This is a genomic window from Limnothrix sp. PR1529 (assembly GCF_002742025.1).
Classification (GTDB): domain Bacteria; phylum Cyanobacteriota; class Cyanobacteriia; order CACIAM-69d; family CACIAM-69d; genus CACIAM-69d.
The window spans coordinates 1-44,619 of the sequence record NZ_LIRO01000015.1 but is presented as its reverse complement, the minus strand read 5'-3'; the positions used below and the strand labels follow the sequence as shown (position 1 = coordinate 44,619).

General features: G+C 55.4%; 43 protein-coding genes and 2 tRNA genes. 30 read left to right on the top strand and 15 right to left on the bottom strand.

Annotated elements, in window-relative coordinates; genetic code table 11:
• Positions 1 to 162 precede the first annotated feature (162 nt).
• Together AMR42_RS03495 and AMR42_RS03485 are read right to left on the bottom strand one after the other, a co-directional pair.
• Entirely contained in the window at positions 163 to 1,251 is a 1,089-nt protein-coding gene (locus AMR42_RS03495; protein ID WP_099532084.1) for a type IV pilus twitching motility protein PilT, read from the bottom strand.
• A gap of 280 nt (positions 1,252 to 1,531) precedes the next feature.
• Positions 1,532 to 3,562 carry a GspE/PulE family protein gene (locus tag AMR42_RS03485; protein WP_099532082.1) on the bottom strand — a complete coding sequence of 677 codons (2,031 nt, stop codon included), beginning with the start codon at positions 3,560 to 3,562 and terminating at the stop codon, positions 1,532 to 1,534.
• Positions 3,563 to 4,014: 452 nt separating this feature from the next.
• Here AMR42_RS03485 and AMR42_RS20175 point away from each other — a divergent pair, with 452 nt between their 5' ends.
• The 7 genes from AMR42_RS20175 (at position 4,015) to rsgA (ending at position 10,395) form a co-directional block, all read left to right on the top strand.
• Positions 4,015 to 4,152, top strand: coding sequence for a hypothetical protein (locus AMR42_RS20175; RefSeq protein WP_158234336.1), 138 nt, complete (start codon positions 4,015 to 4,017; stop codon positions 4,150 to 4,152).
• An 80-nt stretch (positions 4,153 to 4,232) separates the two neighbouring features.
• Entirely contained in the window at positions 4,233 to 4,967 is a 735-nt protein-coding gene (grpE, locus tag AMR42_RS03475; RefSeq protein WP_099532090.1) for a nucleotide exchange factor GrpE, read from the top strand.
• A gap of 141 nt (positions 4,968 to 5,108) precedes the next feature.
• Positions 5,109 to 5,435, top strand: coding sequence for a hypothetical protein (locus tag AMR42_RS20170; protein ID WP_158234335.1), 327 nt, complete (start codon positions 5,109 to 5,111; stop codon positions 5,433 to 5,435).
• Between the two features lie 5 nt (positions 5,436 to 5,440).
• The gene (dnaK, locus tag AMR42_RS03465; RefSeq protein WP_099532079.1) at positions 5,441 to 7,642 is read left to right on the top strand and encodes a molecular chaperone DnaK; all 2,202 of its coding nucleotides are present in this window, start codon (positions 5,441 to 5,443) and stop codon (positions 7,640 to 7,642) included.
• 232 nt (positions 7,643 to 7,874) lie between these two features.
• Entirely contained in the window at positions 7,875 to 9,014 is a 1,140-nt protein-coding gene (dnaJ, locus tag AMR42_RS03460; RefSeq protein WP_099532078.1) for a molecular chaperone DnaJ, read from the top strand.
• A 23-nt stretch (positions 9,015 to 9,037) separates the two neighbouring features.
• Positions 9,038 to 9,313, top strand: coding sequence for a sulfurtransferase TusA family protein (locus tag AMR42_RS03455; protein WP_099532077.1), 276 nt, complete (start codon positions 9,038 to 9,040; stop codon positions 9,311 to 9,313).
• Positions 9,310 to 10,395 (top strand): small ribosomal subunit biogenesis GTPase RsgA, encoded by a 1,086-nt coding sequence (gene rsgA / locus AMR42_RS03450; protein ID WP_099532076.1) that lies wholly within the window; start codon positions 9,310 to 9,312, stop codon positions 10,393 to 10,395. The genes AMR42_RS03455 and rsgA overlap by 4 nt, the downstream gene beginning before the upstream one ends.
• A 181-nt stretch (positions 10,396 to 10,576) precedes the next feature.
• Here rsgA and AMR42_RS03445 read toward each other — a convergent pair whose 3' ends face one another.
• Together AMR42_RS03445 and AMR42_RS03440 are read right to left on the bottom strand one after the other, a co-directional pair.
• Positions 10,577 to 11,296: a pentapeptide repeat-containing protein gene (locus AMR42_RS03445; RefSeq protein WP_099532075.1), complete on the bottom strand. Its 720-nt coding sequence runs from the start codon at positions 11,294 to 11,296 to the stop codon at positions 10,577 to 10,579.
• Between the two features lie 101 nt (positions 11,297 to 11,397).
• Complete coding sequence (locus AMR42_RS03440; RefSeq protein WP_099532074.1) at positions 11,398 to 11,793, bottom strand: metalloregulator ArsR/SmtB family transcription factor; 396 nt, start codon at positions 11,791 to 11,793, stop codon at positions 11,398 to 11,400.
• 307 nt (positions 11,794 to 12,100) lie between these two features.
• Here AMR42_RS03440 and pyrH point away from each other — a divergent pair, with 307 nt between their 5' ends.
• The 6 genes from pyrH to larB all read left to right on the top strand — a co-directional run bounded on the left by pyrH (position 12,101) and on the right by larB (position 16,199).
• Positions 12,101 to 12,829 carry a UMP kinase gene (gene pyrH, locus AMR42_RS03435; RefSeq protein ID WP_099532073.1) on the top strand — a complete coding sequence of 243 codons (729 nt, stop codon included), beginning with the start codon at positions 12,101 to 12,103 and terminating at the stop codon, positions 12,827 to 12,829.
• Complete coding sequence (gene frr / locus AMR42_RS03430; RefSeq protein ID WP_099532072.1) at positions 12,816 to 13,367, top strand: ribosome recycling factor; 552 nt, start codon at positions 12,816 to 12,818, stop codon at positions 13,365 to 13,367. Before pyrH ends, frr begins: the two co-directional genes overlap by 14 nt.
• Before the next feature lie 202 nt (positions 13,368 to 13,569).
• On the top strand, positions 13,570 to 14,049 hold the full coding sequence (gene bcp, locus AMR42_RS03425) for a thioredoxin-dependent thiol peroxidase (RefSeq protein WP_099532071.1): 480 nt from the start codon (positions 13,570 to 13,572) through the stop codon (positions 14,047 to 14,049).
• A complete protein-coding gene (locus AMR42_RS03420; RefSeq protein WP_234406562.1) occupies positions 14,012 to 14,539 on the top strand; it encodes an NUDIX hydrolase in 528 nt (175 codons plus the stop codon). The genes bcp and AMR42_RS03420 overlap by 38 nt, the downstream gene beginning before the upstream one ends.
• Positions 14,529 to 15,329, top strand: coding sequence for an alpha/beta fold hydrolase (locus tag AMR42_RS03415; protein WP_234406560.1), 801 nt, complete (start codon positions 14,529 to 14,531; stop codon positions 15,327 to 15,329). The genes AMR42_RS03420 and AMR42_RS03415 overlap by 11 nt, the downstream gene beginning before the upstream one ends.
• 69 nt (positions 15,330 to 15,398) lie before the next feature.
• Positions 15,399 to 16,199 (top strand): nickel pincer cofactor biosynthesis protein LarB, encoded by an 801-nt coding sequence (larB, locus tag AMR42_RS03410; protein ID WP_099532088.1) that lies wholly within the window; start codon positions 15,399 to 15,401, stop codon positions 16,197 to 16,199.
• A 73-nt stretch (positions 16,200 to 16,272) separates the two neighbouring features.
• On the opposite strand, the gene hisS is transcribed toward larB, so the two are convergent.
• The 3 genes from hisS to AMR42_RS03395 all read right to left on the bottom strand — a co-directional run bounded on the left by hisS (position 16,273) and on the right by AMR42_RS03395 (position 18,860).
• Positions 16,273 to 17,544: a histidine--tRNA ligase gene (hisS, locus tag AMR42_RS03405; RefSeq protein WP_099532069.1), complete on the bottom strand. Its 1,272-nt coding sequence runs from the start codon at positions 17,542 to 17,544 to the stop codon at positions 16,273 to 16,275.
• Positions 17,545 to 17,663: 119 nt separating this feature from the next.
• Positions 17,664 to 17,924: a hypothetical protein gene (locus tag AMR42_RS03400; protein ID WP_190527437.1), complete on the bottom strand. Its 261-nt coding sequence runs from the start codon at positions 17,922 to 17,924 to the stop codon at positions 17,664 to 17,666.
• A gap of 261 nt (positions 17,925 to 18,185) precedes the next feature.
• Positions 18,186 to 18,860, bottom strand: coding sequence for a MotA/TolQ/ExbB proton channel family protein (locus AMR42_RS03395; protein WP_099532067.1), 675 nt, complete (start codon positions 18,858 to 18,860; stop codon positions 18,186 to 18,188).
• 323 nt (positions 18,861 to 19,183) lie between these two features.
• Here AMR42_RS03395 and AMR42_RS20800 point away from each other — a divergent pair, with 323 nt between their 5' ends.
• The gene (locus tag AMR42_RS20800; protein WP_190355392.1) at positions 19,184 to 19,324 is read left to right on the top strand and encodes a hypothetical protein; all 141 of its coding nucleotides are present in this window, start codon (positions 19,184 to 19,186) and stop codon (positions 19,322 to 19,324) included.
• 241 nt (positions 19,325 to 19,565) lie between these two features.
• On the top strand, positions 19,566 to 20,012 hold the full coding sequence (aroQ, locus tag AMR42_RS03390) for a type II 3-dehydroquinate dehydratase (protein ID WP_368670715.1): 447 nt from the start codon (positions 19,566 to 19,568) through the stop codon (positions 20,010 to 20,012).
• Between the two features lie 61 nt (positions 20,013 to 20,073).
• On the opposite strand, the gene AMR42_RS03385 is transcribed toward aroQ, so the two are convergent.
• A tRNA-Val gene (locus tag AMR42_RS03385) sits at positions 20,074 to 20,147 on the bottom strand.
• 218 nt (positions 20,148 to 20,365) lie between these two features.
• On the opposite strand from AMR42_RS03385, the gene AMR42_RS03380 reads away from it, so the two are divergent.
• Complete coding sequence (locus tag AMR42_RS03380; RefSeq protein WP_199858075.1) at positions 20,366 to 20,974, top strand: pentapeptide repeat-containing protein; 609 nt, start codon at positions 20,366 to 20,368, stop codon at positions 20,972 to 20,974.
• Between the two features lie 79 nt (positions 20,975 to 21,053).
• Here the strand turns inward: AMR42_RS03380 and AMR42_RS03375 are convergent, their stop codons facing one another.
• Positions 21,054 to 21,998 (bottom strand): glycosyltransferase family 2 protein, encoded by a 945-nt coding sequence (locus AMR42_RS03375; protein ID WP_099532066.1) that lies wholly within the window; start codon positions 21,996 to 21,998, stop codon positions 21,054 to 21,056.
• 305 nt (positions 21,999 to 22,303) lie between these two features.
• On the opposite strand from AMR42_RS03375, the gene AMR42_RS03370 reads away from it, so the two are divergent.
• On the top strand, positions 22,304 to 23,203 hold the full coding sequence (locus AMR42_RS03370; RefSeq protein WP_099532065.1) for a metal-dependent hydrolase: 900 nt from the start codon (positions 22,304 to 22,306) through the stop codon (positions 23,201 to 23,203).
• Positions 23,204 to 23,429: 226 nt separating this feature from the next.
• Here the strand turns inward: AMR42_RS03370 and AMR42_RS03360 are convergent, their stop codons facing one another.
• Positions 23,430 to 23,861 (bottom strand): GFA family protein, encoded by a 432-nt coding sequence (locus AMR42_RS03360; RefSeq protein ID WP_099532085.1) that lies wholly within the window; start codon positions 23,859 to 23,861, stop codon positions 23,430 to 23,432.
• Between the two features lie 263 nt (positions 23,862 to 24,124).
• Here AMR42_RS03360 and AMR42_RS03355 point away from each other — a divergent pair, with 263 nt between their 5' ends.
• The 3 genes from AMR42_RS03355 to AMR42_RS03345 all read left to right on the top strand — a co-directional run bounded on the left by AMR42_RS03355 (position 24,125) and on the right by AMR42_RS03345 (position 27,404).
• Positions 24,125 to 24,391 (top strand): hypothetical protein, encoded by a 267-nt coding sequence (locus tag AMR42_RS03355; RefSeq protein WP_143472915.1) that lies wholly within the window; start codon positions 24,125 to 24,127, stop codon positions 24,389 to 24,391.
• Between the two features lie 90 nt (positions 24,392 to 24,481).
• Positions 24,482 to 26,956: a helix-turn-helix domain-containing protein gene (locus AMR42_RS03350; RefSeq protein WP_143472914.1), complete on the top strand. Its 2,475-nt coding sequence runs from the start codon at positions 24,482 to 24,484 to the stop codon at positions 26,954 to 26,956.
• 163 nt (positions 26,957 to 27,119) lie between these two features.
• A complete protein-coding gene (locus AMR42_RS03345; protein ID WP_099532061.1) occupies positions 27,120 to 27,404 on the top strand; it encodes a hypothetical protein in 285 nt (94 codons plus the stop codon).
• A 48-nt stretch (positions 27,405 to 27,452) separates the two neighbouring features.
• Here the strand turns inward: AMR42_RS03345 and AMR42_RS20165 are convergent, their stop codons facing one another.
• Complete coding sequence (locus tag AMR42_RS20165) at positions 27,453 to 27,608, bottom strand: hypothetical protein (protein WP_158234333.1); 156 nt, start codon at positions 27,606 to 27,608, stop codon at positions 27,453 to 27,455.
• Between the two features lie 161 nt (positions 27,609 to 27,769).
• Positions 27,770 to 29,068, bottom strand: a complete 1,299-nt coding sequence (gene hemL / locus AMR42_RS03340) for a glutamate-1-semialdehyde 2,1-aminomutase (RefSeq protein ID WP_099532060.1) — start codon at positions 29,066 to 29,068, stop codon at positions 27,770 to 27,772.
• A 173-nt stretch (positions 29,069 to 29,241) separates the two neighbouring features.
• Between hemL and AMR42_RS03335 the strand changes: the two genes are divergently transcribed.
• The 5 genes from AMR42_RS03335 (at position 29,242) to AMR42_RS03315 (ending at position 35,098) form a co-directional block, all read left to right on the top strand.
• A tRNA-Arg gene (locus AMR42_RS03335) sits at positions 29,242 to 29,315 on the top strand.
• 237 nt (positions 29,316 to 29,552) lie between these two features.
• On the top strand, positions 29,553 to 30,062 hold the full coding sequence (locus tag AMR42_RS03330) for a GNAT family N-acetyltransferase (protein WP_099532059.1): 510 nt from the start codon (positions 29,553 to 29,555) through the stop codon (positions 30,060 to 30,062).
• A 146-nt stretch (positions 30,063 to 30,208) separates the two neighbouring features.
• A complete protein-coding gene (locus AMR42_RS03325; RefSeq protein ID WP_099532058.1) occupies positions 30,209 to 32,671 on the top strand; it encodes an ATP-binding protein in 2,463 nt (820 codons plus the stop codon).
• A 230-nt stretch (positions 32,672 to 32,901) separates the two neighbouring features.
• Positions 32,902 to 33,921, top strand: coding sequence for a diguanylate cyclase (locus AMR42_RS03320; protein WP_099532057.1), 1,020 nt, complete (start codon positions 32,902 to 32,904; stop codon positions 33,919 to 33,921).
• Positions 33,922 to 34,123: 202 nt separating this feature from the next.
• A complete protein-coding gene (locus AMR42_RS03315) occupies positions 34,124 to 35,098 on the top strand; it encodes a deoxyhypusine synthase family protein (RefSeq protein WP_099532056.1) in 975 nt (324 codons plus the stop codon).
• A gap of 158 nt (positions 35,099 to 35,256) precedes the next feature.
• On the opposite strand, the gene AMR42_RS03310 is transcribed toward AMR42_RS03315, so the two are convergent.
• Positions 35,257 to 35,487: a hypothetical protein gene (locus AMR42_RS03310; RefSeq protein WP_143472913.1), complete on the bottom strand. Its 231-nt coding sequence runs from the start codon at positions 35,485 to 35,487 to the stop codon at positions 35,257 to 35,259.
• Between AMR42_RS03310 and AMR42_RS03305 the strand changes: the two genes are divergently transcribed.
• The 5 genes from AMR42_RS03305 to grxC all read left to right on the top strand — a co-directional run bounded on the left by AMR42_RS03305 (position 35,468) and on the right by grxC (position 41,814).
• Positions 35,468 to 35,869 (top strand): fasciclin domain-containing protein, encoded by a 402-nt coding sequence (locus AMR42_RS03305; protein WP_099532054.1) that lies wholly within the window; start codon positions 35,468 to 35,470, stop codon positions 35,867 to 35,869. The two genes, AMR42_RS03310 and AMR42_RS03305, sit on opposite strands and share 20 nt — an antisense overlap.
• A gap of 750 nt (positions 35,870 to 36,619) precedes the next feature.
• On the top strand, positions 36,620 to 37,390 hold the full coding sequence (locus AMR42_RS03300; RefSeq protein ID WP_099532053.1) for a DUF928 domain-containing protein: 771 nt from the start codon (positions 36,620 to 36,622) through the stop codon (positions 37,388 to 37,390).
• A gap of 150 nt (positions 37,391 to 37,540) precedes the next feature.
• Positions 37,541 to 38,062, top strand: coding sequence for a hypothetical protein (locus AMR42_RS03295; protein ID WP_099532052.1), 522 nt, complete (start codon positions 37,541 to 37,543; stop codon positions 38,060 to 38,062).
• A 208-nt stretch (positions 38,063 to 38,270) separates the two neighbouring features.
• A complete protein-coding gene (ppc, locus tag AMR42_RS03290) occupies positions 38,271 to 41,357 on the top strand; it encodes a phosphoenolpyruvate carboxylase (RefSeq protein ID WP_099532051.1) in 3,087 nt (1,028 codons plus the stop codon).
• 193 nt (positions 41,358 to 41,550) lie between these two features.
• Positions 41,551 to 41,814 (top strand): glutaredoxin 3, encoded by a 264-nt coding sequence (gene grxC / locus AMR42_RS03285; RefSeq protein ID WP_099532050.1) that lies wholly within the window; start codon positions 41,551 to 41,553, stop codon positions 41,812 to 41,814.
• Positions 41,815 to 41,848: 34 nt separating this feature from the next.
• On the opposite strand, the gene AMR42_RS03280 is transcribed toward grxC, so the two are convergent.
• Complete coding sequence (locus tag AMR42_RS03280) at positions 41,849 to 42,763, bottom strand: CoA-binding protein (protein ID WP_099532049.1); 915 nt, start codon at positions 42,761 to 42,763, stop codon at positions 41,849 to 41,851.
• An 86-nt stretch (positions 42,764 to 42,849) separates the two neighbouring features.
• On the bottom strand, positions 42,850 to 44,595 hold the full coding sequence (gene hpsL / locus AMR42_RS03275; protein ID WP_099532048.1) for a hormogonium polysaccharide biosynthesis protein HpsL: 1,746 nt from the start codon (positions 44,593 to 44,595) through the stop codon (positions 42,850 to 42,852).
• Between the last annotated feature and the right edge of the window lie 24 nt (positions 44,596 to 44,619).

Genomic DNA, 44,619 nt, shown 5'->3' with positions numbered 1-44,619 from the left:
GTGGGGGTTGGGCTGGGGTTGATCGCCCGAGGGTTTGCCGAGCGATCGACCCCGTCGTTACCTTCTGTCGATCGATTATGCGCCCGATATGCGCTCGATCGGTGATGCCAATTTAGGTACGCCTCATTGGATCCGCCTGATTAGGGAAGGAATGCCGCGTCCCTAGCGACCAGCACCCACCTTGCCACCCAACAACCGCTGTAGCTCGTCGGGTTTGGAGCTTTTGCCCAGGGCATCTTCGTAGGTGATCTTGTTTTCTTGGTACAGCTTCGCCAGGCAAGATTCCATGGTTTGCATCCCCTGCTTACCACCCATTTGAATCGTGGAATAGATTTGCGAGGTTTTGCCTTCCCGAATCAGGTTCGCCACAGCGGGGGTATTCAGCATAATTTCGTGTGCTGCACAGCGACCGCCCCCAACTTTCTTGACCAAGTTTTGTGAGCAAACTCCCACAAGGGAGTTGGCCATCTGGGCCCGGACTTGGGGCTGTTGGATGGGGGGAAACACGTCCAAAATCCGGTCGATCGTCCCGGCGGCGGAGTTGGTGTGCAGGGTTCCGAAAACCAAGTGACCGGTTTCAGCGGCGGAGATAGCCAAGGAAATGGTTTCCAAGTCCCGCATTTCTCCCACCAGAATGATATCCGGGTCTTCCCGCAGCGCTGCCTTCAGGGCGTTGGCAAAACTCTTGGTGTCTTCGCCCTTTTGCCGCTGGTGGAACAGGCTTTTCATGTTCGGGAACACATACTCGATCGGGTCTTCCACGGTCAGAACATGCTCCGCGCGGGTGCGGTTGATGTAGTCCAGACAGGCCGCCAGGGTGGTGGTTTTGCCGGATCCCGTTTGCCCCGTGATCAGCACCATGCCCCGGGGCCGCTCCGCCATCTCCAGCAGCACTTGGGGCAAACCGAGTTTTTCAAAGTTGGGAATTTGGGAAGCCAGGGCCCGCAAACAGGCGGCCCAGCAGCCCCGCTCGCGATAGACATTCACCCGAAACCGCGACAGACCCTTGACCCCATAGGCGCAGTCCAATTCCCAGTTTTGCTCCAGGTCTTTCCGCTGGTTGTTGTTGAGCATACTGAAAATCAGCTTTTGGCAGTCCTGGGAGTCGAGAACTTCACCAAATTGCGGTTGGGGGGTCAGTTTGCCGCTAATCCGAAAATAGATGGGCGCACCGGCTTGGATATGCATGTCGGAGCCGCCTTGTTCGATCAGCGATTCCATCACGTCTTCGATCATGTAATCCAGTGGCATGGTCGCTACTCCTGTCGAGTGAGGTTAGGTCGAATGGGGATCGAGTGGGGGTCGATCGAATGGGGGTCGATCGGGATCAAAACGCTGTCGGGGCCCGCAAAGTTGGCAGGGTTTGAACAACTCGAGCGGGGCCAACCATGGGGAAGCGTCGAAACCGGGGATGAGGTCAGCCGTGAATTCAGCCGTGAAGTTGGCCTGAGGATGCCCAATTGGGCGGGCGATCGTATCAAGATCGCATTCCCTGCCAACCGGCGAGCCAGTCATGAGCGATCGCCAAAAGCTAGCGACCGGTCACCAACGGCTCTTCAAACCGAGGCGTGAGGCAATAGGGACAGTCCATCCAGTCTGGCTGGAGTTCTGCCGCGCAGGTGCGACAGGTGAGGGCGCTCTTGCGCTTGGCCTTCAGTTCCGCTTCTAGGCCGGTGTCGGTGAAGGTGACCCGCTCCACTTCCTCGAAGGTGGTCAGCCCTTCCCGCACCAGATCCAGGCTGTAGGCCAACAGGGTAACCATCCCTTCTTCAACGGCGGCTTCTTTGATGCGATCGGTTGGGGCCCCTTGGGTAATCAGGTTTTGCAAGGTTTCCGTCACTTGCAACACCTCATAAACCCCGCAACGGCCCTTGTAGCCCACACCGCCACACTTGGGACAAAGTTTGCCCATTTCGCCCAGGGTCTTGCGCTCATCGGGCGACACCACATTGGCCTTGTAGAAGGTCAGGTGGGATTCTTGGTTGGCGCTCATGCCGTAGCGGGCCAACTCTTCGGGAGTGGGGGTGTAGGGCACGCGGCATTCGCTGCAAACACGCCGCATTAGCCGCTGGGCCACTACGCCCAACAGGGCCCCCGCCACCATGAAAGGTTCCACGCCCATTTCATCCAAGCGGGCGATCGCCCCGGATGCGTCGTTGGTGTGCAAGGTGGTTAACACCAAGTGCCCCGTGAGGGCTGCCTCGATCGCCGTTTTGGCCGTTTCCTTGTCCCGCGTCTCACCCACCAGAATCACATCCGGGTCTTGGCGCAGGAATGCCCGCAGGATCCGCGAAAAGTCCAGCCCCTTTTCCCGAATCACTTGCACCTGGGTAATCCCGGGCAAGGCATATTCGATCGGGTCTTCAGCGGTACTGATGTTGATGCCCGGGTCGTTCCGTTCCGCCAAAATGGAATAGAGCGTGGTGGACTTCCCGGAACCCGTCGGCCCCGTCACCAAAATCAAGCCAAAGGGGCGGCTGGCCATCTCCCGCACCAACTGCAACGATTCCGGCCGGCCAATCAGCTTATCCAGACCCAGTTGTGTTGAGGAGTTATCCAAAATCCGCAACACAATCTTCTCGCCGTAGCGACTGGGTAGCACATTGACCCGAAAGTCCACTTTCCGCCCTTCAAAGACCCGGCGAATCCGCCCATCCTGGGTGTCCCGTCGTTCGGCAATGTCCAGGTTGGAAATGATTTTGAACCGGGAGGTCACGGCCGGAACCACCTTTTTCGGGAGCCGGAACACCTCTTGCAGCACCCCATCTTTGCGGAACCGAATCCGCATTTCTTCCTCTTGGGGTTCCACGTGAATATCCGAAACGCCGTCTTGCAGGGCCTTAATCAAAACCTTGTTTACTAGGTTGACGATCGGCCCTGACTCCGCGTCGTTCATGGAGCTGGCCAGGTCGTCCGTCTCCAATTCGTCGGAAGCCTCTTCCATTTGCATGGCTTCGAGGTTCTGCAAATCCGACTCATCGAAACTGACGGCGGCGGAAGTTTGGCGAGAAGCCTGTTGGGACTTGCGGGCCGCTTCGTCTAGGTATTGGCTAATGATGGCCTGGTAATCTTCGGGGGCAATCACCCGCCGAATCAGGGCCAGGTTTTGGGGCCGCAGGATGCGATTCAAATCGTCCAGTGCATCCAGGTTGTCCGGGTCGGCCATGGCCACCATCATGGCCGGTGCGTCGCCCCGTTGGGCCCGCCCCAGGGGCAGCAACCGATAGCGACGGCAAACATCCACCGGAATCAAGGTTTCAATGCATTGCTCCACCTGGGCCGCGGACACTTCTTCAATTTCCGGGTCGATCGCCTCAACCCCGTGGAGAATTTTGAGTTCAAACAGCAGTTGCTTTTTGTACTGGCGTACCAATTCCGGTGGCACTTCTTTGCCGGCGATCGCTGCCAGCACTTCCATCAGCGGCCGGCCCGACTGGCGGTGTTCAGCCAAAGCGCGGCTCATTTGGTCGGGATCCACATAGCCCGACTGCACAAGTTTGTTACCGAAGGGCGAAAAATTGCTTTGGACAACCAGGGCGCGCCGGTTTATGGAGTTTGTCATAGCAGGTGACACCTAGCGGGATCGAAGGCGCATCGATCGGGCGATCGGGCGCGAGGAGCGAAACGGACGGGCAATCAATTCAGCTACAGGGCCCAACTCAGCTACAGCATGACCCAGGTATACCCCGGTCTCCCTCCCGAAAACAACAGCCCGCAGCCGCGCAGCCCCAAGGATCGAAGCTGGATCCTGAAGCTGGATGCCTAGGAATGGCAGGCATTGACACTGATTGGTTTTGGGGCCATGGTTTTGAATTTTGGGCCATGGGTTCGAGCCTGTTCTCGGATCGGTTTCAGGGTGGGTTGGCGGGTCATGCAAAGCCAATGGATCAAAACCAAATCAATCCTAAGCTAAAGGTCTCGGGAAAGCTCGCATCTAGAGCTGGCATCTGAGGTAGGGGCTAGGGCGGGAAATGTTCGATTCGGCCGGGTGGCGTTCTAACATAGGTTGAGCCTGTGCGGGTCACTGTCCGGGCAGCCCTGCGGGACAGGTGGGTGATGGGCAATCTGCACTTCAGCGAGTACTGGAGTGGTGAGGGCCACCCACGGGCGATCGCCCCAATTTGGCCAATTTGCACGGGTCAGGAAATTTGACCGTTGTTGGACTGTTGATGGTCAAAGCTCAACAGGAACTCAACAAAAACTCCATTGTGATCACTGCTAGCGAGGAACCAATGACCTACAGCCCTGAAGAAAACCTGACGGAAGATAAGGCCTCGGTGAATGACCCGGCCCCCGAAGCGGCAGTAGAAACCCCAACTGCCGAAGCACCGACCCCCGAAGCCGCCACCCCCGAAACCAGCGCAACCGAGGAAGCACCGGCCACCCTGGATGATCTGGACTTGTCTGAGTTGGAAGAACCGGCAGCCGAAGGAACCTATGGGCCCAAGGTGGCGGACTTGCTGCGGGAAATTGAGGGCTTGAAGGGGCAACTGGACGATCGCACCGGCCAGCACATGCGCTTAACGGCTGACTTTGAGAATTTCCGCCGCCGCACCGCCAAAGAGCGCGAAGAGTTGGAGTTGCGGATTCGCTGCGATACGATCCGCGAGCTGTTGTCAGTTATTGATAACTTTGAGCGGGCCCGATCGTTCATCAAGCCCCAAACCGATGGCGAATTAAATCTGCACAAGAGCTATCAGGGCATTTATCGCCAGTTGGTGGACAGCCTGAAGCGGTTAGGGGTGGTGAAAATGCGCCCCGAGGGCCAGGAATTTGACCCGAATTTGCATGAGGCGGTGATGCGGGAGCCGTCCAATGAGCACCCGGAAGGCACGGTGCTGGAGCAGTTGCAGGATGGCTATCTGTTGGGCGATCGGGTGTTGCGCCATGCCATGGTGAAAGTTGCCGCTCCCGGTGAGCCTGTGGTAGCGTCTGAGGACAACGACCAGGCCGCCTCTGAGTCCTAAGGGCCGCCGGATGAGCAATGGCGCACCCGTTGGGCCCAGGGTCAATGATGATTCAGCGATGGCCCTGGGGCGATCGCCTCGGTTATCGGTTAGTGATCGGTTAATCGATCGTCCCAGGCTCTGGCCCAACGGCTCCGGGTTGTGGTTCCGGATTCAGTGCTGATGTGGTGGCCTCCTCTTCAGCCCAGTTTCGTCATTGGCTCTACCGGGCAATTCGTTCTAGCGGCTTGTTCTAGAAGTTTGGGTTCTGACCGTTGGGGTTCCAAAAACATTCGAGTGCCGGAACTCTCAGCTCTCGATCTTAAAGTTTTAGAAATTGAGCTTGAAACCATTCATCGCCGGGTTGCGGTGTGTTTGTTCCGAAAACCGGTCAATATGAAGGCCAATGGAAACTGCCTGGGTATTGATGAGGTATCGATCAATCTTGCCGTGATGGGGATGATTGAACCGCTGCTGCCATTGAGTTGAAAACTATGGGAAAAGTTATCGGGATCGATCTTGGCACGACCAATAGCTGCGTCGCCGTTCTGGAAGGCGGCCAAGCGATCGTCATTCCCAACTCGGAGGGGGCCCGCACCACTCCCAGCATTGTCGGGTTTGGCAAGGGGGGCGAACGGCTGGTGGGGGAGCTGGCCAAACGGCAGGCGGTCACCAACGCCGAAAACACGGTCTTCAGCATTAAGCGCTTTATCGGTCGCCGTTGGACGGAAACGGAGTCCGAGCGGCGTGTCATGCCCTACACCTGCGTGGCCGGGCGCGATGAGACCGTGGACGTGAAAATTCGCGACCAGTCCTACACGCCCCAGCAGATTTCTGCCATGGTGCTGAATAAGCTGAAGCAGGACGCGGAGGCCTACCTGGGGGAGGCGGTCACCCAAGCGGTGATTACGGTTCCTGCCTATTTCACCGATGCCCAACGCCAGGCCACGAAGGACGCGGGCCAGATTGCGGGTCTGGAAGTGCTGCGGATCGTGAATGAACCGACGGCGGCGGCCTTGGCCTACGGTGTTGACAAGCAGGATGTCGATCGGGCGGTGCTGGTGTTTGACCTGGGCGGCGGCACGTTTGATGTGTCGGTGCTGCAACTGGGGGATGGGGTTTTTGAAGTGAAGGCCACGGCCGGGAATAACCACCTGGGGGGCGATGACTTTGATAACTGCATCATTAGCTGGGCGATCGAAGAGTTCAAGGCGATCGAGGGCATTGACCTGCTCGAAGACAAGATGGCCCTCCAGCGCCTGCGGGAAGCGGCAGAGCGGGCCAAAATTGAACTGTCCGGTTCCCCCACCACCTCCCTGAACCTGCCGTTCATCACCGCCGACGAAACGGGGCCCAAGAATTTGGAAATGGAGCTGACCCGCACCAAGTTTGAAGAACTGGTGGCACACTTGGTGCAGGCCACGCTCGACCCGGTGGATCAAGCCATTCGGGATTCGGGCCTTGCGCCCGATCAGATCGATCGAATCATTTTGGTGGGGGGTTCCACTCGCATTCCCGCCGTCCAACAGGCCGTCAGCGCCAGGTTTGCGGGTCGTCAGCCCGATCGCTCCGTGAATCCCGATGAAGCCGTGGCCCTGGGGGCTGCCATCCAAGCGGGAGTCTTGGGCGGCGAAGTGCAAAACCTGCTGTTGTTGGACGTGACTCCCCTATCCTTGGGGTTGGAAACCCTGGGGGGCATGTTTACGCGGATTGTCGATCGCAACACCCCGATTCCCACCTGCCGATCGCAAGTCTTCTCCACCGCGATCGATGGTCAAACCTCCGTGGAAATCCATGTGGCCCAAGGGGAGCGGGCCATGGTTGCCGACAACAAGAGCCTTGGCCGGTTCCTGCTGACCGGCATTCCCCCCGCTCCCCGCGGCCTGCCGCAAATCGAAGTCTCCTTTGAAATTGACGCTGACGGGATCCTCAAGGTCTCGGCCGTGGACAAAGGCACGGGCCAAAAACAAAGTATCCGGATCACCAATACCGGTGGCCTGTCCACGGAAGAAGTGGAGCGGATGCGGCAGGATGCGGAAAGATTTGCAGATCTCGATCGCAACCGACGGCAGCGCGTGGATCTGAAAAATCAGATTGATAGCCTGATGTATAGCTATGAATCGGCACTCCAAAGCAATGCCGATCTGATCGATGATTCGTTGCGCCAAGTGTTGAAAACCCAGGCCGACACCCTTGGGCGACTGGATAGCGATCCGGAAGCACGCTTTGAGGATTTGCAATCGGCATTCAATGCGCTTCAGGAATCCCTACTGTCGGTGGGTAAACGGGCTTATCAGAATTCGGAAGCTGCCAACAAGCCCCCATCTTCCCCGCAATTCCCATCCCCCGCTCCCGCTCCTTCCGTGACGGGGCCAACCAGTTCAGCATTCAGCTCTCCCCCGATCGCCTCCACCCCGGTCACGCCGCCGCCCGTGACTCCCGTGGCCACCAGTCCCGCGCCTGTCAGCGTTCCCAGCCCCAGCCCGGTTCCGGCGGTCACCCCTGCCGTGCCTGCGGTGAACCTGTTGGCCAACGGGGATGGGAATAGCTTTTCGATGCCGGAATTGAGTGTGGATCCGCCGTCCCCGATCGCCTCGATCGCCCTCACGGATTTGGGCATTGAGTTACCGGAGGATGACGATTCGGAATACGATGACTCCACGATCGCGGCCGACTACGAGGCGATCGAGGACTAAACGCCCGATCGCTCCAGTTCCGAGCAATTCCCCATCCAATTCCCCATCCAGTTTCGACCCATTCCAACAGTCGCCAGCCCAGGCCAACTCTCCCAAGATTGGCCTGGGTAACCCCCCTCATCCATAGACGGCAATTACGCCCCCTCGCCAGTTGCAGCGTCACACCCCCTTTTGTTAAGTTTCGTCTGTTGGAGTTGCCCCTAACCACCCACACACCGATTGAAATCGCGCTATGGCTGATTACTACGAGACTCTCGGCGTATCTCGCGACGCAGATAAGGACGAAATTAAGCGAGCCTACCGTCGGTTAGCTCGGAAGTATCACCCCGACGTGAACAAAGAGGCGGGGGCAGAAGAGCGGTTTAAGGAAATTAACCGAGCCTACGAAGTGCTCTCGGAGCCAGAAATGCGGGCCCGGTACGATCGCTTTGGCGAAGCCGGTGTGTCGGGAGCCGCCGGGGGGCCAGGCTTCAGCGACTTTGGTGTGGGCGATATGGGGGGCTTCGCCGACATTTTTGAAACCTTCTTTGGTGGGTTTGCCGGAGCTGGCGGGGTTGGGGGGCACAGTGGTGGCCGACGACGCAGCGGGCCGGTGCGTGGGGATGACCTCCGCCTCGATTTGCGCCTTGACTTCAAGGAAGCCATCTTCGGTGGCGAAAAGGAAATCCGGATTAGCCATCTGGAAACCTGCAACACCTGCAACGGTTCCGGAGCCAAGCCGGGAACCAGCCCCAAAACCTGTGGCACCTGTGGCGGCTCAGGCCAAGTGCGCCGAGCCACCCGCACGCCCTTCGGCAGTTTTGCGCAAGTGTCCGTTTGCCCCACCTGTAACGGTACGGGTCAAGTGATTGAGGACAAATGCACCGACTGCGGTGGCCGCGGCACCAAACAGGTCACCAAAAAGCTCAAAATCTCCATCCCAGCCGGGGTAGACAACGGCACGCGACTGCGGGTTTCCAACGAAGGCGACGCGGGCAAGGCCGGCGGCCCGCCTGGGGATCTTTACGTTTACCTGTTTGTGAATGAGGAGGAACAGTTCCAACGGGATGGCATCAATATTCTGTCGGAACTGTCCGTGAGCTATTTGCAGGCAATTTTGGGGGCCACGATCGAGGTGGAAACGATCGATGGCACGGAGGCGCTGGAAATTCCGGCCGGAACCCAACCCAGTACGGTGTTAACCCTGGAGGGCAAGGGCGTGCCTCGCTTGGGCAACCCCAGCCAGCGCGGCGATCACCTGATTACGGTGCAGATTGAGATTCCCACGCGGATCAGCAATGAGGAGCGGGAAATTCTCGAAAAGTTGGCGGCCCTGCGTGGCGACTCGACCCACAAGGGGGGCCGCGGTTTTTTAGGTAATTTGTTTCATTAGGGGACTGGAAAGGAGTTGACAGGATGGCGGCGATCGCCCTGGAACCGGATGAACAGCTTGATCTGCGGGGAACGCCCTGCCCCATCAACTTTGTGCGCACCAAGTTGAAACTGCAACAGATGGCCGCCGGGGCGCTGCTGGAAGTGTGGCTGGATGCGGGGGAGCCGATCGAGCAAGTGCCCGATAGTTTAACCATGGCGGGCTATGCGATCGAGTTTTTGGGCCCCCACCCCGAGGCGGCAGATGGTCACTTTGTGCTGCAAGTGCGCAAGCCGGCCGCTGCTGCGGCGGAGTCATGACCGGGCAAGCAACGACTCTCCCCGCTGAACCGATCGCGATCGAACGGTTAATGGGCACGGTTTTGGCCGTGCAAGCCAACTATTACTGGGTGCAGCTTGACCCTGGTGCTCCCATTCCCGCCACCTGCACCACTCAACGGTTGCTGTGTTTGCGGCGGGCCCGCCTGAAAAAGGTGGGTCAACAAGTGGCCGTGGGCGATCGGGTGGTGGTGGTGGAACCGGACTGGCAAGGCCAACGGGGGGCGATCGAAGAAGTCTTGCCCCGCCGCAGTTGGCTCGATCGGCCGCCCGTGGCCAATGTGGATCGGGTGTTGTTGGTCTTTGCCCTGGCGGAACCCATCTTGGATCCCCATCAACTGAGTCGATTCTTGGTGAAAGCGGAGTCTACGGGGCTGGCGGTCACCCTTTGTCTGAACAAGCGGGATTTACTGTCGGCGGCGGACTGCCAGCAATGGCGCGATCGGCTGCGAAATTGGGGCTATGACCCATTGCTGATTAGTGTTTATCAACAACAGGGACTCCAAACCCTGCATGAGGCCCTTTCGGGGCAAACAACCGTTGTGGCGGGCCCGTCCGGCGTTGGCAAGTCCAGCACGATCGGGGCCTTAATTGGCACAGATCTACGAACGGCCGCCGTTTCCGGCAAATTGGCCCGCGGCCGCCACACCACCCGCCACGTGGAGCTATTTGAGCTGCCGGGTGGTGGTCTGCTGGCGGATACGCCGGGATTCAATCAGCCTCAAGTGACCTGTGGCCCCGCTGCCATCCCGGCCCTGTTTCCCGAAATTCAGCAACGGCTAGCGATCGCTCCCTGTCGCTATGGGGATTGTCGCCACCGCAATGAGCCAGACTGCGCCGTTCGCGGTGACTGGGAACGATATCCTTTCTATCTGGAGTTGCTTGAGGAGGCGATCGACTACGAAGCCGCCCAAGAGCGCCAACGCCAAACCGAAAGCTCCTTCAAGCGCAAAATCCAGCGAGACGGGCGCGAAGTCCTGGAACCCCGGTTGAATAGCAAACGATTTCGCCGCACCTCCCGCCGATTGCAGCACCAGGCGATCGAGGAAACGGATGATCTTTAATATTCCAAACTTGTCCCGAACCTGTCCCGAAGTCCTAAACCTGCCCCGGAGCAATGGCCGGAAGATAGCCGAAGGATGAGCGCTGGCAGCGGGTGGCAATCTTGAGCCGCTTCAACAGCCAAAATGATCGCCAGAACGATATGGAGCCGATCGAGCCATCGACCCGATCGGGCAATCACCCCTAGGATACTTGCAACGCAAAGCCATCTGGCAGGGCGGCCCCCTGCAAATCCGCTTGCCCCAACAGCGTTCCGGTCAGATCCGCCCCGCGCAAGTCCGCATCCCGCAAAATCGCCCCCGTCAGATCCGCATAGCTCAGGTCAGCACGCTTCAGATTTGCTCCCGTCAGATCCGTAATCAGAGGCGTTGCGCCGGAAATACGGCGTAAATTGGCACGGCAGAGCTTGGCTCCCTCCAACGATGCATGGCGCAAAATTGCCCCATTCAGTTGGCCATAGCTCAAATCTGCCTCCGCAAAGTGGGCGTGCTGTAAATTCGTGTGGTGATTAGGGGTCGATCGAAAATCCACCTCATACAAAACAGCCCCTTGCAAATCTGCCCGCGCCAAATCCGCACCGCTCAAAATTGCCTTGCAAAAGTTGGCGAACTTCAAGCAAGTTTGCGTCAAAATTGCCCCTGTTAAATCTGCCTCTCGCAGCGTTGCCTCGCTCAAATCTGCTCCATGCAAATTCGTTCCCCAAAGCAGCGATTCACTCAGATCCGCCTGTTGCAGATTGCAATGGCTGAGGTTGCTTTTGCCTAATCTTGCTTGCCGAAAATCCGCTTGCTTAAAGTCAAATCCCTGGAAATTCATGGCGGTTAATTCCACATCCCGCATTTGGATGAGATGGAATTTTTGTTCACCCGCTGCACCGCGCTGAATCAGTTCTTGCACGTCCATAAAGTCCGTGATTTCCTATCGATGAATTCGGTTAACAGCCCGTTTAATCATGGCCGCTAATCATGGTCGCTTGAATGGTTGCTGCTGCACGACTGCCGCGATCATCCGGGGTGGCTTTGGGCGGCCGATCGCCCTGCTCGATCGCCCATTCCCGTCGGGCCCAATTGGAACTGTTGAGCCTGTTGCCGCAGTCGATCGCCAATGCCATCGCAAACACTCTGACAAAGCACAAACACCTTGGGATCCGCCACTTCGTAATAGGCGCTAACGCCCTTGGGCTGCCGGGACAAGATGCCCGCCTGGGTCATAATCTTCAGGTGTTTGGACAAGTTGGCTTGACTGAAACCCGTCGCTTCCGTCAGTTCCATCACGTTCATGGGCCCCGATCGCAAACAACACAAAATTTGCAAGCGGCTCACTTCCGAAAGCACCTTGAAATAGTCAGCGATCGAGGTCAAAACTTCAGGGGTCAGCGGGTTGCAATCTTGATCAGTCATGCCAGAAGGGGGCCAAGCAATGGCGTTGGAGAATATGCAAGCGTTTGGGAGCAAACAGGCTGCTGGTGAGGGCAATTCAGCATGGGAGCACAGGAGCAAGATGACCCAATGCGCGATGACCCAATGCGCGATGACCCAATGAGATGACCCAATAAGTATAACTGGATAGCCATAAAGAGTTTAATAGAGATTGCCCGATCGCCCAAGGGGCATCCCACAACCCTTTCAGCCAAGCTGATGCGCATGGAATGCCTTGCGATATCCTATGGGGGAAGCTTGGACTCTAGCAACGCGAGATCGTAGCCGAATGGACTCTAAATACCGAAGAATTCTACTGAAGCTCAGCGGCGAAGCGCTGATGGGTGACTTGTCCTATGGCATCGATCCCGAAATTGTCCACGGCATTGCCCGCGAAGTGGCGGAGGTGATGGCCACGGGGGTGCAACTGGCGATCGTGGTGGGCGGTGGCAATATTTTCCGAGGAGTCAAGGCGGCGGCCGGCGGAATGGATCGGGCCACGGGTGACTACATCGGCATGATCGCCACGGTGATGAACGCCATGACCCTGCAAGATGCCCTAGAGCGCCAAGGGGTGCCCACCCGAGTGCAAACCGCGATCGCCATGCAAGAAGTGGCTGAACCCTACATTCGACGACGCGCCATTCGTCATCTGGAAAAGGGGCGAGTGGTGATCTTTGGGGCTGGTTCCGGCAACCCGTTTTTTACCACTGACACAACGGCAGCGCTGCGAGCGGCGGAAATTGATGCGGATGTGATCTTTAAAGCCACGAAGGTGGATGGGATCTACGACGCGGATCCAAAGACCAATCCTGAGGCAAAACGCTACACCAGCCTCAACTACAATCATGTTTTGACGCAGGATCTGCGCGTGATGGATGGTACCGCGATCGCCCTGTGCAAGGAAAACAACATCCCGATCGTGGTGTTTGACTTGACCGTTAGCGGCAATATTCAGCGCGCGGTCATGGGAGAATCAGTCGGCACGATTGTAGGAGGACGCTGTGAAGTTAGCTGACGTTGAAAGCAACATGCAAAAGAGTGTGGAAGCCACCCTGCGCTCTTTTAATACGCTTCGAACGGGGCGGGCGAACACCTCCCTGCTCGATCGAATTGTGGTGGAATATTACGGCACTCCTACACCTTTGAAGTCTTTGGCCGGCATCAGCACCCCCGATGCCAGCACCATTGCGATTCAGCCCTACGATAAAACCACCCTGTCGTTGATCGAAAAAGCGATCTCGATGGATGAAGATATTGGCCTCACGCCCAATAACGATGGTTCGGTGATTCGCCTGAATATTCCGCCGCTCACCTCAGAGCGCCGCAAGGAGCTGGTGAAGGTGGCCTCGAAGTATGCCGAAGAAGGCAAGGTCGCCATTCGCAACGTGCGGCGAGAGGCGATCGATCAAATTCGTAAGCAAGAAAAGAGCGCCGAGTTGTCGGAAGATGAAGCCCGTGATTTGCAAGATCAGGTGCAAAAAACCACGGACAAATTCATCTCCAAAATTGACAGCTTGCTAGCGGAAAAAGAAAAGGACATCATGACCGTTTAACAGGTTTGGTGAACGAATTGGCAACCCGATCTCGTTCAGGTGCTGCCCTGCTGTGGGATTGGCCTGACTCGATCGGGTTTTGCTGTTTTGCGATGGAGTTGGCTATTTGAATTTCGGTTGAATCTCGGTTGAATTCAGCCTGAATTTCGGTTGGTTTCAGCTCCGTTGCTTCCAGATCCCTCTTGCAGTGAATTTTTGACCTATGACCCTTTCAGTTGGCGACCTCGCCCCCGATTTCACCCTGCCCGATGGCGAGGGTAACTTGGTGCAACTGTCAGCACTGCGGGGCCAGCGGGTGGTGCTCTATTTTTATCCTCGGGACAACACACCTGGCTGCACCAAAGAGGCCTGCGGTTTCCGCGACCACCACGCCGAATTCCAAGCAGCAAACACCGTGATCTTGGGTGTCAGTGCAGACGACGCAAAAGCTCACCAGAAATTCACCCAGAAGTTTTCACTTCCTTTCCCATTACTCTGTGATCTCGACGGTTCCGTCGCCACCGCCTATGAGAGCTATGGCCCTAAAAAATTCATGGGCAAAGAATATATCGGAGTTTTCCGACAGACTTTCGTTATTGGGGTAGATGGTAGGATTGAGCAAATCTATCGGAAAGTGAAGCCTGAAATTCATCCAACTCAGGTTCTTGCTGACCTTTCAACCCCGTTGGCATCCCCTGAATGAACTGGGAAATTTGGCCGTGACCGGTTTTCGTCCTTTGGCCCAAGTTTGGCGCTATGTCAAAACAGTTTTGGGTGTGGTGTTTCGCCATCCCCTGGTGGGTGTGACGATGATTCCGGTGATGCCGGATGGCCGGTTCGTGCTGGTGAAGCGGCGGGATAACGGCCTGTGGTCGTTACCCGGTGGTTTGGTGGATTGGGGCGACACGATCGCTTCGACCATTCACCGTGAGCTGGCGGAGGAAACGGGTCTCACCGTTGTGGCGGTGGGGCGATTAGTGGGGGTTTATTCGGCCTTTGACCGCGACCCTCGAATCCATGCCGTAAACATTTCTGTGGAAGTGCAGGTGACTGGAGCGATCGCCCCGGTGGATCAACTGGAAATTGCAGAAGTGGGCTTGTTTGCGCCAAGCTCGATCGGGGGGATGTTGTTGGCGCATGATCATGCGAGACAAGTCCAGGATTATTTCAGAGGCCAAGCCGTTGTGGATTAAACCCCAGGCAGCGGCCCAACTGGTGCGTAATGCCCGAATGCGGTTGCCGCGAGGGGATTGGTTTTGGCGAGAGGCGGGAAAGCCGGACTCGCTGGCGGTGGTTTGTTTGCATGGGGCGGCCCATGACGGCGGCCAGTGGCAGGGGCTTTTGGAAGCGTTGGGGCGATCGACCCATTGCCTTGCGCCGGACTTGCCCGGGGTGGGGGAGTCGGGGCGGCCGCGCTGGGAGTCGTTGCCGGGGTTGCTGGCCGCGATCGATGAGTGGTTGGACGCGCTGCGGGTCGATCGGCTGTGGCTGTTGGGAGCCGACTTGGGCGCTTGGATCGCCATCAGCTATGCCCTGTATCGTCCCCATCGTGTGCTGGGGGTGTTGCTGGTGGATCCGGAGCAAACCTTGAAAGGCGCTCAATTACGATTCCGGTGGCCACAGTTGGGTTCTCCCCGTCGCAGGCGGCAAACGGCGGCCCCATCCTTGCTGAAGCGGGCGGTTCGATCGCCTGCATCACCCATTGCTCTGGAGTGGGGCACGGTTCGGGCCGAAATTTTGGAAACGAAAAATTGGGATAGTCTGGTTTGTCCGGTTTGGACGCTGCGGGCTGTGCGCGAAACCGGGCGCGATCGGGGGCGTTCAGCCAAGGGGCCCCATGCGGCTTGGTTAGCCCAAACTCGACAGGCGTTTTTGCCTCTGGAAGGGGGGCAGCAAATTCAAGAAGCGCCGGAACTGGTGGCGGAGATCATTGCCAGAACCATGGCAAACCCCCGATCGCCCATTTTGCAACTGGATCTCTAGGAGCCAGGATGGGCGCGGAACCTGGGCAATTTTGGGAAAGTGAAGGCAAGGATGGAGCAGGGCGCACCGATGGAGGATCTAAAACGGTTGCTGGAGGCGGTCGCGGCGGGGCGGGTGGCCCCTGAACAGGCCATGGCCAACCTGCAAGATCAGGGTTTTTTTGCGGTGGAAGGGTTTGCCAAGGTGGATTGGCAACGGGAACGGCGCACGGGGTTTCCGGAGGCGATTTGGGGCCAAAACAAAACCCCGGAACAGATCGCGGCGATTATGTTGGCGATGCGCGATCGGGGCGCGCCCGTGATTTTGGCAACGCGGGTCGATCGCGCGGCCTATGACCAAATTGCCGCGATCGTGCCGGATTTGTACTACCACGCCTTGGCGCGGATTTGTGCTTGGCAGTCGCCGGCCGCCCTGCGTCGCCAGCTTCGACCCGGCACGATCGCCCTGGTGTCGGCGGGAACGGCTGATTTACCCGTGGCGGAAGAGGCGGCGGTGACCGCTGAGTTAATGGGATTTCGGGTCGATCGGCTCTGGGATGTGGGAATTGCGGGCATTCATCGGCTGTTTGCCCACCGCGATCGCCTGGCCCAGGCTGACGTGTTGATTGTGGTGGCGGGGATGGAAGGGGCCTTGCCCAGCGTGGTGGCGGGGTTGGTGGATGTGCCGGTGGTGGCCGTGCCCACCAGCGTGGGCTATGGGGCCAACTTCAACGGATTGGCCCCGCTGCTGACCATGCTCAACTCCTGCGCGGCGGGCGTGGGGGTGGTGAACATTGACAACGGCTTCGGAGCGGCGATCCTGGCGGGCCAAATCCTGCGCACGGCGGCCCGCATTCCCATTCCCGATCGCGCCTCTGAAGATCAAAAATGAGCAGCTCAGAATTGAGTGCTAATAAGCGCTGATTTGGCTCCTTTGTAGTGCTTTTGCAGATTTATCGGGGAATTTACTGAGAAATCTGCTGACGAAACTGTTCAGCCTTGGCCGCTAAGTCCACTTGGGCGATCGCCTCCTGATGCCCAGAAGCCAGCCATTTGAGCTGCACCGTGCCGTTTTCGGCCTCCGCATCACCCAAAATGACGCAAGCGGCAGCCCCGGCGCGATCGGCCCGTTTGAATTGCTTACCAAAGGCACTGGCGCTCAAGTCCATTTCCACCGCAAAGCCCCCCTGCCGCAAAACTTGGGCCACTTTCAAGGCCTGTTGTTCGGCCTGTTCGCCCCGGGAAACCACGTAAAAATCCACCCGATCGCCCGTCAAGGGTTGCAATTGTTGCAACAACAAAATCAACCGCTCCATCCCGATCGCCCAGCCCACGGCCGGCGTTTCCGGGCCGCCCAGCTCGCTCACCAAGCCATCGTAGCGACCACCTCCGCAAACGGTGGCCTGTGCGCCCAAGTCATCGGACTGGATTTCAAAGGCCGTGTGGCTGTAGTAGTCCAACCCTCGCACCAGTCGTGAATCCACTTGGTAAGCAATGCCCAAATCCGTCAGGGCCTGTTGCACCTTGGCAAACCGCGCGGCCGACTCGGGCGAGAGGGCATCTAAAATGCTGGGGGCTTCCTGGCAAATTTCCTGGGTTGTGGCCACTTTGCTATCCAAAATCCGCAGGGGATTGCGGCTGAGGCGATCTTGGGAATCCGGATCCAAGTCCGCGAAATAGGGCGTGAGGTAGTCCACCAGTTGGGCCCGATAGGTGGTGCGATCGACCCGATCGCCCACGGAATTCAGCAACATCCGCAACGATTTCAACCCCAAGTGATTCAGCAGCTCCACGGCCACCGTGATCGCTTCCACATCCGCCCGCGCATCCCCACTACCCAACAGTTCCGCGCCAATTTGGTGAAACTGCCGTTGCCGGCCCGCCTGGGGTCGCTCGTACCGGAACATGGGGCCGCAATACCACAACCGTTGGGGGCCGCCAGCCGCAAACAGCTTGTGCTCCACAAAGGCCCGCACTGCACCCGCCGTGCCTTCCGGCCGCAGGGTCAAGGAGCGATCGCCCCGATCGGTGAAGGTATACATTTCCTTACCCACCACATCCGTTGCTTCCCCAATGCCCCGGGCAAACAACTCCGTTTGCTCAAAGATGGGGGTACGAATTTCCCGAAATGCGGCGCGGCCCAGCACTTGGCGGGCGGTGGCTTCCACGTGCTGCCAATAGCCGATTTCGGTCGGCAAAATATCTTTGGTTCCGCGTAGGGCTTGAATGGCAGTCATGGCAGGCGATCGAGTCGAGGTGAAAGAATCGAATTGAAATGGTGGTGAAGCGTTCAATATCCTAGAGCGGTTGGGGCCCCGAGATCCTGCAAATTCTGTTGATTAATCCCCGCAACTGCTTAGGTCGTGGGGAGCGATCGCCAGGGGCCAAACCGATCGGCATAGTGATCCAAAATCGCTTCCACCTGTTGCCGGGCCCGATCGCCCAGCACCGGATCCAGTTCGATCGCCACGCCTCCCACCTGACTTTGCAAATAATCAAACTCCTGGGAGGTTTGGGGCAACAAGACCGCCTGCACCCCAGCAACCAAGTTCAGGTGGGCCGCTAGTTCACGGTAAACCGCCAGAGGCAGGCGATCGCAGGTTAACGCTTGCCGCATGGAATCAGAATTTAACAGCGCCATAATCGCTACGGTCGGTGATAACGAGGGTCGAAATAATGTCGAAATAAAAAGGGTCGATCGGCTGTGACGAATCGCCGTGATTGCTTGCGGTCAATGCCGATATGGATTCAATTGGTATCGATATAGATGTGATCAGTATCGATATGGAATGGATCAGGATCGATCTGTACCAACCTGTACTGGTCAATGCAGATCGCTGTAGATCAACACAGAATCAATCGCAATAGATCAAATGTCCTAGGATTCCGGGGTTGGCTCTGTTTCCCCATTGGACACGGGGCGATCGCGCCGCTGGGCCCACAATTGTCGATAGAGCAACTCTAAATCGTTGCCCGCCCGCCGAAACAGCTTGGCTTGGGTAAACACTAGCCCTTGAAAGAGGCGATAAAACGCCAACGACCCGATCGCCACCACCAGCCCCGTCGCCGTGCTGATCAGCGCTTCCCCAATGCCCAGGGTGACCCCTGCCGTGGCATCGGTTCCCAACTGCCCAATTCGGATTGATCCCAAAGAGCCAATCAGCCCCAACACCGTGCCCAACAGGCCCAACAGGGGCGAAAGAGCAATCACCGCCTCTAGCAGTTTGTCGCCCTTGCGCATGGCGCTGAGTTCTTCTTCGGCGGCCGACTCCAGGGCCAGGCGAAAGAGTTCCGGGTCTGGGTCTTCTAGCTTCAGGGGAGCCGCCAAAAACCGCCCGATCGGTTGGTCGCGGGCCTTGCTGGCGATCGGGCCGGCGCTGCTCCAGTCATTGCGGGCCGACTCCAGGATTCGATCGGCCACCTCCCGTTCCCGCAGCAAAATGCGCCCCCAAAACCAACAGCGCTCAAAGACCGTCCCCACTGACAGCACCGACAGTGTTAACAACGGCCACATGGCCGGGCCGCCCTTGGTAAACAGATCACTTACACTCACGGTTTCGTCCTTGCTCGTTGCGCGATCGCTCGTTCCCTGGCCAGAGCGCAGGAGAGCCAAAGCATCGGTCAGCCCCGCGCCAAGGGCACAACATTGCGCTCGGCTTTACACTTAACTTCGCAAATTTAGCAAATTTAACGGATCCATACCTAACGCCCCAGAGCGGCCACCCCGCCTTTCGATCGGGATTCAACGCAAAATCAACGGGCAAACTGCAACCAAATTTGCACCATCTCAACGGAGGATTGGGTTAATCTAAAGACATGCGACTCTGAGCGATCCCTCAACAGTCGATCGAACCGCCGTCAAGGAGCCTTCGATTAATGGACTATATCGAACAGGTGATAGAAAAGCTGAAACAGTGGGCACAGAAGGTGATCGAAGCGCTGCTTGGCCCACAGGCCCAGCCGGAGGCGGAACCGATTCCCGTGCCTGTGGATGATCGCGCCTATCGCCGCCGCTAATTGGATATTTGTCCTGGGAAGTTAGCGTCAAGCGTTCGTATCTTTCAACAACCGATTTAAACCGACGATTCGCCAAGCAAGGGGACTATCCTCTTGCTTGTGCTTTAGAAAGGGGTTTTGAGAAATGGGGTTAGCTCTGAGGTTGGCGCGACCCTCAGAAAAGCCTCAGAAAAACTGGGGCTGAAATTTTGCGAGAATGGGCCACTCAGTCCATTGAATTAGACCGCGAAAGAGCGCCGAAATCCGCGTGAAAATCTTGATTTTGCATGGCCCCAATCTGAATTTGCTGGGGCAACGGGAACCGGGAGTCTATGGAACTCTGACCCTGGCGGCCATTAACGAACGTTTGGAACAGGATGCGGCGGAGCTGCAAGTGGCGATCGATTGTCGCCAGTCCAATCACGAGGGAACGTTAATTGACTGGATCCATGAGGCTCTGGGGCAATTTGACGGTTTGGTGATTAATCCCGGTGGCTACACCCACACCAGCGTGGCCATCCGCGACGCGATCGCCGGGGTGGCCATTCCCACCGTGGAAGTACATCTCAGCAATATCCACAAACGGGAAAGCTTCCGCCACCATTCCTACATTGCTCCCGTGGCGATCGGGCAAATTTCCGGCTTCGGCCCCGAAAGCTACCGGTTGGGGCTGCGGGCGTTGGTCACCCAGTTGCGATCAAGCAAGTGATCCGGCTACTTTTTGCCAGATTCTTTTGCTAAGTGTTGTGGAAGAATTCGCGGAACCTTAATGGACGTAACTGGACTCGAACCAGTGACCCCCACGATGTCAACGTGGTGCTCTAACCAACTGAGCTATACGTCCGCAACGGGTTATCACCATACCATGATCTCTTGAAAAAACGCAAAGCTTTGACCAAGGTTTTTTCGCGGGCGGTGCGTTGGGGGGCGATCGAGCGGCCTTCAGCGGCTGTCAGTCGCCCCCGAGCCTGGTTAGGATAGAGGCGCTTTCCCAACCGTTGCTGCCGGACATTGCACCCCCAGCCTGTCATGGTTGGCAATTTCCCCTGAGGATTCGGATTCGTGGCCAAAATTACCGCTCACCAGTCTTTGCGCAATCTTGATCGACTGGCCCGTTTAGGGGCGATCGGGGGCATGGCTTTGGGGATTGGCCTGGCGATCGGGTTGCCGTTGGCCCCTGCGGCCCAGGTTTCTGCCGCCCGTCCCAATTTGGATCCGCTGGCGCAACTGCGGGCTTTCAACCATTGCCGAGGCTGCGATTTGCGCTATCGAGACCTCACCAGTTTGAACCTGCAAGATGCGGATCTGCGATCGGCCAACCTCTACGGAGCCAACCTGCGAAACGTCAATCTCCAGCGGGCAAACTTGGCAGAGGCCAACTTAGGCGCAGCCGACTGCACCAGGGCAGATTTTCGAGGAGCCAATTTAGAACGGGCCAATTTACGGGCCACCAATTTCAGTGCAGCCCAGCTCGATCGAGTGAACTTTGCTCGCTCCAATTTGATGTTCGCGGACTTGCGGGGAGCCAGCTTGGCCAATGCCAACCTCAGGGATGCTCACCTGGTGAATATTCGGAGCGACGGAGCCGAGTTATGTGGCGCAACCCTGCCCAATGGCACGTTGGTGCGGCAACCCTGCGAAGCCCCCAAGCCCGAACCCAATAAGTTTTAAGGGGCTATGGGGCGATCGGTTGATTCGCGCTGATTTGCAATTCCCACGCAAAGCCCACGCAAAATCCACAAAACAGCCCTCAAAGCCGTTTATCAATCATGTCTGCCAGCAAGGCCAAAATGGCCGTTTGGGTGGCAGCCAACAGCAAAATTAGGGTGGCTTCCGTCAAGTCATTGCGCACAAAAATATCTTGCGCCAACGAAACGCAAAACCCGATCGCAAAGGCCGCTGAAACGGGCATCAAAATTCGCATCGGCGCAAAATATAGCCCCGTTCGCAGAATAATTTGCACAAATCGCAAAGTGTCCCGAATCGGTTTAATTTTGCTGCGGCCTTGGCGCGGGTGATAGTCGATCGGCTCGTAATGCACCGTATAGCCATTGGTGAGCATGGCCACCGTAATGGTGGTGGTGAAGCTAAAGGTATTGGGCAAAATATTCAAAAACCGATCGGCAATTTCCTTCCGAAAAATCCGCAAACCACTATTCAAGTCAGGAATCTTGGTTTTGGTAATCCACTCCGCAAAGCGAACGAGAAACCACTTAGGAATTTTCCGCAAATTGGAATATTGCACATTCTCCCCAGTCCGCGACCCCACAACCATGTCCGCTTCCGCCAGTTGAATTAAATTCACCAAGGCCGGAATCCGTTCGTTGGGATAGGTTCCATCCGCATCGGTAATTACAATCAAAGAATACTTGGCGTGACGAATTCCGGTTTTTAAGGCCGCACCATAACCCCGATTAATGTTGTGATCAATGACCCGAATACCGGGTAGTTGATGCAAAATTTCACCGGTTCGATCGCTGGAACCATCATTCACGGCAATGATTTCATAGACACCCGGATAAGCACTGAGGGTGGCTTGCAGATGTTCGATGGTGGGAGCAACGCCCAATTCTTCATTAAAAATCGGCAACACCAAAGAAAAAGCAGGATAGGCTATTTCCCCAGAGCGATCGCCTGGCTCATTTTGATCCACCAGAGCGGGATGGTTAGCGATGCTTGGGGGATTGCTACTCATGCGAAATAATCGCCTCAAAAAACAGGAAAGTGACGGGAAATTAAGGGAGCGGGAATGCAGTTAGCACCCGCACACCAAACGCCGTCTACTTTACCATTGGCCTGATCTACCCCAGGGAATTCTAAATGGGGTGGTCATTATCGCCGCAGAGGATCGATCGCCTCATGCCGTTTGGAGCGGTGATGAGGGGGTGATGGGGCGGTGATTCGATCGCGAAACTTCGAGAAAACTCGACCGTCGAGCCTTCGTCAAGCCTTCGTAGAACCTTGGTTGCAGAAATTCAGAGATTGAGAGGTTGATCAATAATGCGTAATTTGGCGGCGCGATCGCCCCGTTGGCGACCCTACTGGCCCCCCTTGGGCCATCTGAAATGGGGATTCTTGGCCGCGTTGGTCATTGGCCTGGCCGCGATCGGGGGCATCGTTAGTTGGGGAACCACCCAGCCCAGCCAGGCCGCAACCCCCGGCGGCACGGAACTGGTTTGGTATGGCCAATCGGCCTTCAAGCTCACCACCCCTTCGGGCAAAGTGCTTTGGCTCGATCCCTGGTTGCAAAATCCGGCCAACCCCGAGGGAAAAGCCATCCTGAACCAGCTCGATCGGGCTGATTTGGTGCTTGTCACCCACGGCCACAACGATCACGTGGGAGATGCAGTGGCGATCGGCCAAAAAACCGGGGCCCAATTGGTGGCCACCTTTGACTTGGCCAATGCTCTGGTTTCCGTGTTGGGCTACCCCAAAGAGCAATTGCAATTTCCGGCCCTGGGCAACTTTGGCGGTCAAATTTCCTTGCTGGATGGGGAAGTGGAAGTGGCATTCGTGCCAGCGGTTCATAGTTCCACCGTCAGCACAGATGGCAGCCCCCAACCCTTTTATGCAGGTAACCCGGGCGGCTTTTGGATCAAGGTGAAAAACGGCCCCACCCTCTACCACACGGGCGATACAGACCTGTTTGGCGACATGGCCCTCATTCCAAAATTTGGCCCCGTGGATTTGATGTTGACCTGCATTGGCGGCAAATTCACCATGGGCCCCGATCGCGCCGCTGAAGCGGTGGAATTGGTGCGCCCCAAATTAGTGGTGCCCATGCATTACGGCTTATTTTCGCTGCCGGGCACACCGGAACAGTTCGCCGCAGCCCTGAAAGCCAGACGCATCACCACGCCCATGAAGGTGATGAAAATTGGGGTTCCCGAACAAATTTAGGAACCGCATTTTTGCAGCCCAACAATCAACAACCCAACAATTAACGTTGATGGGCTTTTTGGGCAATTCATGAACAACCAGTCCACCAAAAACACTGGCAAGCTGATCAAAAATGATCGATCGCCCTGCCAGTGTTTTTCATGATTCATCGTCAACATTGCAATGCCCCGATCGAGTTGAAAACTCAAGATCATGGGACATTTCAACTCAGAAAATTAATTCGGAACTATGCGGGTTCCCCTTCGGAAGAGTCAGGGGCGATCGCGGCAAACTTGGCAAACACTTCCGCCTCCGTCAGGTTCACCGTTTGGTTCGCAAAGTCATAGTAATGGGGCTTGCGATCAACGAAAATTTGCTCCGTGAATTCAAAAGGCTGGTCATCGGCAAATAATCCCGCTGGCACAAAATAGTCCTGAGTTGGAACCAGCCGATAAAACAAATGCGTGCCACATTCACCGCAAAATGCTCGCTCAGCCCAGTCGGACGATCGGTAAACCTTCAGTTTCTCGCTTCCTTCGATTTGCACATTGGAACCGCAAGCAATTCCCAACGCTGGGCCACCACTCCATCGACGACACATCCCACAATGACAAGCATCCACGGTGGTTTTGTCGGGAACTTCAATGGCGATCGCCCCACACAGACAGTGACCTTTCATCGATCGCGCCTCCTCCATCAGAGATTTCAAGAACGGCTGCAAAGACGGGCGGTTATGGAAACCACTATCTGATTTTAGTACGATAATCTTCAAGGGGCACTGCCAAAATGTCGCAACGGCGATCGCTCACAACTACAACAAAAGTCCGACAACAAGTCCGACAGTCCCCCACGCAGCACCATCCGTAACTCCAACAGTCGTCGCCCAAACTAAATTCATCGGGTTAAGCACCGTTGTCCAAAGTGTTTTGGGAGGTCAAGGTCATGTCGATGGGACTGTTGTGGCTGTCTTCAACGGGTGTGCAAGCGAGCCAGCAAGTGCGGCGCTATGGCGATCGGCAACCAGCAGCGGCGGCGATCGGGACGGCGATCGTCAAATATCGCAGCCCGGTGACTGGGGGCTGGCGGGTTTGGTTCCAAGCATCCTATTGGTCGATCGCCAATGGGGAGGGGTTGAACCTGCATGAGGGCGATCGCCTGGAGGTTGTGGGCTACGACAACGGCAATCAGTTGGTGGTGCGCACTGCTTAACTTTCGACTCAATATCAAGCAATTAACTCACTACTGAGAGTCTCAATTGATGGCTTGTATAATTGGGCTGAAGCGGTTGATGAGTGTCCCATGAGTAGATCGTTGCGAGTTGCTGATCGTTATCGCGATCGCGCCAAAGTCGCCCTGAAGCGTAATGGTTTAAGCCAATCAGCACTTGCTTTAGATCTGGGATTTTCACGGGACACAATTTCCAACTTCTTTCGAGGTCGGCCGGTTGATCGATCATATTTCCAAGAAATTTGCGATCGCCTAGGTCTTGACCTCCAAGAAATTGCTGATTTTGGGGCTGAAGATGATTGTGAAACAGCAGTCTTCAATCCTAGCTTTTTGGGTCGGGAAGCGGATATTGCTGAATTGGAACGTTTGAGCCAACAGCACCGCCTGATTGTGATTCAAGCCGGTGGTGGCGTGGGCAAGAGCACCCTAGCTAGCAACTTCCTCAGCACACACTTCCCTCAAAAAGTACTTGAGTTACCCGTGGCTCGGGAAGCGCGATACTTAGCGCCGGTTTCTGGGTTTGTGGATGATTGGCTGATGTTTGATCTGCAACAACAGACTGGTCACAATCTGGGAGTTTCTCTGCTGCGTCTGAAGCGTCAATTACAAACCACGCCGATCGGGATTTGGATTGACAACTTGGAAACGGCTCTGGATGAGCAGGGACGATTGATTGAAGATTGTCGAGATTATGTGGAATTGCTGCGAACTTTGGGCGATCCCACGCTGAAATCTCTGACGTTGGTGACAAGTCGCGTACGAGTTTGCGAACCTTCGATCGCAGCCTTCACTCATGTGCTGGATGGTTTGCCGTTATCGGCATGGCACACCTTTTTTGAGAATCGCGGCATCGTGATTCACTCGCCTACATTGTCAAAACTTCGTTATTCCTATGGTGGGAATGCTAAAGCTATGGAAATCATTGCCGGTGCAACTTGCGAAGATGCTAACAACAACTTGCATGAGTATATGTCTCGTTCGGGAGCAGATTTGCTGAAGCACCCTGAGCTGAAGCATTTGATTGAGAGTGAATTGCAACATTTGGAGCCGGTCGCTGCTCGTTTGCTTGCTCGGATGGGTTGCTATCGCTATGAGGAAATTCCCGCAGTGACGTTGGCAGGTGTGGAATGTTTGTTGTGGGATGTGCCGATCGAGGAACACCAACGGTTGATTACAAGCTTGCGAAATCGATCGCTGCTAGAGTTTCGTGATCAAGGCTATTCGTTGCACCAGGTGATTGCGCAAGCTGCACGTGAGCGTCTGAAATCTAGCGAAGATTGGCAGCAAGCCCACACCCAAGCAGCCAACTACTGGCAGACACACTACACTGACTTTGAGGGTGATCAGAAAGTCCTGGCATTTGCAGAAGCATTTTACCACTTCGTTGCCATTGATAAGTTTGAAGAGGCCGCATCGTTTATTTACAGTGCGGTGCCTAATGTTGGGCAGAGTGGACTTAATCAATACCTCAACGGCAGTTGTCAATCCGACTATCTACTCAACTGTTTAAAGCAGCTTGAAGGTCACCTCTCACCAGCTTCTTCCATTCTTTGTATGGGATCAAAGGGTGTTGCTCTCTACTATCAAGGAGAGTATGAAAAAGCAGTTGAAATTCTGCAAGCAGTCTTGGACCAGTATCAATCTCTTTTGTCAGGAAGTGGCACACTGAATATTCCTGACTATCGAGGGGACTGCTGGGCTTGGATGTCTATTGCCTACATCGAAATGGGCAATTTGGCTGCTGCTGAGGACTGCGTCTCAAAAACCAGAGATTCATTGAGTTCTGATCTAGAAGTCAAACTGCTGATGTCTTCTTCTCTGTTGTGGTTGCGATTAACTGGAGGCTGCTATTCAGATTGCAGGCAGATTATCCGGGATTTGCAAGACGAGAGCCTGCTTCAAGACAGTGACTTCGAGGTCAGCATGAATTCGCCATTGCGCCGGTTGGAATATCTGGGTATTGAGTTTCCTGTTCTCAATATAGTCAGTATCTCAGTCATTATTGAATTGTTTGAAATTATCGAGAGCAATTCAAAAAAAATCTCTGTGAACGAAATTGACTTGCTTTCAGAGAAACTGCAAAATCAAAAGGAGGTTTACAAATCCTTCGCTGATTTTCATGATTCTTCTCTTTTATCCGTTCTAGCTTGCCATTTCTATTGTTGCGTCGGGCATCAGGATCAGGCTTTGCAGGAAGTGATGGATCTTCAGTCTGCTACCGAGTCGATTTTCAAGAATGCAACATTGAATTTTCTTGCACTGAAATCACAGGGTGTTTTGGCTTACTACAGCTCAGATTTTGCGGAGGCACTGGTGATTTTCTCAAAATGCCTTGAAGTGGTGACGGATGGGCAGATGAAAGTCTACGCTCCCCTGATTCACTACTACTTGGGTAAAACTCATCAGTCACTCTTCAACCAAACCCAGAGCAATCAACATTTCCAAGAAGCGATCAACTGGCTCACCAAAATGGGAGCAACACGCCGGATTGAACAGGTGCAACGCGCGATGATCAATCCCGTTCATGGCCTGGATATGATTTGGTGATGATGAGCGCGGTTATGACCATTGGCTGATCAGTCGAAACCTAGCCGAATGAGACGGGAGTAGATTACTCTCGTCTCATCTATTTTTGGCACAATTGGCGAAGATGAGTAGTCGATCGCAGATTGAGCGCACCAACAAAGCCTTCTATCAAACTTAGCGAGCCATGACGACTGTCAAAGAGCAATTACTACTCTTGATTGACGAATTACCTGAACCCGCTTTAGAGCTAGTTCTCGAATTCACACTTTTCCTGAAAAGTCGTTACCTGGAAAATGCTAGCAAGTCTCCTGATGAGTCACTTGAAACTTCTGAAGTAGGAATCAATTCAGGCTCTAAAAGTCCTTTTGAGCAATGCTTTGGCACATTAACTCTTGATCAACCCGAAGACTTTGAAAATACAAGAATTGATCAAGACCTTGCCCAGGCTTATGAAGATGAATTGTCTTGAAAAGAGTTGAGGGCGCAGGGTTGCTAGTCCCCACGCCCTCGATCGAACCTACTTCTTGTCACGCGAACGCTTCAAGCCAGGAAACACCAACCAGGCGATCGCCACCGAACCAGCAAACATCGCCGCCACCGGAAAGGTCTGCGACAAAGCCGCCAACGCCGCCGTCACTTCCAACAACAACTTGATGTCTTCGAGGGTTTCCATCGGCTGTCCTCCGAACTCGATATCTCTATCAAACTCGGCGCTTGTCGGAGTTACAGCCGTTGCCCTGTCGGACTTGGGTTGCTCTTTGATGAAACTCAGCGCGGGAACAGATCCAAAACCTGTCCCCGCTCATGAACTGAGTCATTCAGCGCAGTTTGCGATTACAGGCTCGACAGCACTTCGCGGGCGGCGGCCAAGGTGGCTTCGATGTCCTCGTCCGTGTGGGCCAACGACGTGAAGCCCGCCTCAAACTGCGAGGGAGCCAGGTACACACCCCGCTCCAACATGCCCCGGTGGAAACGGCTGAACTTGGTCAGGTCAGCGGCCTTGGCTTCTTCGTAGTTGCGCACAGGGCCCGCCGTGAAGAACATGCCGAACATGCCGCTGATGTGGCCGCCGCAGACTTCGTGACCCGCTTCCCGGGCGATCGCCAACAAGCCGGTGATCAGCTTGCCGGTGATTTGGTCGAGATATTCGTAGCTGCCGGGACGACGCAGCAGTTCCAGGGTCTTGATACCAGCGGTCATGGCCAAGGGGTTGCCCGACAGGGTTCCCGCTTGGTACATGGGGCCAGCGGGAGCGACCATTTGCATGATTTCGCGACGGCCGCCGTAAGCGCCCACGGGCAGCCCACCGCCGATCACCTTACCGAGGGTGGTCAGGTCGGGGGTGATGCCGAATTTTTCTTGCACGCCACCGTAGGCGATTCGGAAGCCGGTCATCACTTCGTCGAACACCAGCAGCGCGCCGTTTTCCTTGGTGATTTCGCGCAGACCTGCCAGGAAGCCGGGTTCGGGGACGATGAAGCCCGCGTTACCCACGATCGGCTCCAGGATTACGCCCGCGATTTCGCCGGGATATTCCGCGAACAGGGCCTTGACGGCTTCCAGGTCGTTGTAGGGGGCGGTCAGGGTGTCGGCGGTGACGGTTTTCGGCACACCGGGCGAGTCGGGCAAACCGAGGGTAGCCACGCCGGAGCCGGCCTTGACCAAGAACATGTCGCCGTGGCCGTGGTAGCAGCCTTCAAACTTCAGCAGCTTGGTGCGGCCAGTGTAGGCACGCATCAGGCGCTGGACGGCGATACAGGCTTCGGTGCCGGAGTTGACGAAGCGCACCATTTCAATGCTGGGGACGGCATCAATCACCATCTGGGCCAGCACGTTTTCTAGGTAGCAGGGCGCACCGAAGCTGGTTCCTTTGTCGATCGCGGCTTTCAGGGCTTCCAACACTTCGGGATGGGCATGGCCGCAGATGGCGGGGCCCCAAGTGCCCACGTAGTCGATGTAGCGGTTGTTGTCCACATCCCAGGCATAGGCTCCCTGGACGCGATCGAACACGATCGGCTGACCACCCACGGACTTAAACGCGCGCACGGGCGAGTTCACGCCGCCGGGCATCAGCGTTTGGGCAGCGGCAAAAATTTCTTCTGAACGGGTGGTGTTAAGGGCAGTGGCAACCACAGCGAGCTTCTCCTTAGTTGGGTGTAATGGTTGGTTGTGATGGGGTTGGCGAATATCAAACCATTTTTACAACCCTAAAATTTTAAAATGAGAGGGGCGATCGCTGTCAGAAGTGGTAATATAGCCAAGCGATGTTGAGTGGCGCTTGCGCGGCCGCTTGCATAGCCGACCCTGGATGCGTAGCTCAGTTGGATAGAGCATCAGATTCCGGTTCTGAGGGTCGGGGGTTCGAGTCCCTCCGCATCCGTTCCCATCAAATGGCGATCGCATAAAATGGCGATCGCGGGCTGGTTTTGGTGTTGTTCAACCAGCCCTAGGGCTTATTGTGACCACTGACGCATCGCCTTCTCATTCGCCTCATCTCCCTTCCCAGTCGTCCGAATCGCGGGCTGGGGCTAATGTTGGTCTCGGGTCTGAGTCTTCACCCCCTGCGGAGTCTGCGGCCGCCAAGCCGGCCCCGGCCAATGCGGTGGTTACTCGCGACATGACGATCGATGACCTCGCTCCGGTCTTTCACTTGGGCGAACAGCTTTTTCAAAATGAGTTGTATCCCACGCTTTACCGCACTTGGGATGAGTGGGAGGTCACTGGCCTCTACAACACGGATCCGGAATATTGCCTGATTGCGGAAGTGGAAGGCGAGTTTGCGGGATTTGTGTTGGGTACGGTGATTGAAAAACAGGTGACCTACGGCTACATCAATTGGCTCGGGGTTGATCACCGATTCCAGCGCCGGGGCGTGGCCGACTCCTTGGTCGATCGATTCGTGGAGCGCACGATCCACCAAGGGGCCCGCAGCCTATTTATTGATACGGATCCCGCCAATGAACCGGCAGTGAAGTTCTTTACCCGCAAGGGCTTTGACAATGTGCGCCGCCACGTTTACATGTCGCTCGATTTGGGACAGCATCCCTACTTTGGCCGACTGATTGACTACGAGCAAGATCAGGTGGAACGGGCCGCTCGTAAGCACCGTCGCCGGGCCAAGGGATAGGTTATGCAGTTGATCCCCTGATCCCCAAGCCTGCCCTCTGGCGATCGTGGGGTGCGATCGCGGACTCCAATCGTGGGGCGCGATCGTGGACTTTGATCGCAGACTGAACCGGTGAGAAGCAAGGGCCGTCAGCCCCTAATTTGCCCATGAAATTTTTGCCCCTGCGCACCAAAATCGTCCTTGCTGTGGTGGCTAGTGGCTGGCTGGGGGCGGCGGTGGTCGGTCACTTGACCCTGGAGATGATGCGGGCTTCCTTTTCGCCGGCCACCGTGCAGGGCCACCAAGAAAAGTATCGATCGCACGTACTGGCCTATTACCAATCGGCTGGATCTTGGGACGCAGCCAAACAGCGGGAAGACCTAGGCCACTTCATCCAGCGCCGTCGGGCAGCACTGGCCCACAATCGCGCCGCTGACCTGCCTAAGGATCCCCGCCCGATCGATTGTCCTGTTGAAAGCTGGCTTCAGCGCCTCAAAGCTTGGCTAGGCCCTTTGGTGATGTTTGGGCGACCCTCTCCGCCTCCCGTGACCCATGGGGGATTAGGGGCATCATCGTGCAATTCGGAAGCCGCTTTGCCACCGGATTTCCCGGAGTTGCCAGAAGATCCAGCAACGATGCCTGGCCTGTTCCCACCTCCCAAGCCAGGACAAACCAGAACCGACCAGCGAGCCTGGCCCCCCAGCCGCCCGCTGTTTTCCGTGGTGGACTCAGCAGGCAACTATATCCTGCCGCCTGAGCGGGCCGCGCGGGGTGATCGCGTCCCATTTTTCGACTTGCAACGTTGGTGGTCTCAAGTATGGTCACAGCGCATTTCTGAGCTGCAATTAGATGAGCAAATTATTGGTTTCATTGTATTTGAAAATGATTCAGAGGTAGATGACAGCTTCCTAGCCTATGAACAAAGTGTGCGAGTTAGTTTTTTGTTGGCTTTTTTGGTCACAGCGCTTCCCATTGGGATGATGGGTTATTTTTGGGGAAATACGATCGCGCAGCCTTTGGAGCAATTAACAGAAGCTGTTCGTTTGATGAAGCAAGGTAATTTAGACCGCGCGATCGAGGTTAAGGCGAATGGTGAAATTGGTCAACTGGCGACTGAGTTTGTGGCCATGCGACACCAACGCCAACTGGCAGAACAAAAATTAGCCCGCCAAAAGCAACAGGCCGAAGCAGCCAAGCACCAAGCGGAACTAGCTAATCAGGCTAAGAGTGAATTCTTGTCGAATATGAGCCATGAGTTGCGAACGCCGCTGAATGCTGTCATTGGATTTTCGCAACTGATGAAGCGCGATATTGGCTTAACTGAGGAGCAAAAAACTAACCTGGCCGTGATTCAGATGAGCGGCGAGCATTTATTGAGACTCATTGATAACTTCCTGTCGATGGCCAAGATTGAAGCGGGCAAGGCGGAACTCGTTACACAGTCGATCGAGGTGCGATCGCTCTTTAAAGAAGTCATGGCCATGTTCGAATTGGCCGCCCATCAAAAGGGATTACGCCTCAATTTTGACCTGGATTCCGCCTTGCCTGCCTATGTGGTGATGGATGATGGAAAATTGCGCCAAGTGTTGGTCAATCTCTTAGGCAATGCTATTAAGTTCACACCGGAAGGGGGCATTTCTGTGCAAGTGCGATATGCACCGCCCGATCGCCTGATGGTGGAGGTGATTGATTCCGGGGTGGGCATTGAACCGGCTGAGTTGCCCAAGTTATTCCAGTCTTTTGAGCAAACCGCATCGGGGCGATCGAGCCGCGCAGGAACCGGATTGGGATTAGCCCTCAGTCGCTCTTTTATACAACTCATGGGGGGTGAAGTTACGGTCAAAAGCCAGCCCAATCAGGGCACTGCTTTTCATTTTTGGATCAGTGCGCCCATTGGAGAACCAAATAGCGCCAATCCCGATCCCAGACAAATTATTGGGCTAGCGCCCGATTCCCCAATTCCTCGGATTTTGATTGCTGACGATCGCCCGGAAAATTGCACCCTTTTGAGTCAATTGCTCAAGCGTGTGGGGTTTGCTGTGCGGGAAGTTCATGACGGCTATCAGGCGATTGAGGAGTGGTCTAAATGGCAGCCCCACCTAATTTGGATGGATTTACGGATGCCGCAACTTGATGGCATTTCGGCCATGAGACAAATTAAGAAACTAGCCCGCTCAAAACAGCAGTTTGTGGCTATTCTGGCCCTGACGGCCAGTGCTTTTCAGGAAGATGAACAACAGATTTTAGCAACCGGTTTTGATGGATTTGTGCGCAAACCCTTCCGAGAGCAAACGATTTTGGATGCGATCGCCCATCATCTCCAGGTTCGCTATCTGTATGCCAACTTATCCACCGGTTTGGAAAGCGAGATCAGCAGCAGCTTCAGCGGTCGATCGCCCGTGGCCAGCCCTGAACTCACTGATCGCGTGAGTCAAAAACTACGAAATTTGCCAGAATCTTGGCGCAAGCAAATGCTGAAAGCCGCCCAAGAAGCGGACTTTTTTGAACTGGAATATTTAATTCATGAGCTGCCCCCGGAAGAGGCGTTAATCATTGCTCAACTGAATCGTATTTTGCATGATTATGACTATGATCAATTACAGTCATTGTTGAGTATCAATCGGTCATGAAACCGTTACAAAATCGCCATGAGACTGTCACGAAATTTGATTGACAGCTAATTGATATTTGATTGATATTTTTAATTAGTACTTAGTGAATTTTTTTAAGTATTGTGCTCCTTCGCTTCATTGGCAATTAGGATAAATTCACGAATTTCATGATTCGAGTTTCACAATTCGTGAATTAAATTTGCAAATTTTCAGAAACTCGAAACCACAATCTTCAGGATGCAGAGCCGATGAACTATTCAATGATCGATCGTGTCCCCCCAGCAGACGGCCAGCACGAAGCCATCCATGAACTGGAACAACCGCCCTGCGCAATCCCGACAGTGCAAGGCAACATCCTGTTGGTGGATGATAATTTGGTGAACTTGCGAGTCTTGAGCCAGTTGCTGGTGCGGGAGGGTCACAAGGTGCGGCCGGTCAACAGCGGAGAACAGGCGCTGAAGGCGATCGCGGCCCATCGCCCAGACTTGATCTTGTTAGATATTCGGATGCCAAACCTAGATGGTTATGAAGTTTGTCAACGCTTGAAGGCTGATCGTCGATCGCAGTCTATCCCGATCATTTTTATCAGCGCGGCCAACGCTGTTCACGACAAGGTTAAGGGGTTTGAGGTGGGCGGTGTGGACTATATCGCCAAGCCCTTTCAAGAGTTGGAAGTGTTGGCAAGGGTCAACACCCATTTACAGATTTATCGACTGCAACAGGCCTTGAATCAAAAGATCTTGGATTTGGAAAAGGCGAACGCCAAGATCACGGAATTGAGCATTCGAGATGAGCTGACGGGACTGTTTAATCGCCGTCACTTTAATGGGCAAATGAGCCAATTATTTGAGCAAGCTCAGCGCTATCGTTCTCCCTTGAGTGTTGCGATCGGGGATGTGGATTTCTTTAAGCGAATCAACGATCGGTTTTCGCACGCGGTGGGCGATCGGGTCTTGAAAGGGGTGGCGCAAATTCTGCAAAAGAATCTGCGATCGAGCGATCTTTGTGCTCGCTATGGAGGCGAAGAATTTGTGATTGCACTGCCGGGCATCGGCTCAGCGGATGCGGTGGCGGCTTGCAACAAAGTTCGCCAGGCGATCGAACAAGCGCCTTGGCCCAAAATTCACCCAGAACTCAGCGTCACCCTCAGCATTGGTGTTTCTGACCATTTAGCCCTGGGAGATTATGAGGCGATGATTGCAGAGGCCGATCGCTATCTCTATGCCGCCAAACATGGGGGACGGAATCGGGTTTGCGCCGCTTCTTAATGTTTCGTTGAGGCCAAGGCGGTAGGATGATCGTTTTGGATTGCAGCCCCGTTTTTTCGATCGCGCGCGATCGCCCCCTGGGCTGAAGGATGCTGGGCTTGAATCATCCTCGGTCAACGCTGGGGCAGCGCGATCGACCCTTGGACGCAAATTCCGGGGCTGCTGGTTGTGTCGCACTCTTTTGTTGAAAGGCAAGTAACCTATGGGCCCCGTCAGTCAGTTCATCAAACACCACTACCGCCACTTCAACGCAGCGGCCTTGGTGGATGCCGCTGAAGCATTTAAGGTGCATGTGGAAGCCGGAAATCCGATGTTGCTGGCCATGGCCGGAGCCATGAGCACGGCAGAATTGGGCCTGTCGCTGGCGGAAATGATTCGCCAAGGCAAAATCAACGCGATTTCTTGCACGGGGGCCAACCTGGAAGAAGACATCTTTAACCTGGTGGCCCACGATTACTATGTGCGGATTCCGAACTATCGGGACTTGACCCCAGAAGATGAACAAAAACTGCTGGACAAGCATCTGAACCGGGTCACCGATACCTGCATTCCGGAAGAAGAAGCCATTCGCCGCATGGAAAAGGCCGTGCTGGATGTGTGGAAGGCGGCCGATGCGACTGGGCAACGGAAGTTCCCCCACGAATTCTTCTACGAAGTGCTGCTGAATGGCTCCTTGAAGGAGTATTACCAAATCGATCCCAAGAATTCCTGGATGTTGGCGGCGGCTGAACGGAATTTGCCGATCTTTGTGCCCGGCTGGGAAGATTCGACCCTGGGGAACATTTTTGCGGCTCGCTGCATTGAGGGCGACATCAAAAATGTCCACACGGTGCGCACGGGCATTGAATACATGATGGCCCTGGCGGACTACTACACGAAGGTTTCGATCGAGAGCGGCCAGTCGATCGGGTTCTTCCAAATTGCGGGCGGCATTGCGGGCGACTTCCCCATTTGCGTTGTGCCCATGTTGCAGCAAGACCTGCTGCGCGAAACGCCGCTGTGGGGCTATTTCTGCCAAATCAGCGATTCCACCACCAGCTATGGTTCCTATTCGGGAGCCGTGCCCAACGAGAAAATCACCTGGGGCAAGCTGTCGATCGACACGCCCCGGTTTGTGATTGAAAGTGACGCAACAATCGTGGCTCCGTTGGTGTTTGCCTACGTGTTGGGCTGGTAACGAAGCGGCGATCGGTTACCCAATCGATCGCTCAGGTCACTTTCAGATCAATCTCCGGCCAGTCTCAGATTGCTGATTGCTGATTGCTAAATGTCAATTGCTTATCAATCGATGTAGCTCATTAGTAGCTCATTCGATGTAGCCCATTGTTGCTAGATCTAGCCCTGCTCTGCTGTCTGGGGATGGCTGCCATCTCCCAAGGACAGCGGGGCGGGCCAACCATGCCCAATCGAAGGTATTAAAACTCCAAAATTGCCCACCGCCAATCGATCGGGCGATCGACGGTAGGATGATTGGGATTTAGCGGCAACCTTGGGCCCCAGCGGCTCTGCATTGCCCTGTACCTGGACTTCACCCCCATCCTTGACCATGCCCGACATTGTTGACATTGCCATTAATGCCGGTTCCTTTGAAACCCTCGTAACCGCCGTCAAGGTGGCTGGATTGGTCGAAGCCCTGAAAAGTCCAGGCCCCTTCACCGTATTTGCGCCCAACGACCAGGCCTTTGCTCAGCTACCACCCGGCACGGTGCAAACCCTGGTGCAAAACCCCCCACAACTGGCTCGCATCCTGAAATATCACGTGGTGGCTGGTAAATACACCCAAGCGGATTTGGCCCAGATGACCCAACTGGAATCGCTCGAAGGTGCTCCGATTCCGGTGCGGGTTGGCAAAAACTTCGAGGTGAAAAATGCCACGGTGGTAGCGGCCGACATCGAAGCGGCCAATGGCGTGATCCATGTGCTCGATCGGGTAATTCTGATGGGTTAATGGGTTAGGGGGCCAGTGGGTTAATCAATGGCAAAAACAATGGCAAAAACGCGGTTTTCCGATTTCAGAATCGGCCGGAAAGGGGCTGCCCTGCTCCCCAAAATTCAGTTGAGTCTGAGTTGAGTCTGCCAAGTTGAATCCATCAAGTTGAGTCAAATTCGATCCAACTTTTCGATCCCGCTCGAGGAAGTCCAACTCAAGCTTGCGATTGTTTGCGACTCTTTACATTTCTTCAAAATTCCCAATAGGGGACTGCTTTCGCCAAGCTTCCCCTAAGCTCGCTTTGTGAATCGTGCTCCGCAAGGGGCGTTCCGCGCTCAGCGTAGGATTTAGCGCGATCGCTCTGGTTCCTGTTTCGCGCCCGCCCGCCGGTAAGATCAGTCAGCTCACCGTGAACTGAGTGTTGATCGGTACACAGCTGGTTTGGGGGAATGCCATACACTGAGAGACAGTTTGTTAACTGTCTAGACGGACTCGACTTCCAGGGGCATCTATTGACTGAACGGGAATTCGCTTCCGTCCTCGCCTGGTGTTGAGTTTGCGGTTCGCAGGGCACAGCTATGGTCATGATCAATCCAGACCATGGCCCAACCGAAGCCGCGATCGGAACATGGTTCACTACTTTTTCCCGAGTATCGTTTTCAATAGAGTCTCAGGGGTAGGGAACAGCAGCCGCGAGGACAGATAACATCCAGCCCTTGTAGGTCGCTACTGCTTTTGCTTGTATCAGTCTCATAAGGGGTAGTTCTTATGGTGCCCAATCGCATGCTCTCCCGATTCTTTGTTTCCTCGGTTTTGACGGCCGGGGCGATCGCCCTTTCAAGTTTCACCGCTTCGGCAGGAATGCCTTTGGTTAACGGTCAAGCTGGCTCAGAAGGGCCCGCCGTTAGCTTTAATTCGCTCCCGAGCCAAGAAGCTGGGTTCGCTCCCCGGGGTAACCGCACCCTTCGCCACACGGTCAGTGGAGGCCGGCGCGGTGCTTGTGGTTCCTCGGCCTTGGCCCTCATGCCCTTAGTTCCAGGCCAACAGGGTGCGCTGACGGCCAGTGCTCATCCTTCGCTGTGGGTCTATGTGCCCGCTGGGATGGGCAGCACGGCTCGTTTCCGGTTGACGGACGCAACGGAAGCCGACTTGGATGAGCAAACCATCGCTCTTCCCCAGGAAGGCGGCTTGGTGCAGGTGAAGCTGCGGGATAAGGGCCAAGGCCTGACCGCTGGCAAGGCCTATCAATGGTACGTTTCGGTCACTTGCGAAACGGCCAACGGCGAAGAACCGCGCAACACCTTCGCTAGCGGCTGGATTCAACGGGTGGAAGCCAGCTCTGCGGTGGCGGAAGCAACGGCAGTTCCCGATCGGCTGACGGCGGCGGCGGCCTATGCTCGTGCGGGCATTTGGTACGACGCGGTGAGCAGCGTGATTGAAGCCGATCGCTCGGGCGATCGAGCAGCCGCTTGGCAAGCGCTGGCCACTTCGGCGGGTTTGGATCGATCGCTGATGGCCATTAACCTGCCCAGCAACTAGACCAGCAACCGGCCCCGTAACTCGTCAGATTGCCGGGTGGCAATCCTCAAGACAGTGCGTAGGCTATGATGCCTGTCGAGTCAGAATCAGGATGGAGTGTAAGCTCAATCCTGATTTTGGTTTTTAGGGCTTGTTTCTTGGAGTTGGTTGATGAACTACCTAATTGCTGTCTTTGCCGATCGCATGGGCGTGGAAGCGGCTTACACGGCCCTGGAAGCGGCAGGCTTTGACCTCAAGCAAATGGCCATTTTGGGCAAGGGCTACAAAACCGCCGATGAATTTGGATTCATTGACCCCAGCCAGCAGGCTCGTCGCCAAATTAAGATGATGGCTTTTTGGACAATTCCCTTTGGCTTTTTGGCCGGCGTGGGATTCAGCTTGGCGACGGGGTTGCAAACCTTCACGGAATGGGCTGGCCCGGTGGGCAACCATTTGGTAGGTGGTCTGTTGGGGGCGATCGGGGGAGCCATGGGCAGCGTGACCGTTGGAGGCGGCCTGGGCCTGACGGGAGGTAACGGCGATGTGCTGGCCTATCGCAATCGACTTGATCAAGATCAATACCTGTTGGTGATCAAAAATCTTGATCCGATGCAAACCCGCCAAGCAAATGATTTAATTCGGCTGCAAAACCCGGAAACCGTACAGGGCTATACCGATTCTGGGGCCGTTTAAACGCACAATCCATCCGGGATTTCATGCACCATGTTGGCTTCTTGGGGGGAAACTGCCCACCCCCAGACCCAAACAGGATTCAGGTTTCCCGTCCCTCATCAAGAACCCACCCGCTGGCGAGCTGGCGGGATGAGGATGGGTTTCTAAAGCCCCGCCTTCCTATAATCTAGGGAGCATGACCAACCTTACCGAGCCAGCCGATCGCTCTATGAGTTCGACCATCCATTCGCTCGATCGAGAAGTTGCCGCAGCCTCGGCATCAGACTTGTTTTTGCGGCATCGTCTCAAGGTGATGGAAGACCTGTGGCGGCAGGTGTTGCAACAGGAGTGCGGTCAGGAATTGGTATCCCTGCTAGATCGACTGTTGGATCTCTGCGCGCCGGACGGCCAAGCCGCTGATTTTTGCGAAGCTGATGTTTTGAAGCTGGTTGAAAACCTAGACCTTAATTCGGCAATTCGGGCTGCGCGTGCCTTTGCCCTTTATTTTCAACTGATTAATATCGTTGAGCAACATTACGAACAACGCGATCAACAACGGCAATACGAAACTGCCAGTAGTCAACCCATTTTGACGAAGCTTTTTAGCAACCATAGCCCCTTTGACAATCCTGAATCGAAGGGTGGAATTGAAGCAAAGGTGCTGGAGCGGAGCATTCCCAAACCGGATCAGATTCCGGATAATTGCGGTACGTTCTATTGGCTATTTCCCTATTTGCAGCAACTGAATGTGCCGCCTCGGCAAATTCAAAAGTTGATTGATCAATTGGATATTCAGTTGGTCTTTACGGCTCACCCAACGGAAATTGTGCGCCACACGATTCGCGATAAACAGCGGCGGTTGGTGAAGATTTTGCGGGAGCTGGATTTGGTGGAAGAAGATTTGCGCGATCGGGGGCTGAGCACCTCGATCGAGGCCCAAACCCTGCGCCAAAAACTCACGGAAGAAATTCGCCTTTGGTGGCGCACCGATGAATTACACCAATTCAAACCGACGGTGTTGGATGAGGTGGACTATGCCTTGCACTATTTTGAAGAAGTGCTGTTTGAGGTGATTCCCCAGCTCTATCACCGGTTTGATCGGGCGTTGAAATCGTCATTTCCGGGCCTGACTCCGCCCCGTTTCGATTTTTGTCGGTTTGGATCTTGGGTAGGTTCCGATCGCGATGGCAACCCTTCCGTCACGCCAGAAGTGACCTGGAAAACCGCCTGCTATCAGCGCAACTTGGTGCTGAAAAAATATCTGCAATCGGTGAAAAGTCTCAGCAGTTTGTTGAGCCTTTCTTTGCACTGGAGCGATGTGCTGCCGGAGCTGCTGGAATCTTTGGAGCAGGAGCAGGCTCGACTGCCGGATATTTACGAAAAATATGCGGTGCGTTTCCGCCAAGAACCCTATCGCCTGAAGCTGGCTTACATTGAACAGCGGCTGATTAACACCCTGGCGCGATCGAACCGGCTCTATGAAGGAGATGAATTGCACTCGGATATGTTGGAAAACAATCCGGTCAGCATCTATCGATCGGGCACGGAATTTTTGGCGGAATTGAATCTCATTCGGCGCAGTTTGCAACAAACGGGCTTAGTTTGCTCGGATTTGGAAGATCTGATCTGTCGGGTGGAAATCTTTGGGTTTAGTTTGGCCCATTTGGATATTCGCCAAGAAAGTGGCCGTCACTCGGCCGCGATCGATGAAATTACGGAATATCTGCAACTGTTGCCCAAGCCTTATCGGGAAATGGACGAGGCGGAACGAACGGCCTGGCTGGTGCAGGAATTAAGCACCCGTCGTCCTTTGATTCCGGCGGAGTTGCCCTTTTCCGACAAAACCCGCGAGGCGATCGAAACCCTGCGGGTGGTGCGACAGCTACAGCACGAGTTTGGCCCCGGAGTCTGTCAAACCTACATCATCAGCATGAGCCACAACGCCAGCGATCTGCTGGAAGTGCTGCTGCTGGCCAAGGAAGCGGGCCTCTATGACCCCGCCACCGGGTCAGGAACCCTGCGTGTTGTGCCGCTGTTTGAGACGGTGGAAGACTTGAAATGTGCGCCGTCGGTGATGGAGGGGCTGTTCTCCATGCGGCTTTACCGAGCCTTGTTGGCGGGTGGCTACGATCGCCTCGATGCCGTTTTGGAAGCGGCCACCGAAGGGCAAACGGGTGCAGAATTTGCCAAAATGCGCCCCCACACTCCCACCAGCAATCAGCAAGAGGTGATGCTCGGTTATTCGGACAGTAACAAGGATTCGGGTTTCCTCAGCAGTAATTGGGAAATTCACAAGGCCCAAAAGGCGCTGCAAGGGGTGGCCGATCGCTTTGGGGTGGCCCTCAAGATTTTCCACGGGCGCGGTGGATCCGTGGGACGCGGCGGCGGCCCGGCCTACGAAGCCATCTTGGCCCAACCGGGCCGCAGCATCCAAGGCCGCATCAAAATCACGGAGCAGGGGGAAGTGCTGGCTTCCAAATATTCCTTGCCCGAGTTGGCGCTCTATAACCTGGAGAAGGTGGCTGCCGCCACGATTCAATCGAGCCTGTTGGGCACGGGGTTTGATGACATCGAGGCTTGGAATGAGATTGTGGAGTCCCTGTCGGCGCGATCGCGGGAACATTACCGATCGCTGATTTACGAACAACCGGATTTCATTGACTTTTTCCATGAGGTCACCCCGATCGAGGAAATCAGTCAATTGCAAATCTCTTCGCGACCGGCCCGCCGGGGTGGCAAGAAGGATCTCAGCAGCCTGCGGGCCATTCCTTGGGTGTTTAGCTGGACCCAAAGCCGCTTCCTGTTGCCCGCCTGGTATGGGGTGGGCACGGCCCTGCAAGACTTTGTGGATCAGGAACCGGAAGAACACCTGAAGCTGCTGCAATATTTCTACTTCAAGTGGCCGTTCTTCAAAATGGCGATCTCGAAGGTGGAAATGACCCTGGCGAAGGTGGATCTGCAAATTGCCCGCCACTACACCAATGAGTTGACGCAGCCGGCCAACCGAGACCGGTTTGAGGCTCTGTTTGAGCAAATTGCCCATGAGTACATGACGACTCGGGATCTGGTGCTGAAAATTACGGGCCACGATCGCCTGTTGGATGGAGACCCGGCGTTGCAGCGCTCGGTGCAGTTGCGTAACGGCACGATCGTGCCCTTGGGCTTCCTGCAAGCGTCGTTGCTCAAGCGGTTACGCCAACACAAGCAACAGTCAGCGACTGGCATGGCGCGATCGCGCTATAGCCGCAGCGAGCTGTTGCGCGGGGCCCTGCTGACCATTAACGGAATTGCGGCCGGAATGCGGAACACCGGCTGATCGCGGTGGCTCATTGGGGCGCTGATCCCGATGCGCCTTGGCTCAATGGGGTCTGAATGGAAGGGCGATCGACCGACGGGGCGATCGCCCTTCTGGTGTCTGAAGGTGGGCTGGAGCCTGGGCTAGGCCACAAGCGATCGAGAAACTAGATACAATCCTTCATAAATCTTGAACACCACCGCGATCGCATCCTATGGCTGCCAACGTTGAAATTTATCTCTGGACAACTTGCCCCTTTTGCATTCGGGCCAAGCGATTGCTCGACCACAAAGGGGTGAAATATACGGAATATGTTCTAGACGGCGATGAGCCAGGGCGGGCCAAGATGGCGGAACGGGCCAATGGTCGGCGATCAGTTCCCCAAATTTTTATCAATAACCACCATGTGGGCGGCTGTGATGATATCCACGCCCTGGAGCAGGAAGGCAAGCTAGATGAGTTGCTGGCTGCTTCTTAGGTTGGCCGACAATCAGATCTAGCTCCACCGGTTATCACTTGGCGCTAGGGGCCTTGGCTTTGGTGTTCAGGGCCCTTTGCAATAGCTCGGGGATTTTGGAGGGGCGATCGGCAACTCTCACCTTGGCGGCCTTGAGCGCGGCGACCTTGGTGGCAACATCGGTTTTGCCCCGTTTGCCCAACTCCGTGCGCGAGGCCACGATCTGGTTGGCATGGCCGATCGAGCGGTTCACGGGGGCAAAGTGTCCGGCAATGTAGGCAATCACGGGCTTATCGATCGTTTCGGCAATGTAACGCGCGGCCCGCAGTTCCCCATCGCCGCTGACTTCGCCCAGCAGCACAATGGCCTCGGTGCGATCGTCCTCATCCAGCATTTGCAGCCACTGTAGCAACGACGATCCCACCACGCGATCGGCCCCAATGCAAGCGGCGATCGATTGGCCAAACCCAGCCCGCGTCAGTTGCAGCGCCACCTCGTAGGCCAGGGTGCTGCATCGGCTGACAATCCCGATCGACCCCGGTTGATAGCATTCGGCCGGGTGCATTCCCAACAACACCTGTCCCGGCACAATAATTCCCGGGCAATTGGGGCCGAGCACCAACGTATCGGTGGCCTCTGCCCGCCGCACCAGGCGCACCATATCCAACGGCGGCACACCGGCCGACACCATCACCACCTGGCGAATGCCGGCCGCGATCGCCTCCAAGGCTGCATCCACCGCCGCATAGGCTGGCGAAAAAACAATCACCACATCGATCGGCCCCACCGTGGCGATCGCCTCTTCTACCAAATCAAAAACGGGAATTTCATTGATCGATCGGCCCCCTTCGCCGGGGCTGACACCCGCCAGCACCTGTGTGCCGTAGTCCCGCATCAGCGGCACATGGTCGATCGCCAGCGGTTCGGCAATCCCACAAATCAAAACCTTGGTGTTGGGTGTCAGTCTCATCCACAAAGCTCCCTGACGCTCCTGCCGATTCGTTGATTCAATCCCACAAGACTGGCACAAAAATAGCGAGATGCTAAAACCAGATGCTAACCGGGAGCGGCCTTGGCGGCTCCCCGGCGACTGGTTCCATTATTGGCTGATTCCTCCAAATCATCGGTTAAATCTGCCTCTAAGTCTTCTGAATCGTCCTCGGCTTCCAAGAGTCGTTGCTTGCGATCGGCGCGATCGATCTCGGGCAATCGCAACAACACCCCGACTGCGTACCAGTAATAAACCGCCACTGGATCCACATCCAACGGGTAGTAATAGGTTTGATAACTGATAAACAGCACAAACACCCAATAGCTGGCTCCGATGCCGCGCAGATTTTTTTCCTTGACCGATCGATAGGCCTTAAACGTGGTGATGGTGATCACCGTGACGAAGGCCAAAAATGCCGCAATGCCCGGAAAACCCACCTCCCACATCACCTTGGGAAACCAGGTTTCAATCAAGGTTGTGCGACCAAAAACCCGCGCTGAATTGGTGGCTCGGCCTAAGCCCGCCCCAAAGGGATTATTTTGGGCTTTTTTAAGCACAAATCCAAACTGTTCCCCAATGAATTCATCGGCCGGAGAAGCAGCCCAACGGCTGGTGAAACTATCGATCCGCTCTTGCAACACATCAGGGAATAAAACCGCTGCACCACCCAACAGCAACACCAAACCAAGGGCGATCGGCAAAAAGCGTTTTAAGTTGGTGACTTGCCCCGTCAAAACCAACAGAATGACGGTCACCACTGGCACGAGCGCCAAGGCAATTCGCTGACCTGAAATCACCGCATTCATGAAGATGCCACCCATGGCTCCCAAGCCAATCAGCCGCCACAGGGGGGATGGGTCATTAAAAGCCGTCGTATAGGTAAAAAAGGCATTGGAAATTAAGAACCAAGCCCACTGCCAAGGAGCCACAAAGGTTCCCGGTAGTCGCACCATATTTTGCGATGGACTCCAAACCAAAGAACCGCCTACAAAGCAACGAGCGTCGATCGAGGCCTTGAACAATCCCGATCCTTCCAAGTGGTCAGTGCCCGCACAGCGCCCCGTCAGCAGAAAGTAATATTGCACATAGGCTAATGTGCAACAAATAATAGCCAAAACCGATGTGATTCGCGTAGCAAACAGCAGTTCTTTTTTACTGCGAATGAGGTGATAGGTGCAGAAGATAATGGGAATATAGCCCATGAAAACCTTGAAGCCCAAAATTCCCAAAGCAAGCGGCGATTTGTCATCAGGAAAGGGCTTTTTAAGCTGCTGCATTCCATTCACGGATAGCAGCGTCATCACGGAGCAAGTTAACAAAATCAGGAGTGTGGGTTTCAGGGCGTCGGAGGCCCAGAAAGGAATTCGCATCTGCCGACACGATCGCCAAATGCCAATCAAAGCTGGCAAATAAATGCCGTCTTTGGCCAATTGCAACACCACGCTGCCACCCAAGGCATAGGTGACCGTGCCGCTGAGGGGCAAATACATTAAAAAGCCCCAAAAAGCCTGACGCGGATATTTCAAAGACAGGGACAAAACCGGAATGGCCGCGCCGGCCACTACGCCCATTTTGGGATCAACGGCAACGGCAGCGATCGCCCCTAAAATCACACCCACAATGAGGGACGGCGTGAGGGATTGAATAAAGGCTTGGCGAGCTTTGGCTTGTTCCCGTTGGCGCTTTTTTAGCTCCTTGGGATCAACTTTGACCTTGGCATTTTTTCGCTTCTGATTGCGTTTTTTCTTGGTTTTGGTGTTGCGTTTTTTGGCTTTTGTGGGGCGGGCTTTGGCTTTGCGAGCGACGGCCATAGACGGGGGTGGGGAGAGTGAGGG

Coding starts and splice junctions, on each gene's coding strand:
- AMR42_RS03495 (WP_099532084.1), bottom strand. CDS start 1,251: ATGCCACTGGATTACATGATCGAAGACGTGATGGAATCGCTGATCGAA.
- AMR42_RS03485 (WP_099532082.1), bottom strand. CDS start 3,562: ATGACAAACTCCATAAACCGGCGCGCCCTGGTTGTCCAAAGCAATTTT.
- grpE (WP_099532090.1), top strand. CDS start 4,233: ATGACCTACAGCCCTGAAGAAAACCTGACGGAAGATAAGGCCTCGGTG.
- dnaK (WP_099532079.1), top strand. CDS start 5,441: ATGGGAAAAGTTATCGGGATCGATCTTGGCACGACCAATAGCTGCGTC.
- dnaJ (WP_099532078.1), top strand. CDS start 7,875: ATGGCTGATTACTACGAGACTCTCGGCGTATCTCGCGACGCAGATAAG.
- AMR42_RS03455 (WP_099532077.1), top strand. CDS start 9,038: ATGGCGGCGATCGCCCTGGAACCGGATGAACAGCTTGATCTGCGGGGA.
- rsgA (WP_099532076.1), top strand. CDS start 9,310: ATGACCGGGCAAGCAACGACTCTCCCCGCTGAACCGATCGCGATCGAA.
- AMR42_RS03445 (WP_099532075.1), bottom strand. CDS start 11,296: ATGGACGTGCAAGAACTGATTCAGCGCGGTGCAGCGGGTGAACAAAAA.
- AMR42_RS03440 (WP_099532074.1), bottom strand. CDS start 11,793: ATGACTGATCAAGATTGCAACCCGCTGACCCCTGAAGTTTTGACCTCG.
- pyrH (WP_099532073.1), top strand. CDS start 12,101: ATGGACTCTAAATACCGAAGAATTCTACTGAAGCTCAGCGGCGAAGCG.
- bcp (WP_099532071.1), top strand. CDS start 13,570: ATGACCCTTTCAGTTGGCGACCTCGCCCCCGATTTCACCCTGCCCGAT.
- larB (WP_099532088.1), top strand. CDS start 15,399: ATGGAGGATCTAAAACGGTTGCTGGAGGCGGTCGCGGCGGGGCGGGTG.
- hisS (WP_099532069.1), bottom strand. CDS start 17,544: ATGACTGCCATTCAAGCCCTACGCGGAACCAAAGATATTTTGCCGACC.
- AMR42_RS03400 (WP_190527437.1), bottom strand. CDS start 17,924: ATGCGGCAAGCGTTAACCTGCGATCGCCTGCCTCTGGCGGTTTACCGT.
- AMR42_RS20800 (WP_190355392.1), top strand. CDS start 19,184: ATGGACTATATCGAACAGGTGATAGAAAAGCTGAAACAGTGGGCACAG.
- AMR42_RS03375 (WP_099532066.1), bottom strand. CDS start 21,998: ATGAGTAGCAATCCCCCAAGCATCGCTAACCATCCCGCTCTGGTGGAT.
- AMR42_RS03370 (WP_099532065.1), top strand. CDS start 22,304: ATGCGTAATTTGGCGGCGCGATCGCCCCGTTGGCGACCCTACTGGCCC.
- AMR42_RS03360 (WP_099532085.1), bottom strand. CDS start 23,861: ATGAAAGGTCACTGTCTGTGTGGGGCGATCGCCATTGAAGTTCCCGAC.
- AMR42_RS03355 (WP_143472915.1), top strand. CDS start 24,125: ATGTCGATGGGACTGTTGTGGCTGTCTTCAACGGGTGTGCAAGCGAGC.
- AMR42_RS03350 (WP_143472914.1), top strand. CDS start 24,482: ATGAGTAGATCGTTGCGAGTTGCTGATCGTTATCGCGATCGCGCCAAA.
- AMR42_RS03345 (WP_099532061.1), top strand. CDS start 27,120: ATGACGACTGTCAAAGAGCAATTACTACTCTTGATTGACGAATTACCT.
- AMR42_RS20165 (WP_158234333.1), bottom strand. CDS start 27,608: ATGGAAACCCTCGAAGACATCAAGTTGTTGTTGGAAGTGACGGCGGCG.
- AMR42_RS03330 (WP_099532059.1), top strand. CDS start 29,553: ATGACGATCGATGACCTCGCTCCGGTCTTTCACTTGGGCGAACAGCTT.
- AMR42_RS03325 (WP_099532058.1), top strand. CDS start 30,209: ATGAAATTTTTGCCCCTGCGCACCAAAATCGTCCTTGCTGTGGTGGCT.
- AMR42_RS03320 (WP_099532057.1), top strand. CDS start 32,902: ATGAACTATTCAATGATCGATCGTGTCCCCCCAGCAGACGGCCAGCAC.
- AMR42_RS03315 (WP_099532056.1), top strand. CDS start 34,124: ATGGGCCCCGTCAGTCAGTTCATCAAACACCACTACCGCCACTTCAAC.
- AMR42_RS03305 (WP_099532054.1), top strand. CDS start 35,468: ATGCCCGACATTGTTGACATTGCCATTAATGCCGGTTCCTTTGAAACC.
- AMR42_RS03310 (WP_143472913.1), bottom strand. CDS start 35,487: ATGTCAACAATGTCGGGCATGGTCAAGGATGGGGGTGAAGTCCAGGTA.
- AMR42_RS03300 (WP_099532053.1), top strand. CDS start 36,620: ATGGTGCCCAATCGCATGCTCTCCCGATTCTTTGTTTCCTCGGTTTTG.
- AMR42_RS03295 (WP_099532052.1), top strand. CDS start 37,541: ATGAACTACCTAATTGCTGTCTTTGCCGATCGCATGGGCGTGGAAGCG.
- ppc (WP_099532051.1), top strand. CDS start 38,271: ATGAGTTCGACCATCCATTCGCTCGATCGAGAAGTTGCCGCAGCCTCG.
- grxC (WP_099532050.1), top strand. CDS start 41,551: ATGGCTGCCAACGTTGAAATTTATCTCTGGACAACTTGCCCCTTTTGC.
- AMR42_RS03280 (WP_099532049.1), bottom strand. CDS start 42,763: ATGAGACTGACACCCAACACCAAGGTTTTGATTTGTGGGATTGCCGAA.
- hpsL (WP_099532048.1), bottom strand. CDS start 44,595: ATGGCCGTCGCTCGCAAAGCCAAAGCCCGCCCCACAAAAGCCAAAAAA.